The sequence below is a fragment of the Aeromicrobium sp. Root472D3 genome (assembly GCF_001426485.1).
Classification (GTDB): Bacteria; Actinomycetota; Actinomycetes; order Propionibacteriales; family Nocardioidaceae; genus Aeromicrobium.
Map to the genome: position 1 here is coordinate 333,141 of NZ_LMET01000002.1, position 56,765 is coordinate 389,905.

50 protein-coding genes and 2 tRNA genes (2 of these 52 cut by a window edge) are annotated in these 56,765 nt (G+C 71.9%); 31 read left to right on the top strand and 21 right to left on the bottom strand.

The features are described 5' to 3' along the window. Positions 1 to 539, top strand: partial view of a GTPase family protein gene (locus ASD10_RS16440; protein WP_056611420.1) — the end only. 1,111 nt of this gene lie to the left of the window's left edge; the window shows 539 of its 1,650 coding nt (coding positions 1,112–1,650); its start codon lies off the left edge, out of view; it ends in the stop codon at positions 537 to 539. Between the two features lie 42 nt (positions 540 to 581). Then, entirely contained in the window at positions 582 to 2,264 is a 1,683-nt protein-coding gene (ettA, locus tag ASD10_RS16445) for an energy-dependent translational throttle protein EttA (protein ID WP_056611425.1), read from the top strand. Between the two features lie 95 nt (positions 2,265 to 2,359). On the opposite strand, the gene ASD10_RS16450 is transcribed toward ettA, so the two are convergent. Next, positions 2,360 to 3,226 carry a DUF559 domain-containing protein gene (locus ASD10_RS16450; protein WP_056611428.1) on the bottom strand — a complete coding sequence of 289 codons (867 nt, stop codon included), beginning with the start codon at positions 3,224 to 3,226 and terminating at the stop codon, positions 2,360 to 2,362. Positions 3,227 to 3,408: 182 nt separating this feature from the next. Beyond that, positions 3,409 to 3,882, bottom strand: coding sequence for a MarR family winged helix-turn-helix transcriptional regulator (locus ASD10_RS16455; RefSeq protein WP_056611431.1), 474 nt, complete (start codon positions 3,880 to 3,882; stop codon positions 3,409 to 3,411). A 100-nt stretch (positions 3,883 to 3,982) separates the two neighbouring features. On the opposite strand from ASD10_RS16455, the gene ASD10_RS16460 reads away from it, so the two are divergent. Then, positions 3,983 to 4,528: a YceI family protein gene (locus ASD10_RS16460; protein ID WP_056611434.1), complete on the top strand. Its 546-nt coding sequence runs from the start codon at positions 3,983 to 3,985 to the stop codon at positions 4,526 to 4,528. A gap of 86 nt (positions 4,529 to 4,614) precedes the next feature. Here the strand turns inward: ASD10_RS16460 and ASD10_RS16465 are convergent, their stop codons facing one another. Next, complete coding sequence (locus tag ASD10_RS16465; protein ID WP_056611437.1) at positions 4,615 to 5,190, bottom strand: TetR/AcrR family transcriptional regulator; 576 nt, start codon at positions 5,188 to 5,190, stop codon at positions 4,615 to 4,617. A 103-nt stretch (positions 5,191 to 5,293) separates the two neighbouring features. Here ASD10_RS16465 and ASD10_RS16470 point away from each other — a divergent pair, with 103 nt between their 5' ends. The 3 genes from ASD10_RS16470 to ASD10_RS16480 are packed head-to-tail and all read left to right on the top strand — an operon-like array spanning position 5,294 to position 8,496. Continuing rightward, a complete protein-coding gene (locus ASD10_RS16470) occupies positions 5,294 to 6,439 on the top strand; it encodes an acyl-CoA dehydrogenase family protein (RefSeq protein WP_056611439.1) in 1,146 nt (381 codons plus the stop codon). A 57-nt stretch (positions 6,440 to 6,496) separates the two neighbouring features. Continuing rightward, positions 6,497 to 7,714, top strand: coding sequence for an acetyl-CoA C-acetyltransferase (locus ASD10_RS16475; protein WP_056611442.1), 1,218 nt, complete (start codon positions 6,497 to 6,499; stop codon positions 7,712 to 7,714). Between the two features lie 11 nt (positions 7,715 to 7,725). After that, a complete protein-coding gene (locus ASD10_RS16480; RefSeq protein ID WP_056611818.1) occupies positions 7,726 to 8,496 on the top strand; it encodes an SDR family oxidoreductase in 771 nt (256 codons plus the stop codon). A gap of 112 nt (positions 8,497 to 8,608) precedes the next feature. Here ASD10_RS16480 and ASD10_RS16485 read toward each other — a convergent pair whose 3' ends face one another. Both ASD10_RS16485 and ASD10_RS16490 read right to left on the bottom strand, forming a co-directional pair. Continuing rightward, entirely contained in the window at positions 8,609 to 10,219 is a 1,611-nt protein-coding gene (locus ASD10_RS16485; protein ID WP_056611445.1) for a M4 family metallopeptidase, read from the bottom strand. Positions 10,220 to 10,276: 57 nt separating this feature from the next. Beyond that, positions 10,277 to 11,293, bottom strand: coding sequence for a LysR family transcriptional regulator (locus tag ASD10_RS16490; RefSeq protein ID WP_056611448.1), 1,017 nt, complete (start codon positions 11,291 to 11,293; stop codon positions 10,277 to 10,279). 192 nt (positions 11,294 to 11,485) lie between these two features. Between ASD10_RS16490 and ASD10_RS16495 the strand changes: the two genes are divergently transcribed. Beyond that, the gene (locus ASD10_RS16495; RefSeq protein ID WP_056611451.1) at positions 11,486 to 20,521 is read left to right on the top strand and encodes a type I polyketide synthase; all 9,036 of its coding nucleotides are present in this window, start codon (positions 11,486 to 11,488) and stop codon (positions 20,519 to 20,521) included. After that, on the top strand, positions 20,518 to 20,907 hold the full coding sequence (locus ASD10_RS16500; RefSeq protein ID WP_056611453.1) for a holo-ACP synthase: 390 nt from the start codon (positions 20,518 to 20,520) through the stop codon (positions 20,905 to 20,907). Before ASD10_RS16495 ends, ASD10_RS16500 begins: the two co-directional genes overlap by 4 nt. Positions 20,908 to 21,008: 101 nt before the next feature. Here ASD10_RS16500 and ASD10_RS16505 read toward each other — a convergent pair whose 3' ends face one another. The 4 genes from ASD10_RS16505 to ASD10_RS16520 all read right to left on the bottom strand — a co-directional run bounded on the left by ASD10_RS16505 (position 21,009) and on the right by ASD10_RS16520 (position 24,597). Then, complete coding sequence (locus tag ASD10_RS16505; RefSeq protein ID WP_056611456.1) at positions 21,009 to 21,992, bottom strand: type IV toxin-antitoxin system AbiEi family antitoxin domain-containing protein; 984 nt, start codon at positions 21,990 to 21,992, stop codon at positions 21,009 to 21,011. 194 nt (positions 21,993 to 22,186) lie between these two features. Beyond that, on the bottom strand, positions 22,187 to 22,804 hold the full coding sequence (locus ASD10_RS16510; RefSeq protein ID WP_235502089.1) for a TetR family transcriptional regulator: 618 nt from the start codon (positions 22,802 to 22,804) through the stop codon (positions 22,187 to 22,189). A 10-nt stretch (positions 22,805 to 22,814) separates the two neighbouring features. Continuing rightward, on the bottom strand, positions 22,815 to 23,834 hold the full coding sequence (locus ASD10_RS16515) for a phosphotransferase family protein (RefSeq protein ID WP_056611462.1): 1,020 nt from the start codon (positions 23,832 to 23,834) through the stop codon (positions 22,815 to 22,817). Between the two features lie 7 nt (positions 23,835 to 23,841). Then, complete coding sequence (locus tag ASD10_RS16520; RefSeq protein WP_056611465.1) at positions 23,842 to 24,597, bottom strand: SDR family NAD(P)-dependent oxidoreductase; 756 nt, start codon at positions 24,595 to 24,597, stop codon at positions 23,842 to 23,844. 170 nt (positions 24,598 to 24,767) lie between these two features. Between ASD10_RS16520 and ASD10_RS16525 the strand changes: the two genes are divergently transcribed. From ASD10_RS16525 to ASD10_RS16535, 3 genes are read left to right on the top strand one after another with little or no spacing between them, the layout of a single operon-like run. Continuing rightward, positions 24,768 to 26,285, top strand: coding sequence for an acyl-CoA carboxylase subunit beta (locus ASD10_RS16525; protein ID WP_235502090.1), 1,518 nt, complete (start codon positions 24,768 to 24,770; stop codon positions 26,283 to 26,285). Then, a complete protein-coding gene (locus ASD10_RS16530; protein ID WP_056611469.1) occupies positions 26,282 to 26,512 on the top strand; it encodes a biotin/lipoyl-binding carrier protein in 231 nt (76 codons plus the stop codon). The genes ASD10_RS16525 and ASD10_RS16530 overlap by 4 nt, the downstream gene beginning before the upstream one ends. 32 nt (positions 26,513 to 26,544) lie before the next feature. Continuing rightward, the gene (locus ASD10_RS16535; RefSeq protein WP_157432705.1) at positions 26,545 to 27,258 is read left to right on the top strand and encodes a thioesterase family protein; all 714 of its coding nucleotides are present in this window, start codon (positions 26,545 to 26,547) and stop codon (positions 27,256 to 27,258) included. Between the two features lie 18 nt (positions 27,259 to 27,276). On the opposite strand, the gene ASD10_RS16540 is transcribed toward ASD10_RS16535, so the two are convergent. Continuing rightward, positions 27,277 to 27,663, bottom strand: coding sequence for a globin (locus ASD10_RS16540; RefSeq protein ID WP_056611474.1), 387 nt, complete (start codon positions 27,661 to 27,663; stop codon positions 27,277 to 27,279). Continuing rightward, positions 27,660 to 28,580 (bottom strand): mechanosensitive ion channel family protein, encoded by a 921-nt coding sequence (locus ASD10_RS16545; RefSeq protein ID WP_056611478.1) that lies wholly within the window; start codon positions 28,578 to 28,580, stop codon positions 27,660 to 27,662. Before ASD10_RS16545 ends, ASD10_RS16540 begins: the two co-directional genes overlap by 4 nt. Positions 28,581 to 28,612: 32 nt before the next feature. Here ASD10_RS16545 and ASD10_RS16550 point away from each other — a divergent pair, with 32 nt between their 5' ends. After that, the gene (locus ASD10_RS16550; protein ID WP_157432706.1) at positions 28,613 to 28,894 is read left to right on the top strand and encodes a hypothetical protein; all 282 of its coding nucleotides are present in this window, start codon (positions 28,613 to 28,615) and stop codon (positions 28,892 to 28,894) included. A 38-nt stretch (positions 28,895 to 28,932) separates the two neighbouring features. Here ASD10_RS16550 and ASD10_RS16555 read toward each other — a convergent pair whose 3' ends face one another. Beyond that, positions 28,933 to 29,688: an SDR family NAD(P)-dependent oxidoreductase gene (locus ASD10_RS16555; RefSeq protein WP_056611483.1), complete on the bottom strand. Its 756-nt coding sequence runs from the start codon at positions 29,686 to 29,688 to the stop codon at positions 28,933 to 28,935. Positions 29,689 to 29,710: 22 nt separating this feature from the next. Then, the gene (locus ASD10_RS16560) at positions 29,711 to 30,853 is read right to left on the bottom strand and encodes an acyl-CoA dehydrogenase family protein (RefSeq protein ID WP_056611487.1); all 1,143 of its coding nucleotides are present in this window, start codon (positions 30,851 to 30,853) and stop codon (positions 29,711 to 29,713) included. Between the two features lie 64 nt (positions 30,854 to 30,917). Between ASD10_RS16560 and ASD10_RS16565 the strand changes: the two genes are divergently transcribed. Next, complete coding sequence (locus ASD10_RS16565; RefSeq protein ID WP_056611490.1) at positions 30,918 to 31,508, top strand: TetR/AcrR family transcriptional regulator; 591 nt, start codon at positions 30,918 to 30,920, stop codon at positions 31,506 to 31,508. A 23-nt stretch (positions 31,509 to 31,531) separates the two neighbouring features. Further along, on the top strand, positions 31,532 to 32,506 hold the full coding sequence (locus ASD10_RS16570; RefSeq protein WP_056611493.1) for a nitronate monooxygenase family protein: 975 nt from the start codon (positions 31,532 to 31,534) through the stop codon (positions 32,504 to 32,506). A gap of 165 nt (positions 32,507 to 32,671) precedes the next feature. Here ASD10_RS16570 and ASD10_RS16575 read toward each other — a convergent pair whose 3' ends face one another. The 3 genes from ASD10_RS16575 to pepN all read right to left on the bottom strand — a co-directional run bounded on the left by ASD10_RS16575 (position 32,672) and on the right by pepN (position 37,158). Beyond that, entirely contained in the window at positions 32,672 to 33,625 is a 954-nt protein-coding gene (locus ASD10_RS16575) for a glucosyl-3-phosphoglycerate synthase (RefSeq protein ID WP_082556355.1), read from the bottom strand. Next, complete coding sequence (folP, locus tag ASD10_RS16580) at positions 33,618 to 34,487, bottom strand: dihydropteroate synthase (protein WP_056611499.1); 870 nt, start codon at positions 34,485 to 34,487, stop codon at positions 33,618 to 33,620. The genes ASD10_RS16575 and folP overlap by 8 nt, the downstream gene beginning before the upstream one ends. 151 nt (positions 34,488 to 34,638) lie before the next feature. After that, positions 34,639 to 37,158, bottom strand: coding sequence for an aminopeptidase N (gene pepN / locus ASD10_RS16585; RefSeq protein WP_056611825.1), 2,520 nt, complete (start codon positions 37,156 to 37,158; stop codon positions 34,639 to 34,641). A gap of 162 nt (positions 37,159 to 37,320) precedes the next feature. Between pepN and ASD10_RS16590 the strand changes: the two genes are divergently transcribed. Next, positions 37,321 to 38,469: a glutamate--cysteine ligase gene (locus ASD10_RS16590; protein WP_056611501.1), complete on the top strand. Its 1,149-nt coding sequence runs from the start codon at positions 37,321 to 37,323 to the stop codon at positions 38,467 to 38,469. Here the strand turns inward: ASD10_RS16590 and ASD10_RS16595 are convergent. Next, positions 38,460 to 39,221: a hypothetical protein gene (locus ASD10_RS16595; protein WP_056611504.1), complete on the bottom strand. Its 762-nt coding sequence runs from the start codon at positions 39,219 to 39,221 to the stop codon at positions 38,460 to 38,462. The genes ASD10_RS16590 and ASD10_RS16595 overlap by 10 nt on opposite strands. Before the next feature lie 63 nt (positions 39,222 to 39,284). Between ASD10_RS16595 and ASD10_RS16600 the strand changes: the two genes are divergently transcribed. From ASD10_RS16600 to ASD10_RS16625, 6 genes are read left to right on the top strand one after another with little or no spacing between them, the layout of a single operon-like run. Continuing rightward, entirely contained in the window at positions 39,285 to 39,929 is a 645-nt protein-coding gene (locus ASD10_RS16600; protein WP_056611506.1) for a hypothetical protein, read from the top strand. 34 nt (positions 39,930 to 39,963) lie between these two features. Next, entirely contained in the window at positions 39,964 to 40,860 is an 897-nt protein-coding gene (locus ASD10_RS16605) for an alpha/beta hydrolase (protein WP_082556356.1), read from the top strand. Positions 40,861 to 40,876: 16 nt separating this feature from the next. Further along, on the top strand, positions 40,877 to 42,469 hold the full coding sequence (locus ASD10_RS16610) for a CDP-glycerol glycerophosphotransferase family protein (RefSeq protein ID WP_056611510.1): 1,593 nt from the start codon (positions 40,877 to 40,879) through the stop codon (positions 42,467 to 42,469). 26 nt (positions 42,470 to 42,495) lie between these two features. Next, positions 42,496 to 42,954, top strand: a complete 459-nt coding sequence (locus ASD10_RS16615; protein WP_056611513.1) for a ribose-5-phosphate isomerase — start codon at positions 42,496 to 42,498, stop codon at positions 42,952 to 42,954. Next, on the top strand, positions 42,947 to 43,756 hold the full coding sequence (locus tag ASD10_RS16620; RefSeq protein WP_056611515.1) for an Fpg/Nei family DNA glycosylase: 810 nt from the start codon (positions 42,947 to 42,949) through the stop codon (positions 43,754 to 43,756). Before ASD10_RS16615 ends, ASD10_RS16620 begins: the two co-directional genes overlap by 8 nt. Positions 43,757 to 43,766: 10 nt before the next feature. Then, complete coding sequence (locus ASD10_RS16625) at positions 43,767 to 44,963, top strand: PP2C family protein-serine/threonine phosphatase (RefSeq protein WP_056611518.1); 1,197 nt, start codon at positions 43,767 to 43,769, stop codon at positions 44,961 to 44,963. A 45-nt stretch (positions 44,964 to 45,008) separates the two neighbouring features. On the opposite strand, the gene ASD10_RS16630 is transcribed toward ASD10_RS16625, so the two are convergent. After that, a tRNA-Gly gene (locus tag ASD10_RS16630) sits at positions 45,009 to 45,085 on the bottom strand. 55 nt (positions 45,086 to 45,140) lie between these two features. Then, entirely contained in the window at positions 45,141 to 45,680 is a 540-nt protein-coding gene (locus tag ASD10_RS16635) for a 4-amino-4-deoxy-L-arabinose transferase (RefSeq protein WP_200938344.1), read from the bottom strand. A 31-nt stretch (positions 45,681 to 45,711) separates the two neighbouring features. Between ASD10_RS16635 and ASD10_RS16640 the strand changes: the two genes are divergently transcribed. Together ASD10_RS16640 and ASD10_RS16645 are read left to right on the top strand one after the other, a co-directional pair. After that, positions 45,712 to 45,785, top strand: a tRNA-Pro gene (locus tag ASD10_RS16640). A 156-nt stretch (positions 45,786 to 45,941) separates the two neighbouring features. Continuing rightward, positions 45,942 to 47,564 (top strand): alkaline phosphatase, encoded by a 1,623-nt coding sequence (locus tag ASD10_RS16645; protein WP_056611522.1) that lies wholly within the window; start codon positions 45,942 to 45,944, stop codon positions 47,562 to 47,564. Positions 47,565 to 47,572: 8 nt separating this feature from the next. On the opposite strand, the gene ASD10_RS16650 is transcribed toward ASD10_RS16645, so the two are convergent. Further along, entirely contained in the window at positions 47,573 to 48,097 is a 525-nt protein-coding gene (locus ASD10_RS16650) for a hypothetical protein (protein ID WP_157432707.1), read from the bottom strand. Between the two features lie 147 nt (positions 48,098 to 48,244). On the opposite strand from ASD10_RS16650, the gene ASD10_RS16655 reads away from it, so the two are divergent. The 6 genes from ASD10_RS16655 to ASD10_RS16680 all read left to right on the top strand — a co-directional run bounded on the left by ASD10_RS16655 (position 48,245) and on the right by ASD10_RS16680 (position 54,220). After that, the gene (locus tag ASD10_RS16655; protein ID WP_056611527.1) at positions 48,245 to 48,919 is read left to right on the top strand and encodes a response regulator transcription factor; all 675 of its coding nucleotides are present in this window, start codon (positions 48,245 to 48,247) and stop codon (positions 48,917 to 48,919) included. Continuing rightward, complete coding sequence (locus ASD10_RS16660) at positions 48,916 to 50,394, top strand: HAMP domain-containing sensor histidine kinase (RefSeq protein WP_056611530.1); 1,479 nt, start codon at positions 48,916 to 48,918, stop codon at positions 50,392 to 50,394. Before ASD10_RS16655 ends, ASD10_RS16660 begins: the two co-directional genes overlap by 4 nt. Before the next feature lie 85 nt (positions 50,395 to 50,479). After that, positions 50,480 to 51,889 (top strand): trigger factor, encoded by a 1,410-nt coding sequence (gene tig, locus ASD10_RS16665; protein WP_056611531.1) that lies wholly within the window; start codon positions 50,480 to 50,482, stop codon positions 51,887 to 51,889. An 81-nt stretch (positions 51,890 to 51,970) separates the two neighbouring features. Then, a complete protein-coding gene (locus ASD10_RS16670; protein WP_056611535.1) occupies positions 51,971 to 53,227 on the top strand; it encodes a triacylglycerol lipase in 1,257 nt (418 codons plus the stop codon). A gap of 52 nt (positions 53,228 to 53,279) precedes the next feature. Continuing rightward, positions 53,280 to 53,741: an SRPBCC family protein gene (locus ASD10_RS16675; protein WP_056611538.1), complete on the top strand. Its 462-nt coding sequence runs from the start codon at positions 53,280 to 53,282 to the stop codon at positions 53,739 to 53,741. Beyond that, a complete protein-coding gene (locus ASD10_RS16680) occupies positions 53,741 to 54,220 on the top strand; it encodes an SRPBCC family protein (protein WP_056611542.1) in 480 nt (159 codons plus the stop codon). The genes ASD10_RS16675 and ASD10_RS16680 overlap by 1 nt, the downstream gene beginning before the upstream one ends. 113 nt (positions 54,221 to 54,333) lie before the next feature. Here ASD10_RS16680 and ASD10_RS16685 read toward each other — a convergent pair whose 3' ends face one another. After that, positions 54,334 to 55,071: a GntR family transcriptional regulator gene (locus tag ASD10_RS16685; protein WP_056611545.1), complete on the bottom strand. Its 738-nt coding sequence runs from the start codon at positions 55,069 to 55,071 to the stop codon at positions 54,334 to 54,336. 135 nt (positions 55,072 to 55,206) lie between these two features. On the opposite strand from ASD10_RS16685, the gene ASD10_RS16690 reads away from it, so the two are divergent. Continuing rightward, complete coding sequence (locus tag ASD10_RS16690) at positions 55,207 to 56,106, top strand: TIM barrel protein (RefSeq protein ID WP_056611549.1); 900 nt, start codon at positions 55,207 to 55,209, stop codon at positions 56,104 to 56,106. 26 nt (positions 56,107 to 56,132) lie between these two features. Beyond that, positions 56,133 to 56,765 carry the 5' portion of a 5-dehydro-2-deoxygluconokinase gene (gene iolC, locus ASD10_RS16695; protein WP_056611834.1) on the top strand. 291 nt of this gene lie beyond the right edge of the window, so 633 of the gene's 924 nt are visible here — the first part of the coding sequence; the start codon lies at positions 56,133 to 56,135; the stop codon falls past the right edge of the window.

The window sequence follows — 56,765 nt, forward strand, 5'->3', positions numbered from 1 at the left end:
AGCGGGCCGGCGCCGAGCTGGCGGTCCGCGACCTCGCCGAGCAGGCCTCGGCGGGCCTCGAACGACCGTGGCGCGACGCCGTCCGCGACGCCGCGAACCCGCGCGACCGCGACGTCGTCGACGAGCTCGACGCGGCGGTCCGCGCCGCCAGCGTCGACGTCGGCCGTCCGGCCCCCTGGTGGCGGGTCGTGCAGGTCGTGCAGCTGGTCGCCGTGGCGGCGGCCGTCCTCTCGCTGGTGTGGCTCGTCGTCCAGGGCGTCGCGAGCCTGACGTCGATCGACCTGCCCGACCTCGGATCTGTCGGCCCCGTCCCGACCGCGGCGGTCGTCCTGGTCGTCGCGCTGCTGGGCGGACCCCTGCTCGCGTTCGTGTCGGGTGTCGCCGCTCGCGCCGGTGCGCGACGCAAGGCGCAGCGCGCCGACGAGGCGCTGCGGTCCGCGATCGGCTCGACCGCGTCCGAGCGGGTCGTCGCGCCCGTCGAGGGCGAGCTCGACCGGTACGGCACGTACCGCTCCGGCATCGCCGACGCGCTCTCCTGACCGCCGTGGGGCCGTCGCCGTGCCCTCGTTAGTCTTGACCGCATGGCTGAATACGTCCTCGCACTGCAGAACATCCGCAAGGCCCATGGCGACAAGGTGGTGCTCGACAACGTCACCCTGTCCTTCCTCCACGGTGCGAAGATCGGCGTCGTCGGACCCAACGGCATGGGCAAGTCGTCGCTGCTCAAGCTCATGGCCGGGCTCGACCACCCCAACAACGGCGACATCGTCCGCGACCCCGACGCGACCGTCGGCATGCTCCAGCAGGAGCCGCCGCTGAGCGAGGGCAAGACCGTCCTCGAGAACGTCGAGGAGGCCGTCGCCGAGATCAAGGGCAAGCTCGACCGCTACAACAAGATCAGCGAGGAGCTCGCCGAGCCCGACGCCGACTACGACACGCTGCTCGCCGAGATGGGCGACCTGCAGACCGATCTCGACACCCACAACGCGTGGGAGCTCGACTCGCGCCTCGACCAGGCGATGGACGCCCTGCGCTGCCCGCCGGCCGACGAGCTCGTCGACCACCTGTCGGGCGGTGAGCGCCGCCGCGTCGCGCTGTGCAAGCTGCTGCTGCAGCAGCCCGACCTGCTGCTGCTCGACGAGCCCACCAACCACCTGGACGCCGAGAGCGTGCAGTGGCTCGAGGGCCACCTGAAGAACTACCCCGGCGCGGTCCTGGCCGTGACCCACGACCGGTACTTCCTCGACAACGTCGCCGAGTGGATCGCCGAGGTCGACCGCGGCCAGATCCACGGCTACGAGGGCAACTACACGACGTACCTCGAGAGCAAGAAGGAACGCCTCAAGATCGAGGGCCAGAAGGACGCCAAGCGCGCCAAGATGCTCGAGCGCGAGCTCGACTGGGTGCGGTCGAACGCCAAGGGGCGCCAGACCAAGTCGAAGTCGCGTCTGGCCCGCTACGAGGAGCTCGCGGCCGAGGCCGAGAAGTCGCGCAAGGTCGACACCAGCGAGATCAACATCCCGGCCGGTCCGCGACTCGGTGACGTCGTGCTCGACGCGAAGGGCCTGACCAAGGGCTACGACGGGCGTCTGCTGTGGGACGACATCTCGTTCACGCTGCCGCGCGCCGGCATCGTCGGCGTCGTCGGACCCAACGGCGTCGGCAAGACGACGCTGTTCCGCATGATCACCGGCGAGGAGACCCCCGACGCGGGCGCGCTCGAGGTCGGCAAGACCGTCAAGATCAGCTACGCCGACCAGAGCCGCGGCGAGATCGCGGGCGACAAGAACGTGTGGGAGGTCGTCTCCGAGGGCCTCGACTTCATCAAGGTCGCCAACTTCGAGATGAACAGCCGCGCGTACGTCGCGTCGTTCGGCTTCAAGGGCCCCGACCAGCAGAAGAAGGCCGGCGTGCTGTCGGGTGGTGAGCGCAACCGTCTGAACCTGGCGCTGACGCTCAAGCAGGGCGGAAACCTGCTGCTGCTCGACGAGCCGACCAACGACCTGGACGTCGAGACGCTGTCGTCGCTCGAGGACGCACTGCTCGACTTCCCCGGCTGCGCCGTGGTCACGTCGCACGACCGCTGGTTCCTCGACCGCATCGCGACGCACATCCTGGCGTGGGAGGGCACCGACGAGAACCCCGCCGGCTGGTTCTGGTTCGAAGGCAACTTCCAGTCGTACGAGGACAACAAGATCGAGCGCCTGGGCGCCGACGCGGCCCGTCCGCACCGCGTCACGCACCGTCGCCTGACCCGCGACTGAGCCCCGACGGCCCCAGCGCAGATTTGCGGAGAAGCGGACCCTTTCGGACACCCGAAAGCGTCCGCTTCTCCGCATTTCTGGGCCGGGTGGGTGCATCAGGCTGCTTGGCGGATGGCCTGGCGAACGCGGCTGACGACGGTGCCGGGCCTGCGCATGTCCTCCACCGTGATGACGATGACGCGCCAGCCCGCCGCCTCGAGGGCCTCGCGACGCAGGTGGTCGCGCTGACGCTGCTGGGCGTCGCGCTCGTGCTGCCAGCCGTCGTACTCGACCAAGATCCTCCACTGCCGGTAGACCAGATCGCCGCGCGCGAGCCACGTGCCGTGGTCGTCCAGGATGTCGACGTTGACCTCCGGCTCCGGCAACCCCGCTGCGTGAAGGTCCCAGCGCACGTAGCTCTCGTAGACCGACGCCACCCGTTCGCGGACGATCGGCGCGACGCGACGGGCCTTGCGCACGCCGTCGAGGTGTGAGGCGATGGCGTACGAGCGCAGGTCGAGGACGTCGACGTGCTCGTGGAAGACCAGCCAGTCGCCGACCGCGAGCAGGTCGCGCATCGACAGCACAGTCGCCGCGTCGACGAACGTCCGCAGCGGTCCCAGTGCCGGCACGCCGTCGACCAGCACGGTGTTCAGGCGGACGCGACGGCGGTGCAGCACGACTCCCTCGATGTCGTGCTCGGGACGCCCTTGGCCGGAGAAGTGCAGTTCGTCGTGACGTCCGATGGTGAGCCCTCCCAGGGCCAGCGCGGTCGTGTGGCTGGCCGCCGTGCCCGGAGGTAGTACGAGGAGTGCGGCCTGCACCTGCAGTCGGAGCGTCGGAGGCGTGTCGCTGCAGCGGTAGACGCCGCGCCGGACGCGGACGAATCGATCGCCGGACAGCATGCGGCGGGTCAGGCCGAGCTGTTCGGCCTCGGCAAGCGTGAACGGACGGCCCGAGAGCTGGGCGGGTATGGGTCGCATGGACCCACGCTGGCGGCGCGCCGCGTGCTCGGCAGCCCTCGACGTCCCACGTGTGGACGACCGGTACGCCGCACTCAACGGTGGACGACGGAAGTGCGGAGGACCGCACCTCTCAGTGGTCCCGAGAGCGTCCGCTTCTCCGCAGATCTGGGCCGGGTGCGGGGTGGGGTGGCGTCAGTCGGTCAGAAGTTGCGGCCGTGCAGGGTCTGCATGACCCGCTCCATGATGGTGCCCAGGGCCTTCAGCTCGTCGGGCTCGGCATTGGCGATGAGGTAGGTGTGGACGCCCGTGACGTGGGTGTGCGCGGCCTGCTCGAGCACGCCGAAGCCGTGATCGGTCAGGACGGCCGACACGCCGCGTCCGTCGTCGGAGCACTGGCCGCGCAGGACGATCCCCTCGCGCTCGAGGCGCGCGATCGTGTGCGTCACCCGGCTGCGGGAGTGCGAGACGGCGTCGGCGAGCTCGGCCATGCGGATGGCCCGGCCGGGGGCCTCCGAGAGCCGGACGAGGATCTCGTACTCGGGCATCGAGATGCCGTGCTGCGTGCGCAGGTCGCGGTCGAGCCGGTCCATCAGGACCGTGGTGCCGCCCAGGAACATGCGCCAGATGCGCTGCTGCTCGGCGTCGAGCCACGGGGTGTCGGTGCCTGTCTCCATGTGATCCATCCTACGTCGGGAAGGTGCTGGTTGAATCTTGAATTGCGTGCTACATTCAATGTCGTTGAACAGTCAACTACAGTCTTCCAAGGAGCACCACATGACCAGCACCGCAGTGACCACCGGCACCTGGGCGCTCGACCCCAGCCACACGGAGATCGGCTTCACGGTCCGTCACCTCGTCAGCAAGGTCCGCGGCAAGTTCGAGACCTTCGAGGGCACCATCACGAGCGCCGACGACGTCACCGCCTCGACGGTCAACGTCTCGGTCGACCTCGCCTCGGTCAACACCGGCACCGCCGACCGCGACGCGCACCTGCGCTCGGGTGACTTCTTCAACGCCGAGGAGAACCCGAAGATGACGTTCGTCTCCACCGGCATCGTCGAGAAGAGCGAGGGCGAGTTCGTCGTCACCGGCGACCTGACGATCAAGGGCACGACCAAGTCGGTCGACCTGGCCACCGAGTTCCTCGGCGAGGGTGGCGACCCGTGGGGCGGCACGCGCGTCGGCCTCGAGGCCACGACGACGATCAGCCGCAAGGACTTCGGCATCGACTTCAACATCCCGGTCGACGGCGCCGACAAGCTCATGATCGGCGACAAGATCACGATCAACATCGTCGCCGAGGCCGTGCTCCAGGCCTGACGACCCCCGCCGTCGCGTGGCGTCGCCGGCGGCTCACGGGCGCCCGGTCCATCCCCCCGAGACCGGGCGCCCCTGTGCCGCCGGCGTCAGCGCGCGACGACCATGCGGACCGCGAGGTCGGCGTGGAGGGCCGCGAGGTCCTCGCCCGTGCGCGATCCGCCGGGCTCGAACCACCGCACGAGATCGACCCCCAGCGACAGCAGCGAGAACGCCGTGCCGGGGATGTCGACGACATCCAGGACGCCCTGGCCGACCCCGTCGGCCAGGGCGTCCTGCATCGTCCGCTCGATGTCGCGCCGGATCGCGCCGACCTCGGCGCGGTGCTCGGGCGTCAGGGCGTGGTACTCCCACTGGACGATCCGACCGACCCGGCTGTGGTCGGCGTGCCACAGGCTGAACTGGTAGACCATCGTGCGGATGCGCTCGACGGGCTCGGTGCTGGCCTGCGCCGCCCGGCCGATGATGTCGAGGGCGCTCAGGTGTCCCTGCAGGCTCACGGTGTAGAGCAGGCTCTCCTTGGAGTCGTGGTGGACGTAGACCGCGGCGGGGCTCATGCCCGCGCGCGACGCGATGTCGCGCGTCGTCGTCGCGGCGAAGCCCTTCTCGGCGAACGCCTCGACGGCGGCGTTGATGAGCCGTTCGCGGGCCGTGATCGTCGTCATGTCGCTCCTTCGTCGGTTGACAGCATGACGGACTGCTTGCATGCTAAGCAAGCGCTTAGTGCGTGAGGCATCTGACGGACGTTCGAGCACGAGGTGGCATGACATGAAGCGGATGATCTTCGACGAGGACCACGACGCGTTCCGCGACTCGTGCGCCGCCTTCCTGGCCAAGCACGTCACCCCGAACCTCGAGACGTACCTCGACGACAAGGCGCTGCCGCGCGAGTTCTGGCGCGCTGCGGGCGACGAGGGCTACCTCGGTCTCGAGATCCCCGAGGAGTTCGGCGGCTCCGAGGCCGGCGACTTCCGCTTCAACGCCGTCTGGGCCGAGGAGCTCAGCAAGCTCAACGCGGCCCTCGCCTCGTGCGTCGGCATCCACTCCGACATCGCGGTGCCCTACATCGTCGACCTCGGCACGCAGGAGCAGAAGGAGCGCTGGCTCCCGCGCTGCGCGACCGGCGAGATCGTCACCGCGATCGGCATGACCGAGCCCAGCGGCGGCTCCGACCTCGCAGCGCTCAAGACCACCGCGGTGCGCGACGGCGACGGCTGGGTCATCAACGGGTCCAAGACGTTCATCACCAACGGCTTCTCGGCCGACCTGGTCCTGACGGCGGTGCGCACGTCGCCCGAGAAGGGCGCGAAGGGCATCACGATGTTCGCGCTCGAGGCGACCGACCCCGGCTTCAGCCGCGGCCGCAAGCTCGACAAGGTCGGCCAGGCCGAGGCCGACACCGCCGAGCTGTTCTTCGAGGACGTCCGCGTCGGCGACGACCGCATCATCGGCGAGGTCGACCGCGGCTTCATCTACATGATGGAACGGCTCCCGCAGGAGCGACTCTCGTGCGCCGTGTCGAACGTCGCGCACGCCAAGCAGATCCTGGCCGAGACCGTCCAGTACGCGCACGACCGTCAGGCGTTCAAGCAGTCGATCGGCAGCCTGCAGCACAACAAGTTCCTGCTCGCCGAGCTCGTGACCAAGATCGAGGTCGCCGAGGCGTACGTCGACCAGGCCGTGCTCGCCCACACGTCCGGCGAGGCGACCGCGACCGATGCGGCCAAGGCCAAGTGGTGGTCGTCGGAGATCCAGAACGACGTCCTCGACCACTGCGTGCAGCTGCACGGCGGCTACGGCTTCATGAACGAGTACCGCGTCGCCCGCGCATGGCGCGACGCCCGCGTCAGCAAGATCTGGGCCGGCTCCAACGAGATCATGAAAGAGCTCATCGGCCGCGACCTCGGCTTCTGACCCGACGGTCGGCACCGCCCCTAGACATCGACACGACCCCACCCGAAAGGCACGTCCATGCCCGAAGCAGTCATCGTCTCCACAGCCCGCTCGCCGATCGGCCGCGCCGTCAAGGGATCGCTCAAGGACATGCGTCCTGACGACCTGTCGGTGCAGATGCTCCAGGCCGCCCTCGCGAAGGTCCCGGGCCTCGACCCGCGCGACATCACCGACCTGCACCTGGGCGTCGGCCAGCCCGCCGGCGAGGCCGGTCACAACCTGGCCCGCGTCGTCGCGGTGCTCGCCGGCATGGACCACCTGCCGGGCGTCACGGTGAACCGCTACTGCTCGTCGTCGCTGCAGACCACGCGCATGGCGTTCCACGCGATCAAGGCCGGCGAGGGAGACGTCTACATCTCGGCCGGCGTCGAGACCGTCAGCCGGTTCGCGAACGGCTTCGCCGACCTGCCCGGCTCGGAGAACCCGCTGTTCGCCGACGCCGTCGCCCGCACCGCGAAGCGCGCCGAGGGCGGCGCCGACACGTGGACCGATCCGCGTGAGTCGGGCCAGCTGCCCGACCAGTACATCGCGATGGGCCAGACGGCCGAGAACGTCGCGCAGCACCTCGGCATGAGCCGCCAGGAGCAGGACGAGTTCGCCGTCCGCAGCCAGAACCTGGCCGAGAAGGGCATCGCCGACGGCTTCTGGGCCAAGGACATCACGCCCGTCACGCTGCCCGACGGCACGGTCGTCAGCACCGACGACGGACCGCGCGCCGGCACGACGCTCGAGGGCATCAGCGGCCTCAAGCCCGTGTTCCGTCCCGATGGCACCGTGACCGCGGGCAACGCGTGCCCGCTCAACGACGGCGCCGCGACGGTCGTCGTCATGAGCGACACCAAGGCCAAGGAGCTGGGCCTGACGCCGCTGGCCCGCATCGTGTCGACGGCCGTCACGGGCCTGTCGCCCGAGGTCATGGGCCTCGGCCCCGTCGAGGCCATCCCGGCCGCGCTGCGCAACGCCGGCATGGGCCTGGACGACATCGACCTGTTCGAGATCAACGAGGCCTTCGCCGTGCAGGCATGGGGCTCGGCCAAGGTGCTCGGCATCCCGCTCGACAAGCTCAACGTCAACGGTGGTGCGATCGCCGTGGGCCACCCCTTCGGCATGACCGGCGCGCGCATCACGAGCACGCTGATCAACTCGCTGCAGCACCACGACCAGCAGTTCGGCGTCGAGTCGATGTGCGTCGGCGGCGGCATGGGCATGGCCATGGTCCTCGAGCGGCTCTCCTGATGACGGCCGGCATGCTCCCCTCGGAGGACACGGGACGGTTCACCGGCAAGGTCGCGGTCGTCACGGGCGCGAGCCGGGGCATCGGCCTGGCGATCGCCGAGCGCATCGTCGCCGACGGCGGACGCGTCTGCATCACGGCCCGCAAGGCCGACGCGCTGGCCGAGGCCGTCGAGTCCCTGGGCGGCTCCGAGCACGCGATGTTCGTCGCGGGTGCCGCCGACGACGCGGCGCACCAGGACGAGGTCGTGTCCGCCACGACCGAGGCGTTCGGGCCGATCGACTTCCTCGTCAACAACACCGGCATCAACCCCGCGTACGGGCGCATGATCGACGTCGACCTCGAGGCCGCCAACAAGATCTTCCAGGTCAACGTCGTCGCCGCGATCGCGTGGGCGCAGAAGGTGTACCGGTCGTCGATGGCCGAGCGCGGGGGAGCGATCGTCAACGTCGCGTCCGTCGCGGGCCAGCGCCCGGCGCCCGGCATCGGCGTCTACGGTGCGTCGAAGGCCGCGCTGATCCACGTCACGGAGGAGCTGGCGGTCGAGCTGGGCCCCGACATCCGCGTCAACGCCGTGGCCCCCGCCGTGGTCAAGACCAACTTCGCGAAGGCCCTGTACGAGGGTCGCGAGGACGAGGTCGCGGCGCCGTACCCGCTCAAGCGGCTCGGCGTGCCGTCCGACATCGGGTCGGTCGTGGCGTTCCTGTTGTCGGACGACTCGGCCTGGATGACCGGCCAGACGCTGACGATCGACGGCGGCGTCCTGCTCACCGGCGGCGTCTGACGCCGACGAGTCGCGCACGCCCGCCGACGAGTCACGGAGGCCCGGCGACGAGTCACTCAGGTGACTCGTCNCGACTCGCGAGCGGGCGTGCGTGACTCGCGAGCGGTGGGGGTCAGCTGACGCTGACGGCCGACCACGCGGCCTTGACGGCGGCGACCTCGGTGCTGCTCGCGCCGTAGAGGTCCGTCGCGGCCTGGACGGTGTCGAGCCTGGCCCTGGCGTACGTCTCGGTGCTCGTCATGTAGTGGTCGAGGGCGTTGAACCAGATCTTCGCGGCCTTGTCGCGGCCGATGCCCGCCACGGTCGAGCCGTTGCACGTCGGGCTGCTGCCGTAGGCGCTCTGCCCGCTGCCGTTGGCGAGCAGGAAGAAGAAGTGGTTGCCGACGCCCGACGAGTAGTGCGGGTCGGAGCCGGGGACGGCCGAGCTCCAGCACCGGTAGGACGCGCCGTCCTTGCTGGGGTCGTCCATGTAGCGCAGCGGCGTGCCGTTGCCGTTGATGTCGATCTTCTCGCCGATCAGGAAGTCCGGCGTGTCGGCCGCGCTGTTGGCGTAGAACTCGACCATCGTGCCGAAGATGTCGCTCGTGGCCTCGTTCAGGCCGCCCGCGTCACCGCTGTAGTCCAGGCCCGCCGTGTTCTCGGTGACGCCGTGGGTCATCTCGTGGCCCGCGACGTCGATCGCGACGAGCGGCGCGCGGTTGCCGGAGCCGTCGCCGTACGTCATCTGCGAGCCGTCCCAGAACGCATTGACGTAGTTGCTGCCGTAGTGGACGCGCGAGGGCACGCCGGTGCCGTTGCCGAAGATCCCGTTGCGGCCCTGCACGTTCTTGAAGTAGTCGAACGTCGTCGAGGCGCCGTAGTGCGCGTCGACGGCCGCCGACGCCCGGTCGGTGTAGGAGCCGTTGCCCCACGCGTTGTCGGCGTCCGTGAACGTCGTGCAGGTGCCGGACGTGCGGTTCTTGAGGTCGCAGGTGCGTCCGCTGCCGCGAGTGGCGTCCACCATCGAGTAGCCCGACGAGCCCGTGCTGGTGCTGAGTGGCACGGTGCCGATGAAGATGCCGCGGCCCGTGCCCGACGCCGTGGCGGTGGGGGCGGCCGACGGCGCGGTCGACGCGGCCCCCGAGGTCGCGCCGACCGTGATCGGCGTCAGGATCGTCTCGTCGCTCGACCGGACCGAACCGGTCGACGCGTCGGTGACGACGATGCGGCGGCTCGGCGTCTGGCCGTCGGCCTGGACGCCCGTCACGACCGTGCGGTAGGCGAGGGCCGGGGCCCCGGTGCGGGCGTCGACGACGAGCTGCGCCGACGCTGCGTCGGCGGACGCGGCGGGCGAGGCCGACTCGGCGGTGCGCTGCGCGGCCCCCTTGGCGACGGTCGGGGTCGTCGCGACCTTGACCGTCCGGGCCTGCGCGACGGACGTTCCGGTGACGCGCTCGGCGGACGTCAGGTGGACGACGAGGTCGCCGCCCAGGACGGGCAGGCCCTTGTACGTCCGCGAGAACCGGACGTGCGAGGCGCCGTCGTCCGACGTCGAGGCGCGGGTGACGGCGAACGAGTCGGCGGAGGTGCCGCGGACCTTCGCGGGGTTCTCCTGGATGTAGTCCGTGGCCGCGGTGACGGCGTCGGACGTGGGACTCGTGGCGGCGGTGCCGGATGACGGCGCCGCGACGCCGAGCCCGGCGGCCAGCAGGGTGGTGCCTGCGACGGCAATGACCTTCTTCATGCGTGGTCCTCTCGGTGGGGCAGTAGGCAGGACGCTAGTGATCCCGGCGCGTCCCGTTCATGCCAATCGGGCATGCCCCGGAGGGGGCCACGAGGCCGTGGGGGCCCCGGGCCGTGGCCGCGGCCCGGCGGGCAGGGCCCCGTGGACGTCCTTCCAGGCCCTGTAGACGGGCTGCTTGTCGAGCGTCTCGGCCAGGGTGTCGGCCGTGAACCGCGCGAGCTTGTCGAGGTGCTCGACGAAGGGGTTGTCGCGGTCGACGAGCAGCAGCCGTCGGGTGCGCATGGGGGTGCCGACCAAGGGCTTGAGCACCATGCCGGAGTCGCGGTTGGTGGGCGTGCTGAGCGCGATCGCCTCGCCGGCGCGGATGAGCTCGATCGCATGGCCGTCGCTCAGGTAGTGGCTGATGACAGGGGTGAAGCCGGCCTCGAAGCAGATGCGGGTCATGCAGTCGGCCTCGCGGTCGACGTCGAGCGGTGACATCAGCCACTTCTCGTCGCGCAGCTGCGACAGCTCGAGCTCGGGCCGGTCGGCGAGCGGGTGGTCGGCGGCGAGCAGGACGAAGGCCGGCTCGCAGCCCACGGGCCGCACCCGCAGGCGCGGGTCGAGCGCGAGCTCGTGGCCCACGAACTCGTGGACCACCGCGAAGTCGAGGCGGTGCGAGCTGAGCAGGTCGAGCAGGCCGTCGATGCGGGTCTCGCTCTCGGTGACGATCTCGGTGCTCGGAACGACCGAGCGTAGCCCGCGGATGAGCCCCACGAGGGCATTGCCGAACTTGACGCCGATCCGCACCTGCGCCGGCACGAGGTGGGCCGCGCCACCGACCGAGTCGCCCTGCAGCGAGTCGATGACCGACAGGACGGCGTGGGCCCGGCCGACCACGAGGCGGCCGAGCGGGGTCAGCTCGGCACCCGCCCGCGACCTCTCGAACAGGGGGCCGCCGAGGTGCTCCTCGACGCGCCGCAGCTGACGGGTGAGGGCGGGCTGGGTCGTGCCGAGCGCGGTGGCCGCCCGGGTGATGCTGCCCTCGTCCGCCACGGCCTTGACCATCCGCAGGTGCCTGGTGTCGATCTCCATGTGTAACCCCCGGTTGCATCGTACGACCGGGACGTTTCGGCGTCGTGTCGAGATCGAGGGGCGGTACGTGATCGACTTCTCAGAAAAACATGAGGAATCCCTCGCGTTAAAGTTGAGGAACCCCTCATGTTTTGCGAAGATGGAGGGACCGCCCGTCGATCCAGCGACGGCAGTGACGCCAAAGGGAACCACGTGACCACGTTCGACACCCCGCTCGCCGCCCACCAGTCCTCCGAGCGCCGCAGGGCCTCCGCGCTCGTCGACCGCCTGCTGGCGGGGACGCCCTACGCGATCGCGTTCGGCGGACAGGGGGCCGCGTGGCTGGAGCCCCTGGCCGGGCTCGTCCGTGACTTCGCCCTCGAGGCGGAGCTCGAGGCCCTCGTCGAGCGCGCCGAGGCCCTCCTCGAGCCCGTCGCCCCCGAGCTGGCCCGTGTCGGCGTGACGTTCACGCCGCTGGCATGGGCCGACGTCCTCGCCTCGTCGGAGTCCGCCGACGACGAGGACGCCCCCGAGCTGCCGACCTCCGCGGTGCTGGATACACCCGGAGCGTCGGTGCCCGGCATCCTGCTGGCCCAGCTGGCCGGCCTCCGCGCGCTGCGCCGCCAGGGCGTCGACCCCGAGACGCTCGCGCCGAGCGCCGTCGTCGGCCACTCCCAGGGCTACCTCGCGACGCAGTCGCTGGCCGGCGTCCCGGACGCCGAGCTGCTCGCCGTCGCGCGCCTGATCGGTGCCGCCGCCCAGCTCGTCGGTCGCCGTCGCGGTCTGCTGGGCGACACCATGCTGAGCGTCTCGAACGTCGTCCCGAGCCGCATCGACGAGATCCTCGCCGAGCTGCCGGCGTCGCTGCGCGTCGTGTCGCGCCTGCGCAACGGACGTCGCAGCGTCGTGCTGTCGGGCCCGGCCGAGGGCCTGCGCGTCGTCGAGGCGCGCTTCGACGAGATCGCCGCGGCCGAGAAGGCCGACCGCGACCGCAAGGTCTCGGGCGGCTCGCCGTTCGCGCCCGTCCTCGAGCCGCTGCCGTCGCAGCTCGCGTTCCACCACCCCGACCTGGCCGAGGCCGCCGACCTCGTCGCGACCTGGGCGGCCGCGTGCGGCATCGACGCCGACACGGCCCGCTCGCTGACGATGCGCTCGATCGTCGACCCCGTCGACTGGGTCGCCTCGCTCGAGCACGCGATGGACTCCGGTGCGTCGTGGGTGCTCGACCTGGGCCCCGGCGACCTCGCCGCGCGGCTGTCGGCCCGTGAGCTGCAGGTGCGCGGCGCCTCGGTCGTCGCCACGACGACGCGTCGCGGCCACCGCGAGCTCACCGCCGCCGGTGCCGCCCCGCGGCCGTCGACCCCGTGGTCGGCGTACGAGCCCACCGTCGTGACGCTCGCGGACGGCTCGCTGCACGTCGAGACCCGCTTCACCCGGCTGACGGGCAAGTCGCCCGTGCTGCTGGCGGGCATGACCCCGACGACGGTCGATCCCGCCATCGTGGCGGCCGCCGCCAACGCCGGCTTCTGGGCCGAGCTCGCCGGTGGCGGTCAGGTGACCGAGCAGATCTTCGCCGAGAACGTCGAGCGCCTGGGCGAGCTGCTGACGCCCGGCAGCACGTACCAGTTCAACTCGCTGTTCCTCGACCCGTACCTGTGGAAGCTGCAGCTGGGCCAGAAGCGCCTCGTGCAGCGGGCGCGGGCCGCGGGCTCGCCGGTCGACGGCGTCATCGTCACGGCCGGCATCCCCGAGCTCGACGAGGCCGTCGCCCTGGTCGAGGAGCTCACCGAGGCCGGCATCACGCACGTCGTCTTCAAGCCGGGCACGGTCAAGCAGATCCGCCAGGTCGTCGCGATCGCCAAGGCCGTCGCGCCGACGGCGGTCCACGTCCAGATCGAGGGCGGCAAGGCCGGCGGTCACCACTCGTGGGAGGACCTCGACGAGCTGCTGATCGCGACGTACGGCGACCTGCGCGCGCTCGACAACGTCGTGGTGTGCGTCGGCGGCGGCATCGGCACGCCCGAGGTCGCCGCGGCGTACCTGACGGGCGACTGGGCCGCGCGCCACGGCTTCCCCCGCATGCCGCTCGACGGCGTCCTCGTCGGCACCGCCGCGATGGCGACGCTCGAGGCCACGACCTCGCCGGCCGTCAAGCAGCTGCTGGTCGAGACGACCGGCACCGGCTCCTGGGTCGGCGCCGGCACGGCCAAGGGCGGCATGGCCTCGGGCCGCAGCCAGCTCGGCGCCGACATCCACGAGATCGACAACGCCGCGTCACGCACGGGGCGCCTGCTCGACGAGGTCGCGGGTGACGCCGAGGCGGTCGCCTCGCGCCGCGACGAGATCGTCGAGGCCCTCAATCGCACCGCCAAGCCGTACTTCGGCGACGTCGAGACCATGACGTACGGCCGGTGGCTCGCGCGCTTCCTCGAGCTGTCGGGCACGCCCGAGTGGCTCGACGTGACGCTGCGCAACCGCTTCGTCGCGATGCTCCAGCGCGCCGAGGCGCGCCTGAACGAGGCCGACCGCGGCCCCATCGGGACGCTGTTCGGCGACGCCTCCACGGTGGACGACGGCGCCGCCGCGCTGCAGCGTCTGCGCGACGCCTACCCGGCCGCCGACGACGTCGTGCTGCACCCGGCCGACGTGCTGTTCTTCGTCGACCAGTGCCGCACGCCCGGCAAGCCCGTCAACTTCGTGCCGGTCCTCGACCAGGACGTGCGCCGCTGGTGGCGCTCGGACTCGCTGTGGCAGGCGCACGACGCCCGCTACACCGCCGACGAGGTCTGCATCATCCCCGGGACCCTCGCGGTCGCCGGCATCGACCGCGTCGACGAGCCCGTCGCCGAGCTGCTGCGCCGCTTCGAGGACGCCGCGATCGACGGTCTGCTCGCCTCCGGCCGCTCGCCGCAGCGCGTGGCGGGGCGCCGCCGCGTCGACGACGACGCCGCCGAGGCGCTGTCGCTCGTCCTCGCCGCGACCGACCTGGTCTGGGCCGGCCGTACGGTCCGCAACCCCGTCCACCGCCTCGGGGCCGGCTGGGTCGTCGTCGACCCGCAGCGCGCCGAGCACCCCGAGACGGGCGCCACGCTCGTGCAGGTCTCGTCCGACGTCGCCGAGCTGACCGTGCCGATGGCGCGTCCGCTGACGCTGCGCATCGCGGTCGACCGCTCGGTCCTCATCGGTGCGGCACCCGTCGTCACGACCGACGCCGCAGCCGAGGCCATGGGCGCGCTCGTCGTCGGCGCCGCGGGCGGCACCGTCCCCTCCGTCACCGCCGGTCGCGCGTCCGTCACGGTCGAGTGGGACCCCGACCTGGTCGCCGACCACGCCGGCGTCACCGGCGGCTCCGTGCCGACGCACCCCGTGCCCGACGTGCTCGTGGGTCTCGCGTGGCCGTCCGTCTTCGCCGTGCTCGGCGACGCGTCCACCGCCGACGGCACGCCCGTCATCGAGGGCATGCTCGACCTGGTGCACCTCGACCACGCGATCCGCCTGACCGGCGCGCTGCCGCTCGCGCCGACGCAGCTCACGATCTCGTCGGTCCTGGACTCGATCGAGGACACCGACTTCGGCCGGGTCGTCGCGGTCGACGTGACCGTGACCTCGGCGAGCGGCGACGTCGCGACCCTGCGCGAGCGGTTCGCGATCCGCGGACGCACGGGCGCCGGCCAGCTGGCCGACCCCGAGCGCGCCGGCGGCTCACTCGGCGACGACGTCCACGACACCCCCCGCAAGGGACGTGCCTCGGCCTCGCTCGTGGCGCCGACCGACCTGCGCGCCTTCGCCGCGGTGACGGGCGACCACAACCCGATCCACACCAGCGTCGCCGCGGCACGTCTGGCCGGCCTGGGCGCCCCGATCGTCCACGGCATGTGGATCTCGGCCGCCGCGCAGCAGGTGCTCGCCGTCGGCGGCACCGGCACGCGCCGCATCACGGGCTGGACGACCCGCTTCATGTCGCCCCTGGCCCCGGGGGCCCCGGTCGCCGTGCAGGCCGACCGGGTCGGCCTCGACGCCGGCGCCGAGGTCGTCGACGTCACGGTGCGCTCCGGCGGCGACGTGGTCATGTCGGCCACGGCGCGTCTCGAGGCCCCGCGGACGGCGTACGCCTTCCCGGGCCAGGGCATCCAGCACCCCGGCATGGGCATGGCGGCCTACCAGCGCTCGAAGGCCGCCCGCGAGATCTGGGACCGCGCCGACGCGCACACCCGCGAGGCCCTCGGCTTCTCGATCCTCACGGTCGTCCGCGACAACCCGACGACGCTCGTCACCCGCGGCGTCACGCACAAGCACCCCGACGGCGTCCTGTTCCTGACGCAGTTCACACAGGTCGCGATGGCGGTGCTCGGCGCCGCCCAGATGGCCGAGCTGCGCGAGTCGGGATCGTTCGTCGAGGGATCGGTCCTCGCCGGCCACTCCGTCGGCGAGTACAACGCGCTCGCCGCGGTGTCGGGCGTCATCCCGCTCGAGGCCGTCGTCGAGGTCGTGTTCCAGCGCGGCTCGGTCATGCACGGCCTGGTGCCGCGCGACGCCGCCGGCCGCAGCGACTACCGCCTGGCCGCGATCCGTCCGTCGCAGATCGGTCTGACCGACGCCGACGTCACGGCCTTCGTCGACGGCATCGCCGACAGCACGGGCGAGTTCCTGCAGATCGTGAACTACAACCTGAAGGACTCGCAGTACGCGATCGCCGGCACCGTCGCGGGCCTGGAGGTGCTCGAGACCGAGGTCAACCGGCGCCGCGCCGAGTTCGGCGGCAAGGGTGCGTTCATCCTCGTGCCGGGCATCGACGTCCCGTTCCACTCCACGGTCCTGCACGGCGGCGTGCCGGACTTCCGCGACCGGCTGCGCGAGCTGCTGCCCGCGACGATCGACCCGACGATCCTCGAGGGTCGGTACGTGCCGAACCTCGTGCCGCGGCCGTTCACGCTCGACCGCGCGTTCCTGCAGGAGATCGCCGACCTGGTCCCGTCCGAGCCCCTCGACGAGGTGCTGGCCGACTACGACGCGTGGATCGCGCGCCCCGGCGAGCTGTGCCGCGTCGTGCTGATCGAGCTGCTGGCCTGGCAGTTCGCCAGCCCGGTGCGCTGGATCGAGACGCAGGACCTGTTCTTCACCTCGGTCGCCGAGGGTGGCCTCGGTGTCGAGCGGTTCGTCGAGATCGGCGTCGGGCAGTCCCCGACCGTCGCGAACCTCGCGTCGTCGACGCTCAAGCTGCCGGGTCGCTTCGGCCCCGCGGTGCAGGTGCTCAACTTCGAGCGCGACAACGCCGCGGTCTTCTCGACCGACGAGGAGCAGGCCCCCGTCGAGGACGAGGCGCCCGCCGCGCCGGTCGAGGACGCCTCCGCGTCCGCCCCGTCCGCCGCTCCGGCCGCCGCGTCGGCGCCCACGAGCAGCGGCCCGCGTCCCGCCGACCTGACGTACGACGCGTCCGACGCCACCCAGCTGCTCATCGCCTGGTGGACCAAGATGCGTCTCGACCAGATCGGTGCCGCCGACTCGATCGAGTCGCTGTGCGACGGCGCGTCGTCGCGCCGCAACCAGCTGCTGGTCGACCTGGGCGGCGAGCTGGGGCTCGGCGCCATCGACGGTGCCGCCGACGCCGACATCCCCGCGCTGTCGGCACAGGTCAAGGGCCTGGCCCGCGGCTACAAGCCGTTCGGCCCGGTGCTGACCGAGGCGATCGGTGACCACCTCAAGAAGGTGCTCGGCCCGACGGGCAGGCGCCAGGCCGCGATCTCCGAGCGCGTCACCGACGTGTGGCAGCTCGGCGCCGGCTGGGCGAGCCACGTGCTCGCCGAGCTCGCGATGTCGAGCCGTGACGGCTCGAGCGTCCGGGGCGGCGAGTTCGGCTCGCTGACCTCGATCGCGTCGGCCGCTGACGTCGACGCCGCGGTCGACGCGAGCGTCCAGGCCGTCGCCGCACGCCACGGCGTCAGCGTCGCGCTGCCGTCGACCGGCGGGGGAGAGGCCACGATCGACGCGGCGGCCCTCGGTGAGTTCACGGCGCAGATCACGGGCCCCGACGGCGTCCTCGCCTCCTCGGCGCGCCTCGTGCTCGACCAGCTGGGACTCTCGGCGGTGCCGACGGTCGTCGAGCCCGACGCCGCCGACGCCGAGGTGCTCGCACGCGTCGAGTCCGAGCTCGGCAGCGACTGGGCCAAGCTCACCGCCCCGGCGTTCGACCCCCTCAAGGCGGTCGTGTTCGACGACCGCTGGGCCTCGGCCCGCGAGGACCTCGCACGCCTGGCCGTCGGCCGGACCGTCGACGCCTCGTTCGTGGGCGCCGGTGCGGTCGTGTCGGCCCAGGCCACGTGGTGGGCCGGTCACGTCGACGACGTCGACCTGGCCGAGCGCTTCCGGTCGATCGCCCGCGACGCGCTCGCGTCGACGGCCGGTCAGTGGTCGGACGACCTCGCGGTGGTGACGGGTGCGAGCAAGGGCTCGATCGCCGCCGGCGTGACGGCGCAGCTGCTCGCCGGGGGCGCCACGGTCGTCGCCACGACGTCCGGGCTCGACGCCCGCAAGCTGGCCTTCTTCAAGGACCTCTACCGGACGCACGCCGTCCACGGGGCAGCCCTGTGGGTCGTGCCGGCCAACATGGCGTCGTTCGCCGACGTCGACGCGCTCGTCGCGTGGATCAACGGCGAGCAGACGCAGACGCGGGCCGGTGCCACGACGGTGCTCAAGCCCGCGATGACGCCGACGCTGCTGTTCCCGTTCGCGGCCGGACGGGTCGCCGGTGACCTCACCGACGCCGGCAGCCGCACCGAGGTCGACATGCGCATCCTGCTGTGGTCGGTCGAGCGCCTCATCGGCGCGATGTCGGCGCACGGCCAGGACCACGACATCGACGCGAAGCTGCACGTCGTCCTGCCCGGCTCGCCCAACCGCGGCATGTTCGGCGGCGACGGCGGCTACGGCGAGGCCAAGGCGTCGCTCGACGCACTGGTCTCGCGCTGGTCGGCCGAGCGCACGTGGGGCGAGCGCGTGACGCTGGCCCACGCGATCATCGGATGGGTGCGCGGCACCGGGCTGATGGGCGCCAACGACCCGCTGGTCGAGGCCGTCGAGGCCGCGGGCGTCCGCACCTGGACGCCGTACGACATGGCGGCCGCGCTGCTCGCGACGTGCGAGCCCGCGGCGCGCACCGCCGCGCTGACCGAGCCCCTGACGATCGACCTGACGGGCGGCCTCGGCGGCACGACGATCGACATGAAGGCGCTCGCCGAGGGCATCGGGCGTCCGGTGGCCGCCGCGCAGGACGACACCGCCACCATCACGGCGCTCGCCCCGTCGCCGGCGCAGCTCGACCGCGTCGAGCAGCTGGACTGGGCCCCCGTCGACACGCGCCCCGAGGACCTCGTGGTCATCGTCGGCGCCGGCGAGCTCGGCCCGTACGGCTCGGCCCGCACGCGGTTCGAGGTCGAGGTGTCCGACGAGCTGTCGGCCGCCGGCGTCCTCGAGCTCGCCTGGTCGACCGGCCTGGTCAGCTGGGACGAGCAGGGCGGCGGCTGGTTCGACACCGCGACGTCCGAGGCGGTCGACGAGGCCGACCTCGTCGAGCGGTACGAGGAGACGGTCCGCGAGGCCGTCGGCATCCGCCGCTACGTCGACGAGGGCGCGATGGTCGACAACACGGCCCCGCTGCTGACGTCGGTGTACCTCGACCAGGACCTGTCGTTCACGGTCGGCACCGAGGCCGAGGCGCGTGCCCTGCGCGACGCCGATCCCGAGCGCACCGTCATCTCCGCCACGGCGGACGGCGACTGGACCGTGACCCGCAAGGCCGGCACCGAGATCCGCGTGCCGCGCCGGATGAAGCTCACCCGCACGGTCGGCGGGCAGATCCCGACGGGCTTCGACCCGACGGTGTGGGGCGTCCCGGCCGAGATGGTCGAGTCGATCGACCGCGTCGCGCTCTGGAACCTGATCTGCACCGTCGACGCGTTCCTGTCGAGCGGCTTCACGCCGTCCGAGCTCATGAAGTGGGTCCACCCCGCGCTCGTGGCCAACACGCAGGGCACCGGCATGGGCGGCATGCAGTCGATGCAGTCGCTGTACATCGACACGCTGCTGGGCGAGAGCAAGGCCAACGACATCCTGCAGGAGGCGCTGCCGAACGTCATCGCGGCGCACGTCGTGCAGTCGTACGTCGGCTCGTACGGTGCGATGGTGCACCCTGTCGCGGCCTGCGCCACGACGGCCGTCTCGGTCGAGGAGGGTGTCGACAAGATCCGGCTCGGCAAGGCGGAGTTCGTCGTGTCGGGCGGCTTCGACGACCTGAGCATCGAGGGCATCGTCGGCTTCGCGGACATGTCGGCCACCGCCGACTCGGCCGCGATGAGCGCCAAGGGGCTCGAGGACCGCTACTTCAGCCGCGGCAACGACCGTCGCTACGGCGGCTTCGTCGAGTCGCAGGGCGGCGGCACGATCCTGCTGGCGCGCGGTGACGTGGCGGCCCGCATGGGTCTGCCCGTCCTCGGTGTCGTGGCGTACGCCGGCTCGTTCGCCGACGGCGTCCACACCTCGATCCCGGCGCCCGGCATCGGTGCGCTGGCGGCGGGCCTCGGCGGACGTCGCTCGGCGCTGGCGCGCGGTCTGGCGTCGGTGGGCCTGACGGCCGACGACGTCGCGGTGCTGTCGAAGCACGACACGTCGACGGGCGTCAACGAGCGCAACGAGTCGGAGCTGCACGAGCGGCTCGCGGCGGCGATCGGCCGCAGCGACGGCAACCCGCTGTTCGTCGTGTCGCAGAAGACGTTGACGGGGCACGCCAAGGGAGGTGCGGCGGCGTTCCAGATCATCGGGCTGTGCCAGGTGCTGACCGGCGGCGTCGTGCCGCCCAACCGCAGCCTCGACTGCGTCATGGACGACCTCGCCGAGCACGAGCACCTCGTGTGGCTGCGGGAGCCGCTCGCGACGGGTCAGCTCAAGGCCGGTCTGGTCACGAGCCTCGGCTTCGGGCACGTCGCCGGACTGCTCGCGATCGTCCACCCGCAGGGCTTCGTCGCGACGTTGTCGGACGACGAGCGCGACGCGTACCTGGCGCGGGCCGAGGAGCGTCTGATCGAGGGCCGCATGCGGCTCGTCCGGGCGATGTACGGCGGCGACCCGCTGTACTCGCGTCCGGGCGACCGCCGACTGGGCTCGGCCGGCGTGCGCACGCGGGAGGCGGGCATGCTGCTCGACCCGGCGGCGCGCCTCGGCGACGACGGCGCCTACTTCGGGGCTGCCTGCGAGTGACGGTCGTCGGGGTCGGGGTCGACCTGGTCCACGTGCCGTCGTTCGTGGACCAGCTCGACCAGCCCGGCACGCGCTTCGAGGGGGTCTTCCTGCCCGGTGAGCTGCGCGACGCCCGGGGTCGCACGACCGACCCCGGGCGCCACCTCGCGGCCCGCTGGGCGGCCAAGGAGGCCGTCGTCAAGGCGTGGTCGGCGTCGATGCACGGGGAGGCGCCCGTGGCGTCCGAGCACGTCCACCACCTGATCGAGCTCGTCGCCGATGCCTGGGGACGTCCGCGCGTCCGCCTGCACGGCGAGGTGGCCCGCCACCTGGCCGGCCACTCGCTCGAGGTCTCGCTGAGCCACGACGGCGACTACGCGATCGCCTACGTCGTCCTGTCGCGCTGACCCCGCCCCCTCGCGGACGCGGATTACCACGGGACCGTGGTAAACCGCGTCCCCCCGGGGCAGGTATTCCTCGGGGAGTTGCGCGTGCCCCCGGGCGGACGTCAGACGATCGTGGTGCGGTTGCGCGAGTGGAGTCGCCGCGACTGCGCCCGACCCTGGTTGATGCGCATCGCCGTGGCGGTGCCCTTCGCACCGCCGAGGTCGGCCCAACCCCACCTGCTCATGCCCAGGGACTCGGCTCGAACTGCGTCCTCGCGCCACTTCTCGTCGGTGAGCACCCGGCCCACGTCCGTGGCGTGGGGGTTGAGCCGGCCGTACTTCACGAGTCCGTCGAACTCACCGGTGTGGTGGTCGTCGATCCAGGCGAAGTCGACCCGTGCCACCAGCACGCCACCGGACGTCACGACCTCCCACTGCAGCTCGGGACGGGGGACGCCGTTGCTCCACATCATGAACAGCGAGCGCACCTCGCCGACGGACTCGAGGCGGGGGTCGGCCAACCGGATCGACATCCGGGCGTTCCTCATGCCGGGCCAGTGCTTGAACCTGTGTCCGTCGGCTTCCAGCTCCTCGCGCGAGATCCCGAGATCGCGCATGGCCGAGGTGGCCAGGACCATGCCGCCCTCGATCCCCAGCAGACTGCAGGACTCGAAGACCGCCCGGCGCGGCTCGATGACCTGGCGGCCGTCCACCTGCACGATGTCGTCCTCGACGTCGATAGAGCCCTCGTGATAAACGACGCCGGCTTCCGTTCGCCCGCGCCGGCCGTCGAGGACGGAGACGTGCACGGTGGTGAGGTCGGCACCCCACAGGTCGTGCCCGTGCAGTGCTGACGCGGACTGGTGCGTGGCGACCACGGCGGGCCCGAGCTTGTCGAGAACGGATCGGGTCAGCGTTGCGAGACGTTCGGACGCGGACAGGAGGTCCCACACCGAGGCGAACACGTAGGTGCCGTGACGGACGCGACGCAGGACGCCGGCGCGGGTGGCCTGCCGGATGGCGGAGTCGCGGTAGCCGAGGTCGTTGAGCTGGTGACGCAGGAGGTAGCCGCCGTTGGCGTCCGCGATGCAGAGGAGATCGTCCATGTCGCCACGGTGGTGGCTCCTGCGCGTCGGCGAGCCCCCCTCGCGACGACCTGTGGACGAGATGAGGTGGCGTGACGACGGTGGACAACCCCCTGTGCCCGGGGCACGTTGCGTCCGCCCTGGAAAGACTTGCCCCGGGCGGACGGGGTTTACGACGGGACCGTGGTAAACCGTGTGGGGTGGGGCGGGAAGGGTCAGCCGTGCTCGGCGCTGAGGAGGTAGGACGCCAGCAGGCGCTTGAGCTCGATGATCGACTCGCTGTGCTCCTGGCCGTCGCGGATCGAGAAGTTGAGCATCGAATACGCGACGTGCACCAGCACCTCGGCCATGATGGTGCGGCGCTCGCGGGGGGTGCCCGGCGTCAGGGGCGCCAGGGCCCGCGCGACCTCGAAGGCCAGCTCGCGCTCCGTGACGGCGGCGGTGGCGCGCGTCGCGGGCGTCGACTGCACCGCGAGCCACACCGCGCGGCGAGACGGGTCGCGCACCCACAGGGCCGCCAGGTGGTCGACCAGGCGGTCGAGGAACTTGAGCCAGTCGAGCGTCGGGATGGCCTCGGCGAACGACCACAGCTCGCGCCGCACCGCGACGGCGTCGACGCGGTCGAGCTCGCACACGATGACGTACTTGTTCTGGAAGAACTGGTACAGCGTGCCGATCGGCAGCCCCGCCCGCGACGCGACCTCCTCGCACGTGAACGACTCGAACCCGACCTCGAGCAGGAGCTCGCGCGACACCAGGAGCAGGTGGTCGAACTTCTTGTGGCTCCGCTCCTGCGTCGGGCGGCGCCGGGGTTCGAGGATCTCGGCCGTCACGCGCGCCACCCTAGCGTGAAGCGGCGAGACCTGCCTCGATCAACGGGCCGATCGCGTCACCGATGCCGTCGAAGCCGCTGCCGACCGTCTGGCCGTGCGCGTGACGGTAGTGGATGCCCTCGAGGATCACCGCGAGCTTGAAGTACGCGAGCGACAGGTGGTACCCCATGTCGCTGACGTCGCGTCCGGAACCGGCCGAGTAGCGGGCGATGACGGCGTCGCGGTCGAGGAAGCCGGGGGCGTTGGCGGCATCGGTGACGAGGGCGCCGGAGCCGGGGTTGAGCTCGGCCAGGCCCTGGTAGGCCAGCATGAGGGCGACGTCCGACAACGGGTCGCCGAGCGTGCTCATCTCCCAGTCGAGCACCGCGGTGATGCGGTCGTCCAGCACCAACGCGTTGTCGAGCCGGTAGTCGCCGTGGACGATCGTGCCCTCGCCGCTCTCGGGCACCCCCGCGTCGAGGTGGGCGACGAGCTCGTCCATGCCGGGCAGCTCGCGGCTCGTCGACGCCGCGAGCTGCTTCTTCCAGCGCGACACCTGCCGTCCGATGTAGCCGTCGGGCCGGCCGAACTCGCCGAGCCCCACGGCGCGGTAGTCGACGGCGTGCAGGTCGACGAGCGTGTCGACGAGGCGCTCGCTGATCAGGCGGGTGCGCTCGGGGCCGAGCGGCTCGAGCTGCGACGCGCGGCTGTAGGGGGTGCCCTCCACACGCTCCATGACGTAGAACGGCGCGCCGATGACGTCGACGTCGTCGCACAGGGCGACCATCGCCGGCACCGGCACGGGGGTCGACGTCAGCGCCGCCATGACGCGGTGCTCGCGCGACATGTCGTGGGCCGTCGCGAGCACGTGCCCCAGGGGCGGACGCCGCACGACGTACTCGTGCGTGCCGTCGGTGACCAGGTAGGTCAGGTTGGACTTGCCGCCGGTGATCAGCGACGCCTCGAACGGTCCGGCGACGGCGTCGGCCGAGGCGCTCGCCAGCCAGTCGGCGACGGCGCGCGTGTCCAGCCCCTGGGGGTCGGTGCTCATGGTGTCGTCAGTCCTTCGGTCCGCCGGCGACGTAGATGACCTGGCCCGACACGAAGCCGGCGCCCTCGCTGACGAGGAACGACGCCGTGTGGGCGATGTCCTCGGGCTGGCCGACGCGCTGGACGGGGATCTGGTCGGCGCTGAACTTGATGAAGTCGTCGAAGTCGACCTTCATGCGGGCGGCGGTCGCGGCCGTCATGTCGGTCTGGATGAAGCCCGGTGCGATCGCGTTGGCCGTGACGCCGAACTTGCCGAGCTCGATCGCGAGGGTCTTGGTGAAGCCCTGCAGCCCGGCCTTGGCGGCGGAGTAGTTGGCCTGGCCGCGGTTGCCCAGCGCCGACGTGCTCGACAGGTTGACGACGCGTCCGTAGCCCGCCTCGGTCATGTGCTTCTGGGCGTACTTCGTCATGAGGAACGAGCCGCGCAGGTGCACGCCCATCACGAGGTCCCAGTCCTCGACCGTCATCTTGAACAGCAGGTTGTCGCGCAGGATGCCGGCGTTGTTGACCAGGACGGTCGGGGCGCCGAGCTCGGCGGCGATGCGGTCGATCGCGGCCTTGACCTGCTCCTCGTCGCTGACGTCGGCGCCGACGGCCAGGGCGCTGCCGCCGGCCGCCGTGATGGCGTCGACGGTGGACGCGCACGCGGACTCGTCGAGGTCGACGACGGCGACCTTGAAGCCGTCGGAGGCGAGGCGCTGGGCGACGGCCGCGCCGATGCCGCGGGCGGCTCCGGTCACGATCGCGGTACGGGATTCGGTCACGGTGTTCTCCTCGGGGCCATGTGTTCTAAGCGCTTGCTTAGTCAGGACTCCAGCACGTTATCGCACCGATGGGGGAGTGCGCGAGATCACCGGGCGACACGTCCGAGGAATATGAGGGGTTCCTCATCTTTGTGTATAGTTGAGGAAAACCTCATGTTCTAGGAGTCGATGTGCCGAAGCTCGATCGTCCGGTCGCCGCCCCGCCGGCCGAACCGCAGGCGCTGCCCGACCAGCGCAGCGTGCTCGCCGACCGCCGCGCCAGCCGCTTCGCCCGGGTCGAGCCCAAGGGCAAGCGCGTCTTCACGGCCCGCGAGCGCGCCGAGATGCTCGTCGACCCGGGCTCGTTCGTCGAGATGACGCCGATGCGCTCGGCGTCCCCCGGCGCCGGCAGCGGCGTCGTCTCGGGCTGGGGCACGACCGACGGTCACTCGGTCGTCGTCGTCTCGCACGACGCCGCCGTCGCCTCGGGGGCGATCGGCGCCGTCATGGCCGAGGCGATCCAGAAGGCTCAGCGCTTCGCGATCGACAAGGGCTACCCGATCGTCTACATCAACGACTCGGGCGGAGCCCGCATCCACGACGGCATCTTCGCGCTGCACGGCTGCGGCGGGATCTTCGCGCTGAACATCGAGGCGCAGAGCCGCATCCCACAGATCTCGCTGATCCTCGGCCCGTGCGCCGGTGCCGCGGCGTACTCCCCGGCGCTCACGGACTGGACGATCATGGTCAAGGAGCAGGGGCAGATGTTCCTGACCGGGCCCGACATCGTCAAGGCCGCGACGGGAGAGGACGCCTCGGCCGAGGACATCGGCGGCTCCGCGCTGCACACCAAGGTCAGCGGCGTGGCCCACCTCGAGGTCGACAGCGAGGAGGACGCCTTCGACGCGACCCGCCTGCTGCTGTCGTTCCTGCCGACGCACAAGGGCGGTGCGCAGAAGCGCCACGACCCCGTGCCGGCCAACCCGCACTCCGTCGCGGCGCTGCCGACCCTGGTGCCCGAGAAGTCCAGCATCGTGTTCGACATGAACAAGCTGCTCGACGGCGTGCTCGACAACGGCGCCCGCCTCGAGCTGATGCCCGAGCACGCCCCCAGCATCCTGACGCTGTTCGCGCGGATCGACGGTCACGCCGTCGGCGTCCTGGCCAACCAGCCCAACGCGCGCGGCGGCATCCTCGACTCGAAGGCGTCGGTCAAGGCCGCCCGCTTCGTCGAGTTCTGCGGGCGCTTCGACCTGCCGGTGCTCACGTTCGTCGACGTGCCCGGCTTCCTGCCCGGCACCGTCGAGGAGGGGCGAGGCGTCATCACGCATGGCGCCAAGCTCCTCAAGGCGTACGTCGACACCAAGAGCCCCAAGCTCACGGTCGTCGTCCGCAAGTCGTACGGCGGCGCGTACATCGCGATGGGGTCGGCGTCGCTCGGGGCCCACGCCAACTGGGCGTGGGCCAACTCCGAGATCGCCGTGATGGGTCCTGGCGGCGCCGTCGCGCTGCTGCACCGTCGCGCGCTCAAGGAGGCCGAGGAGCCGACGGTCCTGCGCGACGAGCTCGCCGCGGTCTACCGCGAGGAGGTCGCCCGGCCGTACCTGGCCGCGGAGGCCGGCATCGTCGACGACGTCATCCTCCCGGAGGAAACCCGCGACCGCATGGTCGCCGCGCTGCGCATGCTGACGCACGGGTCGGAGGCATGATGCACCTCGCCCGCGCGGAGATCGTGTCGAACGTCTGGAAGATCGAGGCCCGCGAGGGCGACCAGGTCGGTCCCGGTGACGTCCTGGCGGTGCTGGAGTCCATGAAGATGGAGATCCCGCTCGTCGCGACCGTCAACGGCCACGTCAGCAGGATCCTGGTCGAGCTCGGCCAGATCGTGCAGGAGGGCGACCCGATCGTCGAGATCGACGAGACCGCCGGCGCCTGACCGTCCGGACCCCGTCTGACATCATCGGCGGCGTGCACGAACACCTCGTCCCCATGCGCTGGGCTGACCTCGACTCGCTGCAGCACGTCAACAACGTCGTCTACCTGGCCTACGCCGCCGAGGGACGCGCCGCGATGGTCGCCGACGGTGCCCTCGCACCGGGCCTGACCCCCGTCACGATGACGGTGCGGTTCCTGCGGCCGCTGCGCCTCGGACGTCGTCCCGTCCTGGTGGCCGGCACGGTCGACGGCGACGACGTCGTGCAGCAGATCGCGCTCGACGGCGACGCCGGCCGGACGGTCTTCGCCGAGGTCACGACGACGATGGGCCGGCGCGCCGCGGCCGATATGCACCCCGACGTCGCGACCCTGCCGATGAGCCTGCGCCGCGACGACCTCGACGCCGACGGAGCCGCGACCGCCACCAAGGTCTTCGAGCTGTTCCAGGAGACCCGCGTGCTGCACATCTCGTCGCTGCTCGCCACGATGCGACCCGGACGGTTCGTCGTCGGCACGTCGTCCGTGACGTTCCGCGACGACATCCGATGGCGCCCGGAGCCGTTGCGGACGTCCGCGTGGATCAGTCGCGTCGGCAACGGGTCGTTCGAGATGCGCTCCGAGCTGTCGGACGGCACCGGGGTGCTGGCCGACTCGACCACGACGCTCGTGGGCTTCGACCCCGCCAGCCAGACGGCCAAGACCTTCGACGACGCCGAGCGCGACCAGCTGCGCACGCTGATCCCCTAGACCCGGGCTGCTGCGGGTCTACGCGGAGTTCACCATGAACTGCGCCGCGTGCTGGGCGTAGGCCCAGAACTGCGCGTCGTGCTCGGGGGAGAGGTGCGCCGCGTCGAGGCCCGCGCGGAAGTGGTGCAGCCAGGCGTCGCGCGCCTCCGGCGTGACCGCGAACGGGGCGTGCCGCATGCGCAGGCGCGGGTGGCCGCGCTGCTCGGAGTACGTCGTCGGGCCTCCCCAGTACTGCTCGAGGAACATCGTGAACCGGTGGGCCGCCGGCCCGAGGTCCTCCTCGGGGTAGAGGGGGCGCAGCACCTCGTCGCCGGCGACGCCGTCGTAGAAGGTGTCGACGACGAGCTTGATGGTGTCGTGCCCGCCGATGGCGTCGTAGAACGTCTGCTGGGTCTGCTCGGTCATGACCTCTCCTGGATCGTGGTCACGGGGAACGTCGTCGGCATCGTGATGCCGGCGCGGTCGAACTCGGCCTTGATGCGCTGGCGCATCGCACGGGCCACGAGCCACTGCTGGGCGGGCGCCGTCTTCAGGACGACGCGCACGACGACGCCGTCCTTGTCGAACCGCTCGACGCCCCAGACCTCGGGCGCCTCGATGATGACGTCGTGGAACTGCTCGTTCTCGTACGTCGTCGTCGCGACCTCCTGCAGGATGCGCTGCACCTGGTCGAGGTCGGCGTCGTACGAGACCGTGACGTCGAGGACCGTCCGGGCCCAGTTCTGGCTCTGGTTGCCGACGCGCAGGATCTCGCCGTTGCGGACGTACCAGACCGTGCCGTTGACGTCGCGCAGCCGCGTGATGCGCAGGCTCACGGCCTCGACGGTGCCGGTGGCCTCGCCGAGGTCGACGGTGTCGCCGACGCCGTACTGGTCCTCGAGGATCATGAAGATGCCCGACAGGAAGTCCTTGACGAGGTTCTGCGCACCGAAGCCGAGGGCCACGCCGACGATGCCGGCGCTCGCGATGATCGGGGCGATGTCGATCCCGAACGTCGACAGCGTCGTGACGACCACGACGGCCAGGATGATGCCGGTGCTGATGCTCTTGAGCAGCGATCCCATGGTCTCGGTGCGCTGCTGGCGCCGGGCGTGGTTGGCGGGCTTGAGCCCGTCGAGGAACTCGCCGGCGCGGCTGTCGGCGATGAAGCCGGGCACGTTGCCGCGTCCCGCGCGGTGGACGAGCCGGTCGACCGCGCGGTTGATGAACCAGCGCAGCACCAAGCCGATGACGATGATGAGCAGGATCCTGCCGGGGACGGCGACGAACCAGTCGTAGGCCTTGCCCTCCGGCAGGTTCCAGTTGATGTCGAGGTCAGGCATTCCTCCACCCTACGGGTGGATACGATGGAGCCATGAAGACTCCTGCTCGCGTGCTCGGACTCGTGCTCGCCACCGTCGTGACGTTCATCGCCGGCTCGGGCGCTGCCTTCGCCGACGCCCCCACGGGCGGCGCCTGGCCGGAGGGCGAGGGCAGGAGCGCCCTCGACACCATCATCCTGTTCGGCGGCGGCACGGTCGGCCTGTTCATCGTCGTCGCGCTGTTCGGCCTGCTGACGGCCCGCAACAACTACGTCCCCCCGGCACCGAGCACCGAGCTCGAGCCCGTGGGCGACCACCGCCCCGCGCACCACTGACGGCACGCGGGGCCGTGCCGGCCTGACGTCGTCCTTCGTCAGCGCGGCGCCATGCGCAGCGCGCCGTCCATGCGGATCGTCTCGCCGTTGAGGTAGTCGTGGTCGACGATCATGGCCACGAGCCTCGCGTACTCGGCGGGTTCGCAGAGCCGCTGCGGGAACGGCACCCCCGCCGCGAGACCCGCGCGGAACTCGTCACTGACCGTCGCGAGCATCGGCGTGTTCACGATGCCGGGCGCGATCGTGCACACGCGGATGCCGTGCTGGGCCAGGTCGCGGGCCGCGGGCAGCGTCATGCCGACGATGCCGCCCTTCGACGACGCGTAGGCGACCTGGCCGATCTGCCCGTCGTACGCCGCGATCGAGGCGGTGTTGACGATCACGCCGCGCTGGCCGTCCGCATCGGGCTCGGTCCGCGCGATCGCCTCGGCGGCGAGCGCCAGCACCGTGAAGCTGCCGACCAGGTTGACGTGGACGATCTTGGCGTAGAGCGCGAGGTCGTGGACGCCCTTGCGGCCGAGGATGCGTGCCGACGGGCCGATGCCCGCGCAGTTGACGACGGTGCGCAGGGGCAGGGTCTCGGACGCCGTCGCGACGGCCGCGCGCACCTGCTGCTCGTCGGTGACGTCGGCGGCCAGATAGGTGACGCCGTCGACGGCGGGCGCGTCGTCGATCGAGCCCGGCAGGTCGATCGCGAAGACCGACGCGCCGAGCGAGGCGAGGTGGGCGGCGGTCGCGGCGCCGAGGCCGGAGGCCCCGCCGGTCACGATCGCGGAGGTGTCGTCGAGCTGCATGGTTCTCCTTGGGTGGTGGGTGTCAGCGGGCGAGGTCGCGGCTGATGACGAGCCGCTGGATCTGGTTGGTGCCCTCGAAGATCTGCATGACCTTGGCCTCGCGCATGAAGCGCTCGACCGGGAAGTCCTTGGTGTAGCCCGCCCCGCCGAGCACCTGGACGGCGTCGGTCGTGACCTTCATGGCGTTGTCGGTGCACACGAGCTTGGCGATCGAGGCCTGTCGCGAGTAGGGCCGTCCGGCGTCCTTGAGGCGGGCGGCGGCGAGGTAGGTCGCCCGCGCCGACTCGACGGCGGCGGCCATGTCGGCCAGCACGAAGGCGAGCCCCTGGTGCTCGATGACGGCCTTGCCGAACGACTCGCGCTGCTTCGCGTAGGCCACCGCGACGTCGAGCGCCTCCTGCGCCAGGCCCGTCGCGACGGCCGCGATGCCGAGCCGGCCGGCGTCGAGGCCCGACAGCGCGATCGGCAGGCCCTGCCCCTCCGCGCCGAGGCGGCGGGACGCCGGCACGCGGACGCCGTCGAACAGCATCGTGGCGGTGGTCGACGACATCAGGCCCATCTTCTGCTCGGGGTTGTCGGCGGTCAGGCCGGGGGTGTCGGCCGGCACCAGGAAGCACGAGATGCCACGGCCGCCGTCGTCGCTGGTGCGCGCCATGACCTTGTAGAAGTCGGCCTCGCCACCGTGCGTGGTCCACGCCTTGGCGCCGTCGATGACGTAGTCGTCGCCGTCGCGGACCGCCCGCGTGCGCATCGCCGCGGGGTCGGACCCGGCGTGCGCCTCCGACAGGCAGTACGCCCCGAGCTGCTCGCCCGACAGCATCTCGGGCAGCCAGTCGGCGCGCTGCTCGTCGGTGCCGGCCGTGAACAGGCCGAAGCACGACAGGGCGTGCACGCTGACGCCTACGCCGACGCTGGCCGACGCCGACGCGATCTCCTCGAGCGCCTGCAGGTAGACCTCGTACGTCTGTCCGCCGCCGCCGAGCTCCTCGGGGTACGGCAGGCTCATGAGGCCCGCGCGGCCGAGCGTGCGGAACACGTCCCGGGGGAACTCGGCGCGGGCGTCGAGGCCCGCGACGACGGGGCGCAGCTCGTGGTCGACGATGTCGCGCGTCAGGGCGATGAGGTCGTGCGACTCCTCGGTGGGCATGAGGCGTTCGGCAGGCATGGGGCTCCCTCGCAGTGATGTACGCGTCACTGTACTGCAGAACCAGTTCTGGTACGGTCGGCCCATGGCGGAGGCGCGGGACGCGATGAGCGGGCGCACGGCCGCCCTGCGCGACGCCCTGATCGACATCGTGCTCGGCGAGGGCTTCCGCGACGTCCAGATGTCGGACCTGGCCGCCCGGCTCAACTGCTCGAAGTCGACGCTGTACGCGATCGCGCCGAGCAAGGAGCAGCTGCTCGTGTCGATCGTCCGGACGTTCTTCCGTCGGGCGACCGAGCGGGTCGAGGCAGCGGTCGACCCCGGTGCTCCCGCGATCGACCGCATCGGTGCCTACCTGACCGCCGTCTCGGTCGAGCTCGCGCCGGCGTCGCCGGCCTTCTTCGCCGATCTCGAGCACTTCGCCCCTGCGGGCGACATCTACCGGCAGAACACCGAGATCGCCGCGGCGCGCGTGCAGGAGCTGGTCCTGGAGGCCGCGCCCGGCATCGACCCGACGTTCCTCGGCACGGTCGCCCGACTCGTGATGGAGTCGATCCATCGCGGCGACGTCGCACGGGCCACCGGGCTCGACGACTCGGCGGCGTACCGCGCGCTGGCCGAGCTGATCCTCGCGGGGACGTCCGCCCCGCCCCACGACACCCCGACCCGACCCTGACCGACCGACCCGAAGGACCCGCCATGATCCGTACGACGTTCACCGAGCAGTTCGGTGTCGACCACCCCATCCTGTGCGGCGGCATGACGGGTCTCGGCACCGCCGAGCTCATCGCGCCCGTCGCCGAGGCCGGCGCCCTCGGCTTCCTGACCGCGCTGACCCAGCCGACGCCGGAGGCGCTGTCGAAGGAGATCGCCCGCACGCGCGAGATGACCGACCGCCCGTTCGGCGTCAACCTGACGATCCTGCCCACGATCGACCCGGTCCCGTACGACGAGTACCGCGCGGCGATCATCGAGGCCGGCATCACGGTCGTCGAGACCGCCGGGTCGAGCCCCGAGCCCCACCTGCCCGACTTCCACGGTGCCGGCATCAAGGTGATCCACAAGGCCACGAGCGTCCGCCACGCCCTGTCGGCCGAGCGCAAGGGCGTCGACGCGATCAGCATCGACGGCTTCGAGTGCGCCGGTCACCCCGGCGAGGACGACGTGCCGGGCCTGATCCTGATCCCGGCCGCCGTGCGTCGGCTGTCGATCCCCGTCATCGCCTCGGGCGGCATCGCGTCCGGGCAGGGACTCGCCGCCGCGCTGGCCCTCGGTGCGGTCGCGGTCAACATGGGCACCCGGTTCATGGCGACCGCCGAGGCCCCGATCCACGACAACGTCAAGCAGCAGATCGTCGCCAACGACGAGCGGTCGACGGTGCTGGTGTTCCGCCGGTTCCACAACACCGCGCGGGTCGTCCGCAACACGATCTCCGAGCAGATCGTCGAGATCTCCGAGCGCGAGGGGGCCACGTTCGACGACATCGCCGCGCTGGCCTCGGGCGTCCGCGGGCGGCAGAACGTCCTGACCGACGGCGACATGGAGGACGGCATGTGGTGGGCCGGCCAGACGCAGGGCCTGATCCACGAGATCGCCACGGTCCGGCAGGTCGTCGACCAGGTCGTGGCCGATGCCGAGGAGATCATCGGGCGTCTGCCGAGCCTCGTCGTCTGAGTCGGCGCCCGCAGTTTCCCCGGTGGACCCTGGAAGCTCTCGGGGTCCACCCCGGATCCCTGCGCCTCGCCCCGGGCGCACCAGGGGAGAGACGCATGGTTCCCGGGCGCACCCCGTCATCGTCCTGCGGGCGCGCCGGAACCGGGGTTCACCGGGGAAGCTGCGTCAACTGGTCCGCCGGCGGCCCAGCACGTCGTCCATCGGGGGGCGCTGGACGGTCGTGGTGGTGCGCTCGACGAGACGCATCGCGGCGTCCTCGCGCCGGAAGATCGTGGCGGTGCTGACGACCTCGTCGCGTCCGTCGGGTGCGACCCGCAGGTCGAAGGCGGCCCGCACGTGCTGCGTCATCGCGCTCAGCGCCGCGAGGTCCTGGTGCCGGTGCAGGCGCAGCCCGAGGTCGACCTGGGCCATCGCGTCGAGGCCGTGGTCGCGCAGGACGTCGATCATCAGGCCGATGTCGACGCCGTAGTCGGAGACGAACGGCACCGACCGCAGGGCCTCGACGCGGAACGCGCACTCGCCGGCCAGCGGCTGGACGAAGCCCGCCAGCAGGGGCGCCCGGTCGAGGATCAGCGGACGGGCGACGAGCTCGGTCACCCGCCCACCACCCGACGACCGCGAGGCGCCGGCCGTCCACGGGCGGTCGTAGAAGGCCTTGACGAACACGATCGTGTCGTCGGTCAGCAGGGGGCCCAGCAGTCCCACGACGAAGTCGGCCGTGAACTCCTGCACGTCGGCGTCGAGGTAGATGCCGAGGTCGCCGGTCATGACCGCCAACGCCTTCCACATGGCCTCGCCCTTGCCGGTGCGGCTGCCGACCTGCGGCACGATCTCGTCGACGTGGACGACCGTGGCACCCGCGGCCCGCGCGACCTCGGCCGTCGCGTCGGTGGAGTGGGAGTCGACGACGACGATCTCGTCGACGAGCGGCACGCGCTCGACGAGCTCGGCCCGCAGGGTCGTCACGATGTCGCCGACCGTCGCCTCCTCGTCGCGCGCCGGGATCAGGACGCTGACGCGCCGGCCGGCCTTGGCGGCGGCGAGCGTCGCCGCGTCGAACTGGGCGAGCCCGAAGGTGCGGGTGTCGAACCAGCGCCGCACGGACGAGGAGTCAGGCAAGACCGCGCACCACCCGGGACGGCTGGCGGTCGCCGCGGATGCTGGCGGTCATCTCGAGCACGCGACGCGTCGCGACGACGTCGTGCGCGCGGAAGACCGCCGCGCCCGCCGCCGCGGCCAGCGCCGTGGCCGCCAGGGTGCCCTCGTGCCGCTGGTCGACGGGCTGGCCGAGGGTCTCGCCGATGAAGTCCTTGTTCGACAGCGCCATCAGGACCGGCCACCCGGTCGCGACGAGCTCGTCGACGCGGCGCAGCAGCTCCAGGCCGTGCCACGTGTTCTTGCCGAAGTCGTGCGTCGGGTCGATCAGGATGCCCCCGCGGGGCACGCCTCGGGCGACCAGGTCGTCCGCGGCCCGGGTCGTCTGGTCGACGACGTCGCGCACGACGTCGTCGTAGCGCACCCGGTGCGGACGGGTGCGGGGCACGGCGCCGCCCGTGTGCGAGCAGACGTAGCCGCAGCCGAACTCGGCGGCGACGTCGCCCAGGGCGCGGTCGCTGCCGGCCCACGTGTCGTTGATGATGTCGGCGCCCGCGTCGGCGCAGTGGCGGCCGACCTCGGCCCGCCACGTGTCGATGCTGAGCAGGGCGTCGGGGAACTCGTCGCGCACGGCGGCGACGAACGGCACGGTGCGGCGGATCTCCTCGGTGACGTCGACGTCGTCGCCCGGCCCGGCCTTCACGCCGCCGACGTCGATGATGTCGGCGCCGGCGTCGATCGCCCGGCGGACGGCCTCGCGCGCCGGGCCGTCGTCGAACGTCGCGCCGCGGTCGTAGAACGAGTCGGGCGTGCGGTTGACGATCGCCATGACCAGGGCCCGGTCACGCTGCACGCGGCGGCCGCGGAACGTCAGGTCGACCGACATCGTTCACCCCTCGGCTCGGTGGACGCACGATGCGCCCCGGTCGATTGTCCTACGCCGGCGCGGCACCCGCCCGAGGGGGACCGGCGACGGACGAGGCCGTCCCCGTCGCGGTGACGGGAACGGCCTCGGTGGTGCGGGTGTCGCGGACGCGTCAGGACGCGGCCTGGGCGCGCAGGGCACGCGCCAGGTCGTCGCGTCCCTCCGAGACGTAGCGCTTCGCGGCCGGGTTGGCCGACGTCGACGCGAGCCACGCGTCGACCTTGTCTAGCGTGGCCTGCGACGGGTTGGCCAGCGGGAACAGGTAGACCAGCGCGACCTGCCCGATCCAGACGCCCATGTCGTCGACGACGGTGCTCGCGAGGTCGAGGTAGCGGTCGACGTACGGCTCGAGGAGGTCGGCCTGGCCGGACACCTGGAAGGCCAGCGCCGTGGAGCGCCGGGTCTCGTTGGGCGTCGACCGGTCGACCGCCGCGATCTGCCACGCGGTCTCCTTGGCATCGGCGGACGGGCGGATGGCCCGGGCGGCCGAGGCGTTCTCCTGGCCCGAGATCGTGTTGTCGCGCTCGAGCTCGGCGGCGATCTCGGCCTCGTCGGCGTCGCCGATGCGGGCCAGGGCCGTCACGATCGTCCACCGCAGGTCGGTGTCGAGGGTCAGCCCGTCGAGCTCGCCGGCCAGGATCGAGCGCAGACGCTCGGGGGTGGACGCGGCCGACGCGAACGCCCGCACGAGCGCGAGCTGGTGGTCGCTGCCCGGCTCGGCGGCGTCGACCAGCTCGGACAGGCCGGCCTGCCACCGCTGCGCCAGCGCCGGTCGGGCGTCGGGCGCGGTGTAGAGGTTGACGGCGCTGTTGCCCTGGCGCAGCAGCGAGCCGACCGCCGTGAGGTCGGTCTCGGACCCGACGCCGGCCAGCACGAGGGTCACGAAATCGGCGCCGGAGAGCTCGGCGTCGCGCGTCATGTCCCACGCGGAGCCCCAGCTCAGCGCCCGGGGCAGCGAGTCCTCGAACGTCGCGATGCTCTCGGTCAGGGTCGTGAACGACCGCTCGTCGAGACGGATCTTGGCGTAGGTGAGGTCGTCGTCGTTCAGCAGGACCAGATCGGGCTGCACCGTGCCGACGAGCTCGTCGATCGACGTCGACGCACCGCGGATGTCGGTCTCGACCCGGTCGGTGCGCACCAGCGTGCCGTCGACCCGGTTGTAGAGGCCGATCGCGATGCGGTGACGCCGTAGCGTCGGGTAGGCCTCGATCGCGGTCTGCTCGACCGAGAACGACGTGAAGGCGCCCGAGTCGTCGGTCGCGAACGCGGCGCGCAGCGTGTTGACGCCCGACGTCTGCAGCCACTCCTTGGTCCAGTCGCCGAGCTCGCGGCCCGACGCGGCCTCGAGCTCGACCAGCAGGTCGGACAGCTCGGTGTTGCCGTACGCGTGCTTGCCGAAGTAGGCGCGCAGGCCGGCGAAGAAGTCCTCCTCGCCGACCCAGGCGACGAGCTGCTTGAGCGCCGAGGCGCCCTTGGCGTACGTGATGCCGTCGAAGTTGGCCTCGACCGCGTGCAGGTCGTAGTTGTCGGCCGCGATGGGGTGCGTCGAGGGCAGCTGGTCCTGGCGGTACGCCCAGTTCTTGCGGGCGTTGGTGAAGCTCGTCCAGGCATCGGTGAAGCGGGTCGCGTTGGTCGAGGCGTGGGACGCCGCGAACTCGGCGAACGACTCGTTGAGCCACAGGTCGTCCCACCACTTCATCGTGACGAGGTCGCCGAACCACATGTGGGCCATCTCGTGCAGGATCGTGTTGGCGCGGCTCTCGTACGCCGCGACGGTCTGGCGGCTGCGGAAGATCATCTCGTCGCGGAACGTCACCGCGCCGGCGTTCTCCATCGCGCCCATGTTGTACTCCGGGACGAACAGCTGGTCGTACTTGCCGAACGGGTAGCCCATCTGGAAGACGCCCTCGAAGAACTCGAAGCCCTGCTTGGTGACGAGGAAGATGTCGTCGGCGTCGAGGTGCTCACGCACCGACTGGCGGCAGAAGACGCCCAGCGGGATCTCGTCGTACGCGCCGCGGTAGGAGTCGGTGACCGACACGTACTCGCCCGCGATCAGCGCCGTGATGTACGTCGACATCGTCTTCGTCTCGGCGAAGTGCCACGTGCTGGTGCCCTCGGCGGCGGGCTCGGGCTCGGGGGTGGGGGAGTTGGACACGACGGCCCAGTGCGACGGAGCCGTGACGTGGAAGACGAAGGTGGCCTTGAGGTCGGGCTGCTCGAACGTCGCGAACACGCGGCGGGCGTCGGGCACCTCGAACTGCGTGTAGAGGTAGACCTTGCCGTCGACCGGGTCGACGAAGCGGTGCAGGCCCTCGCCGGAGTGCGAGTACGGCAGCGTCGCGGCGACGACGAGCTCGTTGGTCTCGGCCAGGCCCGTCAGCGCGATGCGGCTGTCGGCGTAGGCGGAGACGTCGACGGGATCGCCGTTGAGGGTGATCTCGGAGACGTCGCCGTCGACGAGGTCGACGAACGTCGACGCGCCGGCGGTGGCGCCGAAACGGATCGTCGTGACCGAGCCGAAGCGTTCGTCGGTGTCGAGGGTGAGGTCGAGCCGGACGTCGTAGGTCTGGGTGGAGACGACGGACGCGCGCTCGCTGGCTTCTTCGCGGGTGAGATTGGTACCAGGCATGGTCGCCATGCTGTCACGTGCCCACGACACGGGCGAGGCGTGGCCGACCGAGCGCGCTCAGCGCGCGAGCGGAGGCCACGCGCCAGCGAAGCGTGTGCGTGACGCGCCGCAGGCGCCGGATGCGAGGCGGGCCGACCGGGCGCGCTCAGGCAGGATGGAGGCATGGCCCAGATCCCGTTCGCCACGTCCGAGCGCTCCACCGTCGGCATCGAGTGGGAGCTCGCCCTGGTCGACTCCGACTCGGGCGACCTGCGCCAGGTCGCGCAGACCGTCCTCGACGAGGTGCACCCCGAGGGTCTCGACCAGCACCCGCACATCCGCCAGGAGCTCCTGCTCAACACCGTCGAGGTCGTGTCGGGCGTGTGCCACACCGTCGCCGAGGCCGGCGCCGACCTGCAGCGGGCGATCGACGAGATCCGCGAGGTCACCGACCCCCTGCGGGTCGAGCTGATGTGCGCCGGCACGCACCCGTTCGCGAACTGGACGCACCAGAAGGTCACCGACAAGGAGCGCTACGCGACGCTGATCGACCGCACGCAGTGGTGGGGCCGCCAGATGCTGATCTACGGCGTCCACGTGCACGTCGGCATCGAGGACCGCGACAAGGTGCTGCCGATCAGCCGCGCGATGCTGGCCTACTACGGGCACCTGCAGGCGCTGAGCGCGTCGTCGCCGTTCTGGGGCGGCAAGGAGACGGGCTACGCGTCCAACCGGGCCCTGATGTTCCAGCAGCTGCCGACCGCGGGGCTGCCGTTCCAGTTCGAGCAGTGGAGCCAGCTCGAGGGCTACGTCGACGACATGCTGCACACGGGCGTCATCGACGTCTTCGACGAGATCCGGTGGGACCTGCGGCCGTCGCCCAAGTTCGGGACGCTCGAGGTGCGCGTGTGCGACGGCATCCCGACGATGTCCGAGCTCATGAGCGTCTCGGCGCTGACGCACTGCCTGGTCGAGCACTTCTCGTCCGAGCTCGACGCGGGCCGCGAGCTGCCCACGATCCCGCCGTGGTTCGCCCAGGAGAACAAGTGGCGGTCGGCCCGGTACGGCATGGACGCGATCCTGATCCTCGACAAGAACGGTCACGAGGACCTCATCACGACCGATCTGCACCGCCTGCTCGAGCGCCTCGAGCCGGTCGCCGAGCGGCTCGGCTGCGTCGACGAGCTCGGCGGCATCCACGACATCATCGCGGGGGGAGCCTCGTACCAGCGGCAGCGCCGCGTGGCGGCCCTGAACGGCGGCGAGCTCGACGCCGTCGTCGGATCGCTGGTCGAGGAGATGCGAGCGGGACGTCCGGTGCGTCAGCCCTGACGCACCGCGGCCGCCAGCCGCTGCGCCGTCCCGGGTGCCAGGTCGACGAGTCCGTCGAACCAGCGGTCGAAGACGGCCTGGACGTCCTGCGGCGTCGCCTCGGTGAGCGCGAGCAGGTCGTCGACCTCGGGGCGGTACTCGTAGTACGGGCAGCCCATGGCGACCAGGCCGGCCGGATCGGCCTCGTTGACCGCCGCGGTCAGCCGTTCGAAGCGTGCGGTGCCGGTGCTGCCGATGACCCGGGCGAGGTTGCTCGTGCCGCGCCGCAGCACCTGGTGCAGCTTGCGCCGCTCGCGGTCCGACAGCACGGGCGTCCACGGCGGTGCCGACGCCGGGCGCAGCACCCCCGACCCCCACAGGATCGTGCGGCCGGCGGTCTCGGCGTCCCTCCCGCGAAAGCCCATGGTCCGACCGGTCGACCGGCTCACCTCGGCCAGGAAGCTCCAGGCGTCGTCGAGGGCGGCGCAGTCCGCCTCCGTGGGTCGGCGTACCACCCGAGCGGTCGATCCGACGACGTCGACGTCCGGCCCTCGCGGCCGGTCGACGACGAGCTCGTGCCCCAGCGCACGTGCCCGGTCCTGCAGGGCGCCGACCGTGCCCAGGGCGACGACTCGACGGTGCTCGTCGACCAGCACCTCGTCGGGGCCGCCGTCGAGTGCGACGAGGCTCGCGCAGAAGCGGTGCTCGACCGAACGGTCCTCGGCCCACCACGTGATGCGCACGGGGTGGGCGGCGAACCGTCGCGACGACATGCGCCGATCCAACCACCGGCCGGTCGAGGAAATGCGAGCGGGACGTCCGGTGTTGCACCTGTCATGACCTCTCCTGACACGACCGCGCCCGAGACCACCGACTCGTCCACCGAGATCGTCGACTTCTGGTTCGACCCCCTGTGCCCGTTCGCCTGGATCACCTCCCGCTGGATGCTGGAGGTCGAGACGGTGCGCGACGTCGAGACGCACTTCCACGTCATGAGCCTGTCGGTGCTCAACGAGGGTCGCGACCTGCCCGAGGAGTACCAGGACATGATGAAGCGCGGATGGGGCCCCGTCCGCCTGGCGATCGCGATCGAGCAGCAGCACGGCCAGCAGGCGCTGCGCGACTACTACACCGCGATCGGCACCAAGAAGCACAACGAGCAGCAGGAGTTCACGCCCGAGCTGTTCGCCGCCGTGCTCGACGAGATCGGCCTCCCGGCCGAGCTCGCCCGGGCCGCCGACGACTCGTCGCTCGACGACGCCGTCCGCGCCTCGCACCAGGTCGGCATCGACAAGGTCGGCGAGGACGTCGGCACCCCCGTCATCGAGATCGCGGGCATCGCGTTCTTCGGTCCGGTGCTGCAGAGCATCCCCAAGGGAGAGACCGCCGGCTCGGTCTTCGACGGCGCGCGGCTGCTCGCGGGCTTCCCCGACTTCTTCGAGCTCAAGCGCACCCGCAAGGGCGACCTCGACTTCAGCTAGTCGGCGAGGGGGTCGGCGGGCCTAGGCTGGCCGCATGACCCTGCACCCCCAGTCGCGCGCTCTCCTCGAGGCCATGGGCGAGGGCGCGGACGACGTCGAGATGACGCTCGAGGTCGTCCGCGCCCTGCGGTCCGACGCCCGCAAGGCGGCCCTGGCGGGGCCGCGCATCGGGCTCGACCACGTCGTCGACGTCGACGCCGACGGGGTGCCGTGCCGTCTGTACCGCCCGCGTCAGGGCGCGCCGGTCGCGCTGTACGTGCACGGAGGCGGGTGGGTGCTGCACGACCTCGAGACGCACGACGCGTTCTGCCGCCACCTCGCCCACCAGACGGGGTGGGCCCTGCTGGCCGTCGACTACCGCCGCGCCCCCGAGCACCCGTACCCCGCGCCGCTCGACGACGTCCAGACCGCCGGGGCCTGGCTCCGGGAGCACGACCGGGGGCACCGGGTCGACGCGTCGTTCATGCCCGCGATCGGCGACTCGTCGGGCGCCAACCTCGTCGCGGGCCTGTGCGTGCGCGACGCCGGTGCGGTCGACGCCCAGGTGCTGCTCTACCCGCCGGTCGACCGTCGCGCCGAGCTGCCGACCGGGCTGGGCACCGCCGCTCTCGACGGTCCGACGATGGACTGGTTCTGGGACGCCTACGCGCCGGGCGACCTCGCCGACCTCCCGGACGTGTCGCCCGCGCGGGCGACCGACCTGTCGGGCCAGCCGCCCGCCTACGTCGTGACCGCCGAGCACGACGTGCTGCGCGACCAGGGCGAGGAGCACGCCGCACGCCTCGCCGAGGCCGGCGTCGACGTCCTCGCGCACCGGGCGCTCGGGATGGTCCACTCGTTCTGGCGCCAGCCGGCGCTGTTCGACGCGTCGCGGTCGACCGTCACGGTGGTCGGCGCGCTGCTCGACGCCCACCGGTCACGCCGTCGCTGACTGGCATACTGAGCGGGTGCCAGACCAGTCCTCCTACGCCCGCCAGCGTGCCGACTTCATCCACCGGCACCGCATCAGCCTCAAGTTCAGGCGCGGCGCGACCGCACTGGTGTGGGGCGTCGCGACGGTCCTGCTCGTGCTGGCGCTCGGCGTGCACGCCCTGGTCGACGGCGCGCCGGGCGTGCTCGACGTCGTCGCGACGGTCGCCGCGACGGTCCTGACCGTCGTGGCCCTGCGCCGTCCCGCCCCGGCACCCCACGCGCACGGGCTGCCCGGCGTCCCCGGCGACGCCCACGGCCCCTGCCCGACCGACCACCCCGACATGGGCCCGTGGGTGATCGGCAGCAGGATCGCCGGCCCGCTGACGCTGCTGGCCGTCGCGGCCGGGCTCGGCCCGGCGTTCGTCGCGGTGCCGCTGACGGCCGTCGTGGTGCTCGCCGGCCGCGTCGCGCTCTACATGGTCGTCGTCCGGCGCCGCACCGTCGCGATCGCCCGCGCGCTCGCCGCCCACCAGCCGCGCTTCGCGATCGCCTACGCGGGCTACGGCGGCGGTCCGACGCACCTGACGATGTGGGAGGACCCGCTGCTCAGCGCGGGCTTCCCGGGGGTCGTGTTCAACTACCGCGAGAAGTACTGCGAGTACCTGCGCGAGAACACCGACCTGACGTCCCCGTTCGTCCAGCTGAGCACCGACGCGGTCCGCGACCTGCAGGTGCTGGTCGTGCCGACGCTCCGGTACTTCTTCTACCTGCACAACGCCAAGTCGAACTACCGGTACATGGCGATCAAGAAGGTCACGCACGTGTGGCTGGGGCACGGCGACTCCGACAAGCCGGCGAGCGTGTTCGGCCGGCACGCCGACTACGACCTGCTGGTCGTCTCGGGCACCGCCGCGATCGAGCGGTACGCGACGGGCGGGGTCCGGATCCCGGCCGAGAAGTTCGTCGTCCTGGGGCGCCCGCAGGTGCAGGAGATCGAGGCGGCGACGCGCAGCATCACCGACGTCGAGCGCCCGGTCGTGCTCTACGCGCCGACCTGGCAGGGCAAGCGCATGCGGGTCAACTTCTCGTCCCTGCGGTTCGGTGCCGAGATCGTCGAGGCGCTGATCGAGGCCGGCGCCGACGTCATCTTCCGTCCCCACCCCCTGTCGAAGCGCCACCCGCGGCTCGAGCACTTCGTGCGGCGCACCGAGGTCGTGCTGGCGCTCGACACGCAGGACCCCGACACGCCCGGCCGTCACCTCATCGGCGACCTGCCGAACCGCACGTGGTCGCTCAACGAGTGCATGAACCGCGCCGACGCCCTCGTGTCCGACGTGTCGAGCGTGGTGTCCGACTGGCTGCAGTCGGGCAAGCCGTACGCGATGGTCAGCACCAAGTGGCCGGTCGACGAGTTCCGCGACCGGTTCCCCGTCGCGCGGGGGGCCTACGTCCTCACGCGAGACCTCGAGGACGCCCACGAGGTGATCGCCGACATGCTCGGTCCCGACTCGATGCGCGGTCCGCGCGACGAGCTGCGGGTGCGGGTCCTCGGGGGCTTCACGGGGCGCGAGTCGGCGGAGGCCTTCGCCGCCTACTTCCACGAGCGCTTCGCCGGGGTCGCACCGTGACGGTGGGGGCTGGAACACTGGACCCCATGCGCATCCACATCGCCGCCGACCACGCCGGCTTCGAGCTCAAGACCCACCTCATCGCCTGGCTGACCGACAACGGCCACGAGCCCGTCGACCACGGCGCGCACGCCTACGACGCCGAGGACGACTACCCGCCGTTCTGCGTCGCCGCCGCGGCGGCCGCGGTCGCCGAGCCCGGCTCGCTCGCGGTGGTGATCGGTGGCTCGGGCAACGGCGAGCAGATCGCGGCCAACAAGGTCGAGGGTGCCCGCGCGGCGCTGGCCTGGAGCACCGAGACGGCGTCGCTGGCCCGTCAGCACAACAACGCCCAGGTCGTCGCCGTGGGTGCCCGCATGCACACGGCCGACGAGGCCACCGCGATCGTCGAGGCCTTCCTGACGACGCCGTGGAGCGAGGCCGCGCGCCACCAGCGTCGCATCGACATGCTCCTGGCCTACGAGAAGACCGGCCGGTTTGCCTGAGGGACACACGCTCCACCGGCTGGCCCGCACGCTGAACCGCACGTTCGGACGGCAGGTGGTGGGCTCGTCGAGCCCGCAGGGACGGTTCGCCGTCGGTGCCGCCCTCGTCGACGGCACGACCTTCGGGCGCGCCCAGGCGTGGGGCAAGCACCTCCTGGTGCCGGTCGAGGCGACGGACGCCACGGTGCACGTCCATCTCGGCCTCTACGGCAAGTTCACCGTCACGCGCTCCGACGACGTTCCCGTGGTCGGGCAGGTGCGGTGGCGGCTGACCGCGCCGGGGGTGACCGCCGACCTGCGGGGTCCCACGGCCTGCGAGCTGCTCGACCCGCCGGCCGTCGACGCCCTGCTGGGCCGGCTCGGGCCGGACCCCCTGCGCAAGGACGCCGATCCCGGACGGGCCTGGCGACGCATCCACGCCTCCCGGGCACCGATCGCGACGCTGCTGATGGACCAGGCCGTCATCGCGGGCATCGGCAACGTCTACCGGGCCGAGCTGCTGTTCCGCCACGGCGTCGACCCCACGACACCGGGACGCGAGCTCGACGAGAGCGTCTGGAACGCGATGTGGGACGACATCGTCGAGCTCATGAAGGTCGGCGTCGCCAAGGGCCGCATCCTCACGGTCCGCCCGGACGACTCGCAGGGCCCCGCGGGGCGCGGACGGCGGCGGCGCGGGGGCGAGTCGTACGTGTACCGGCGCACGGGCCTGCCGTGCCTGGTCTGCGGCACGCCCGTCGTCACGAGCGTCCTCGCGGGCAGAAACCTCTTTTGGTGCCCGTCCTGCCAGCAACGCGATTAGGCTCGAGCAGGTGACGTCCCGTCTGCGCCGAGCCCTGCCCTCCGTGGCGGGGTACCTCGACCAGCGGATCGTGCGGTGGCGCACCGGCACGAGCGAGGGCCAGGTCGCGGTGCTCGTGGCGCTGGTGGCCCTCGCGGTCGTCATCCTGGCCGGATCGCTCGTGACCTACTCGACGTTCCCGGCGCCGACGTTCGTCATCCCGCTGCTGCTGGGCACGATGCTGCTGCGCTACCGGCCCCTGCTGACGCTGGTGCTGTTCATCGTGGTGTGCGTCGCCGTGACCGTGACGAACGAGTACCTGCGCGCGGTCGACGCCGGGCAGCCGGGCATCACCGGCGGCCGCATCAGCACGCTCGTCACGATGGCGGTCGTCGCGACCCTGGTGCTGTTCGAGTCGAGCCGGCACCGCAGCGGGCTCCCGGGGCCGCTCGGCGAGGCGATGCTGGTCGACCTGCGCGACCGCCTGCAGGCGCAGGGCGTCGTGCCGGTGCTGCCGGAGGGCTGGTCGGCGCAGTCGGCCATGGTGTCGTCGGGCGGCACCCAGTTCGCGGGCGACTTCCTGGTGGCCAACCTCTCGGACGACGAGACCCGGCTCGAGATGGTCATGGTCGACGTGTGCGGCAAGGGCGTCGCGGCCGGCACGCAGTCGCTGCAGTTCGCGGGGGCTCTCGGCGGCCTGATCGGCGCGCTGCCACCCCTGGGTTTGTTCTCGGCCGGCAACGACTTCCTGCTGCGGCAGAAGTGGGACGAGGGCTTCGCGACGGCGGTGCACGTGCTGATCGACCTGCGGACGGGCGACTACTCGATCACCAACGCGGGGCACCCGCCGGCGCTGCGCTGGGAGGCCGCGGACCGCGACTGGGTCGTCGACGGTGCGCGGGGGACCGCCCTCGGCATCACCAAGCTCGCCGACTTCCACCAGACGACCGGCACGCTGGGCGTCGGCGACGCGCTCATGTTCTACACCGACGGTGTCGTCGAGACCCGCACGCAGGACTTCACGTCGGGCATCGAGTGGCTCCGCGCGACGGCCGGCGACATCGTCGCGAAGGGGTTCGACCAGGCTTCGCGCAAGATCATCAAGCAGGTCACGGCCGGCGACGACGACCGCGCCGTGCTGATCCTCAACCGCACCGCCGTCGCCGTCGCCGCGCCCGTCTCGCCCGTCTCGCCCGACGACCCGGCCGCGACGCACCAGGACGCCTGAGCGGTGCGGGAACGACGAAGGGCCCCTCGACGAGGGGCCCTTCGGTGGAGCGGACGACGAGACTCGAACTCGCAACATTCTGCTTGGAAGGCAGAGACTCTAGCCAATTGAGTTACGTCCGCAGGTGCTGCCGAAGCAGCGGAACCATGATGCCACACGACGCACCGGGCCCTGTCGCTAGGTGCGGACGACGAGGTCGGCGCGACCGCGGGTGCCCTCGGCCGCGAAGTGGCGGGCCTCCTGCTCGGCCCAGACGTCCCAGAACGGCGCGAACGTCTCGCCGTCGCGGCTCAGCGCGCGCTCCTTGCGGACGTCGGCGGGCGCCTCGAGCCAGATCAGCAGGCTCAGGAAGGGGCGGACGACCGACGCCCCGCTGCCCACCCCGTCGAGCAGCAGCAGGCGCGCCGGCGGCACGTGCAGCAGCGGCCCCGGGACGCCGGCTGCCCAGTCCCACCGGTGGGCCGTGCCGGTGTCGCCGACCGCGACCGACGCGAGCACCCGCGCGACGACGTCCGGCGTCGTGGCCAGCCCGTGCCAGCCGGGGTAGAGGTCCTCCAGGTGCAGGACGTCGGCCCCGGTGAGGTCCGCGAGGCCCGCGACGAAGCTGGTCTTGCCCGCACCGCTCGGACCGTCGACGGCCACGACGGTCGTCGTGCCGCACGCGGGCCCGCGGGTCGCGAGGTGGGCCAGGACGGGCTCGTACCGGTGGGATGCCACGCCTCCAGTGTCCACTAGACTGACGCGGCTACGGGATGTAGCGCAGCTTGGTAGCGCGCGCCGTTTGGGGCGGTGAGGTCGCAGGTTCGAATCCTGTCATCCCGACACACCGGGCACCCGACCCCCGGCGCCGGGGGTCGAACCGACGCCGACCCGACGCCCGACGTTCACCGGCACCTGTCGCGCAGGACGTGCTGGTCTGCGGCACTGAGGTACGTGAGCAGCGCATCGGCTGATCTACTCGGCCGCCGTAGGTTCCTGATGAGTGGTGTCGGCGTCGCCGCGGGGCTGGGCGTCATCGGCCCGGCCGCGATCGCGACGTCCGCGTCGTCCGCCCCGCCCCGGGTGTTCGGGCACGGCGTGGCCTCGGGCGACCCGCTCCCCGACGCCGTCGTGCTCTGGACGCGGGTCACGCCGACGGCCGAGTGCCTCCCCGGTGCCGGTCGGGGTCCGGACGTCGACGTCGTCTGGGAGGTCGCCCGCGACGACGGGTTCGACGACGTCGTGGCGAGCGGCTCGGTGCGCACGGGGCCGCGGCAGGACCACACCGTCAAGGTCGACGCGACGGGTCTCGAGCCCGGCACCGACTACCGCTACCGGTTCGTCTGGGACGTGCACGTGTCGCCGACGGGCCGCACGCGCACGGCGCCCGCGCCGGGCGACGCGCCCGACGCGCTGCGCTTCGGCGTCGTCTCGTGCGCCAACTGGCAGGCCGGCTGGTTCACGTCGTACCGGCACCTGGCCGAGCGCGGCGACCTCGACGCCGTGATCCACCTCGGCGACTACCTCTACGAGTACCAGCCCGGCAAGTACTCCTACGGCCACGACCAGGTCGACGTCCGCCTGCACGACCCCCAGCGCGAGACCGTCAGCCTGCGCGACTACCGCCGGCGGCACGCGCAGTACAAGACCGATCCCGACCTGCAGGCGCTGCACGCTGCGGTGCCGTTCGTCGTCACGTGGGACGACCACGAGGTGGCCGACGGCAACTGGTCGGGCGGCGCGTTCGAGCACCAGCCCGCGACCGAGGGGCCGTGGCGGCGGCGCGTCCGCGCGGCCCACCGGGCGTACGACGAGTGGATGCCCGTGCGCATCTCGGGCACCGCCGTCGCGGGCGACGGCGAGCGCATCTACCGCCGGCTGCAGTTCGGCCGGCTCGTCGACCTGTCGATGCTCGACCTGCGGAGCTACCGCAGCGAGCGGGTCGACCCGGGCGACCCCGCGATCGACGACGTCGGCCGGACGATCGCGGGCGAGCACCAGCTCGCGTGGCTCGGCGACAACCTCAGCACGTCGCCGTGCCGCTGGAAGCTCGTCGGCAACCCCGTCATGGTGGCGCCGGTCATGATGCCGCCGCGCCCGCAGGCCGAGCAGGACGCGATGAGCGAGCACATCGGCTTCGTGAGCCGCGGCACCGCCGAGCCCAACACCGACACGTGGAACGGGTACACGTCCGACCGGGACCGGCTGCTGGGACGCCTCGAGGACGACGGCGTCACCGACACGGTGTTCCTGACCGGGGACGTGCACTCGGCCTGGGCGACCGAGGTCCCGTCGCCGCGGACGGGTCGACCGATGGCCGTCGAGCTGGTGTGCAGCTCGTTGACCAGCAACAACGTCGACGACTTCATGGGGACGCGGCCCCGGACGACGTCACTGGTGATGGAGGCGGCGATCCAGGAGGTCAACCCCCACGTCCGCTGGGTCAACCTGGACGACCACGGCTTCACGGTGCTGCACGTGACGGACGACCGGCTGCAGATGGACTGGCACGCGATCAGCGACCGCCGCGACCCGCGGGCCACGACGCACGTCATCGCGTCGTGGGCCGTGACCGCCGGGAGCGCACGGGTCGGACCCGTGCGCTCCCCGGTGCCGGCCTGACCGACGTCCTACTCGGCGGCGTCGGTCCTCGGTGCGGGCGGGGTCGGCGCGGAGCCGTCCTTCGGCGCCTTCGGCGGCTGCGGCTTCTCGCCGTCGGCCGGCGGCGTGGGGCGCTCGTCGCCCTCGGCCCCGGGGGCCTTCGGGCCCTCGCCCTTCGCCGGGCCCTCACCCGCGGGCACCTTGGCGTCACCCTTGGGTCCGTCACCCTTGGGTCCGTCACCCTTCGGTCCGGGCCCCTTGGCGTCCGGTCCGCAGCCCTCCGGGGCCGCCGGCGTCGAGCCCTCCGCGGCCGGCGCGCCCTTGCCGCCCTCGGCGCCCGGGGTGGGCGGGGTCGCCCCCTCCGCGTCCTGGGCGGCGTAGGTGCGGGACGCGGCGGTCGGCGCGGGACCGGACGAGCCGGCCACGGCCGCCGTGACGCCCAGGGCCGTGACGCCGACGGCGGCGGCCGCTCCCACGAGCAGCATCGTGCGGCGGCGCGGGGCGGACTTCTTCGGCGTCGGCGGGACGGGCTCGAGGGGGGCGGTGTCGTTCATGCCGTTGTCGTTCATGGTGTCCTTCCGTGGCACCGCTCTGGTGCCTCTCCACCGACGATGGGCACCCAGGCTGAAGCCGACCTGAAGCACAGGTCGGGGACAGGTCTTCTTCAGCCAGGCTTCAGCCGCGGTGACCAGGATGGGGGCATGGTCAACCCCGCCCGCGTCCTGGTCGTCGAGGACGACGACACGATCCGATCGGCCCTCGTCGCGGCGGTGGAGTCGCGCGGCTGGGTCGCGGCGGCCGTGCCCGACGGCGAGGGGCTCGAGCAGCTGCTCGGCACGTTCCGGCCCGATCTCGTCGTGCTCGACTGGATGCTCCCGGGACGCTCGGGGATCGAGCTGGCCCGGGTCGTGTCGGCGTCGGGCGACGCGGGCATGATCCTGCTGACGGCCCGCGACGGCGTCGACGACAAGCTGCGGGGCTTCGGCGTCGGCGTCGACGACTACCTGGCCAAGCCCTTCGTGATGGCCGAGCTCGTGGCCCGCATGACCGCGATCCTGCGTCGCCGCGGCCGGGCTCCCGGCGTCGTCGAGATCGGCGACCTGCTGCTCGACCTCGACGCCGGCGCCGTCGTGCGCGCCGGCGAGCCGGTGACCCTGACGGGCACCGAGCTGCGGCTCCTCGCGTTCCTCGCGGGGGAGCGGGGCCGCACGCTGTCGAAGACCCAGATCCTGACGCAGGTGTGGGGCTACGACAGCTACGACCCCAACCTCGTCGAGGTCCACGTCAGCTCGCTGCGGCGCAAGCTCGAGGAGCGGGGCGGACCGCGTCTCATCCAGACCGTCCGCGGCATCGGCTACGTCCTGAGGGCCGCGTGAGGACCTCGGTCCGGGAGCGGGTGCGCACGCGGTCGCTGCGCACCCGCACCGTCGCGTCGGTGCTGCTGGTGCTGACGGCCCTGCTGCTGGTGCTCGGGGTCGCGGTCGACACGGCGCTGGGGTCGCGGCTGCGCGGTGAGATCGAGCAGCGGCTGCAGGACCGGGTCGAGACCGCCCAGGCGCTGAGCGGCTCGGTCAGCGACGACGTGCTGGTGCGCCGGCTGTCGGGCCAGGGCGTCTCGGCCTACCTGCGCTCGGCGGACGGCGAGGTGCACACGTCGGGTCCGTCGCCGGAGGAGATCACCGCCCAGACCGATCCCGGCGCCGGTGCCGGCGCCGGTGCCGGTGCCGCCGGGCCGCCCCCGACCCGCGGCCGCGGCACGCCGGGCCCGCCCGATCCGACCGCCACCAGCGGCCGCATCGTCGAGATGGGCTCGGTGCTGACGCTCGACGCCGAGCTGACCGACGGCTCGATCGTCCGGGTCGCGGCCGACTCCAGCCAGGTCGAGGCGACCCTGGCGCAGCTGCGCACGGTGCTCGTGACGGCGTCGGCGGCGGCCCTGCTGCTCGCCGCGGCGGTGCTCACCGTCGTCGTGAGGCGGTCGCTGTCGCCCCTCGACGACATGACGCGCGTGGCCCGCTCGATCACGTCCGGCGACCGCGGACGCCGTCTGCGCCCCGATCGTCCCCGGACCGACATCGGGCGCACCGCCTCGGCCTTCGACGAGATGCTCGACGAGGTCGAGGGGGCCGAGCAGTCGGCCCTGCAGGCCGAGCAGCGGCTCCGCGACTTCCTGTCGGACGCCGCGCACGAGCTGCGCACCCCCGTGACCGGCATGCAGGCCGCCGCCGAGAGCCTGCTCCGCAACCAGACGTCGCGGGCCGACCGGGAGATGCTGGCCGTCCAGGTCGTCCGCGAGGCGCGGCACGCCGCGCGGCTCGTCGACGACATGCTGCTGATGTCGCGTGTCGACCAGGGCCTCGACCTCGTGCGCGAGCCGCTCGACCTCGTCGCCGCGGCACGGTCGGCGGCCTCGCGGCCCCTGCCGCTCGGCGGGACGGTCGTCGACGTCACGGGCGACGAGGCGTGGGTGTCGGCCGACGCCGACCGGGTCGCGCAGGTGCTCGGCAACCTGCTCGCCAACGCGTCGCGGGTCGCGGAGCACGTCCGCGTCGACGTCCGCACCGACGGACCGCAGGTCGTCCTCGAGGTCACCGACGACGGTCCGGGCGTCCCGCCCGCCGACCGCGAGCGCATCTTCGAGCGCATGGTGCGCCTCGACGAGGGGCGCGACCGTCACGCCGGCGGGGTCGGCCTCGGCCTGCCGGTGGCCCGCGGCATCGCCGAGGCGCACGGCGGACGGCTGACGTGCGAGGACTCGCCCGTGGGCGCCCGCTTCCGGCTGACCCTCCCGGCGACGTCCGGGAGCCGTCGCGCGCCAGCAGGTGCATTCGGCGTCAAATCGCTCGCATGAGAGACTGAAGGGACGCTTTGACGGCCGACCACGGCCGCAACGGGTCACATCGACCCCCCACCGAGATCATGCAGGAGTCACCCACGTGAAAAGCACCACCGAGACACTGAGCCCGACACGGGTCAAGCTCACCATCGAGGTGCCGTTCGAGGAGTTCAAGCCCAGTCTTGACGCCGCCTACAAGACCATCGGCTCGCAGATCACGATCCCCGGCTTCCGCAAGGGCAAGGTCCCCGCGGCGATCGTCGACCAGCGCGTCGGCCGCGGCCCGGTCCTCGACGAGGCCATCAACGCCGCCCTGCCCGGCTGGTACAGCCAGGCCCTGCAGGACACCAACCTCCAGCCGCTGAGCCAGCCCGAGATCGACCTGTCGAAGTTCGAGGACGGCGAGCCGATCGAGATCACCGCCGAGCTCGACGTGCGTCCCGAGCTCACGATCCCCGACATCTCCACGATCGAGGTCACGGTCGAGGACGCCGAGGTCTCCGACGACGACGTCACCGAGCAGCTGACGGCCCTGCAGGAGCGCTTCGCGACGTTCGCCGAGGTCGACCGCGCCGTCGCCGAGGGCGACTTCCTGACGATCGACCTGTCGGCCGCGCAGAACGGCGAGGAGATCCCCGAGGCGCAGGCCGCCGGCATGCCGTACACGGTCGGCAAGGCGACGATGCTCGACGGTCTCGACGAGGCCGTCATCGGCCTGTCGGCCGGCGAGACCAAGACCTTCACGACGCAGCTGGTCGGCGGCGAGCTCGCGGGCCAGGACGTCGACGTCACCGTCACGGTCAAGGACGTCAAGGAGCAGCAGCTGCCCGAGCTCGACGAGGAGTTCGCCCAGACCGCGTCGGAGTTCGACACGATCGACGAGCTCAAGGCCGACCTGACCGACCGCGTCACGCGCGGCAAGCGCATGGAGCAGGCCAACGAGGCGCGCGACCTCGTCCTCGACGAGATCGTCAGCAAGATCGACGCCCCGCTGCCCGAGAGCCTCGTCACCGAGGAGCTCACGAGCCGTCGCCAGCAGATCGAGCAGCAGCTCGCGATGGCCGGCGTGCCGTTCCAGCAGTACCTCGACGACGAGGAGCAGACCGTCGACGAGTTCGAGGCCGAGCTCGAGAAGCGCGTCCGCGACTCGCTGGTCGCCCAGTTCGTGCTCGACCAGATCGTGGCCGACCAGGAGTTCGGCATCGACGACAACGAGCTGTCGCAGCACATCATGCGCCGCGCCCAGCAGTCGGGCGAGGACCCGAACTCGTACATCCAGCACATCATGGAGCACAACCACGTGCCCGAGATGGTCAGCGAGGTGCTGCGCGGCAAGGCCCTGGCCTCGCTGGTCGAGGGCGCCAAGGTCAGCGACAAGTCCGGCAACGTCATCGACCTGGCGCGCCTGCAGGCCGACGGCACCTTCGCCGACGAGTCCGACGCCGACGAGTCCGACGCCGACCAGGCTGACGACGACGCCGACGCCGCCGAGGGCGACGACACCAAGTAGTCCGTCCGGTCCGGCCGGGGTGATGCATCCCTCCCCTCAGGGAGGTTCACATCCCGGCCGGATACCGGCAGTATGGGAAACATGCCCGCCGAACCCGCACGCACCACGGACGTCGCGGCGCTGGCTCTGGACTACGGCGACCGACTGATCGTCGGGACGGCCCGCGACCTGCACCAGGCCGTCTCCTCGCGCGTGTTCCGCGCGACGCGCCTCGTGGGCGGGCGCGTCCCCGAGTCTCTGCACGACGCCGTCGTGACCTCGGTCTACGGCGCGATCTCCGGCACGCTGCGCGTCACGAGCGGCTCGGTCCGAGCGATGGCCTCGCGCGGGGTCGGACGTCCGATCGAGTCGGGCCCCCGCGGACGCCTGGTCGTCGCGGCGATCAACGGCCTGATCGGCGACGAGCTGCGCATGCTCGACGACCCGCAGGCCATCACGATGGCCATCCGCGTCGAGGGTGCCGACGTCCCGGCGACCGGCTGGCCGCTCACCGAGGCGTTCCGCGACGCGACGAGCCACCCCGTGATCTTCCTGCACGGTCTGTGCGAGAACGACGAGTCGTGGTCGAACGGCCGCCGCACGATCGGCACGACCTACGCCGAGCGCATCGCCGCCGAGACCGACGGCACGCCGGTCATGGTCCGCTACAACACGGGCCTGCACATCTCCGAGAACGGCAAGCACCTCGACGCCCTCGTGCAGCAGCTCGTGGAGCACTGGCCGGTCGACGTCACCCGCATCACGCTGGTGGGTCACTCGATGGGCGGCCTCGTGGCCCGCGCGGCCACCAACCACGCGACCGCCGCGGGCCAGACGTGGCAGCACCTCGTCCGCGACGTCATCTGCCTTGGCACCCCTCACGCGGGCGCCAACCTCGAGAAGGTCGCGCACCTGGGGTCGCGGCTCCTGCGCTTCTGGCCCGAGTCGACGCCGTTCGGCACGATCCTCGACGCCCGCTCGGCCGGCATCGTCGACCTGCGCCACGGCTACATCACGCGCGACGAGTGGGAGGGACAGGACCTGACGGGGCAGTGGGGTCTCGACCGCATCGCCGCCGCCCCGCTGCCGCACGCCGAGTACCACTTCGTCGCGGCGACGCTCGGGGCGTCGCAGAAGCACCCGCTCAGCTCGGTGCTGGGCGACCTGCTGGTGCACTTCTCGTCCGCCACGGGGGTCGGACGCACCGGGCCGATCGTCGAGGGGGCCCGTTTCGAGTACCTGCCGAGCGCCCACCACTTCGCGCTGCTCAACCACCCGCAGATCGGCGACTGGATCGTCGAGTGGATCACCGCCCGCACCCGCGACCCGCGTGCGATCGAGGCCTCGCGCAGGGCCTGACAGCCGTCCGCCCGATGGGTAGGCTCAGCCCACCCCAGCGCCAGGAGCAACCGTGCCGAACCAGCCGCTCATCCAGCACAGCATCGAGATCGCCGCGCCACCCGCGGCGGTGTGGGCCATCGTGTCCGACCTGCGCCGCATGGGGGAGTGGAGCCCCCAGTGCGTCCGCATGGCGGTGCTCGGGCGCGAGGTCGGGGTCGGCACGCGCACGGTCAACCTGAACCGGCAGGGCTGGAAGCGATGGCCCACGACGGCACGTGTCGTGGTGTTCGAGCCGGAGCAGACCCTCGCGTTCCGCATCCCCGCCAACCGGTCGGTCTGGACGTACGAGCTCGAGCCCACCGCGACCGGCACGCTCCTGACCGAGAGCCGCCGCGCCCCGGCGGGCATCTCGCGGGTGTCGAACGTCCTGGTCGGGGTGGGGCTGGGCGGCACCGCGCCGTTCGAGTCGTCCCTGTCGGACGGCATCAGGCACACGCTCGGACGCATCAAGGCCGCGGCGGAGGCCGCCTGATGGCCGGTCAGCCGCCGCTCGAGGCGTCGATCGAGATCCCCGTGCCGCCGGCCGGGGTGTGGGCCGTGCTGTCCGACCTGCGGTCGATGAGCCGTCGCAGTCCCGAGCTGGTCGGCACGCTCATGGTGGGTGCGCCGCGCGTGGGCCGGCGCGCGCTGCACCTGAACCGCCGGCGGGCCGTGGTGTGGCCCACGGCGAGCCGCATCACCCGTTGGAAGGACCCGGCCCACGACGGCGGGCGGGGGGCGCTGGCGTTCCACGTCTGGCCCACCGACGTCGAGTGGTCGTACGAGCTCGTGCCGACGGCCGACGGCAGCGGCACGATCGTGACGGAGCGGCGCAGTGCCCTGCCGAGCCCGTCGCTGCTCGTGCGCCTGACGGCCCGCTACGCGATGGGCGGCGCCGACCAGCACGACACCGAGCTGCTCGACGGCATGCACCGCACCCTCGAGGCCCTCGCCGCCGACACCCGCAGCTGAGGAGGGGGTTGTCGCCCCCCGGCGAGGGGGTCGTGGCCCCTGCCTGGGGCGCTGCGCCTCTCCTCGAGGGGCGGCAACCCCCTCGTCGGCAGGGGGCAGCGGTCGACGCAGGGTCAGCGGTCGACGAGGGTGAGCTCGAACGCGTAGAGGTCGGGACGGTAGGCGTGGCGGCCGTACTCGACGGCGCGGCCCGCGTTGTCGTAGGCGGTGCGCTGCATCGTCAGCAGGGGAGCGCCCTTGCGCTCGCCCAGCAGCCGCGCCTCGTCGACCGACGCACCCCGTGCGCCGATGCGCTGCCGGGCCACCCGCATCACGATGCCGGACGCCCGCAGGTGCGCGTACAGGCCCGTCTCCGACAGGTCGATCGCGTCGAGGTCGACGACGTCGACGGGGAGGTAGTTGTGCATGTGCGCGAGGGGCTGGCGATCGACGAACCGCAGCCGCTCGAGCGACCAGACGTCCGCGCCCTTGGTGAGCTGCAGCTCGCGGGCGACGTCCTCGTCGGCCTCGACCCGACCGACCGCGATGACCTCGGTGCGGGGCTTCTGACCCGCCGCGCTGAGGTCGTCGTGCAGGCTCGTCAGCTCGACCGACCGGCGGATCTTGCCGTGGACGACCTGCGTGCCGACGCCGCGCTTGCGCACCAGCATGCCCTTGTCGACGAGCACCTGGATGGCCTGGCGCATCGTCGGGCGCGACAGCCCGAGGCGCTGGGCGAGGGCCACCTCGTTGTCGATGCGCTCGCCGGGGGCGATCGTGCCCTCGAGGATCGCGCGCTCGAACTGCTCGGCGACCTGGAAGTACAGGGGCACGGGGCTGGATCGGTCGAGGGTGAACGCGGGCCCGGGCATGCGGACAATCTATCGGGTTTGTCCCGTATGTCCATATGTCATGACAAACGCTTGACACGCTCTGTGTCGTGAGACACACTCGGGTGACCGACTTTGTCACGACAAACAGCTCACCACACAGAAACCGAGGATCCCGTGTCGACGACCCTTGAGCCCCAGGGCCAGACCCCCCTCCGCATCGCCGGCGCCCCCATCTCGTGGGGTGTGTGCGAAGTCCCGGGCTGGGGCTACCAGATGCCCGCCGACCGCGTCCTCACCGAGATGCAGTCGCTCGGCCTCGGCGCGACGGAGTTCGGTCCCGACGGCTTCCTGCCCGAGGACCCGGCCGAGAAGGCCGCGTTCCTGGAGGGCTACGGGCTGCAGGCCGTCGGCGGCTTCCTGCCCGTCGTGCTGCACGACCCGTCGCACGACCCCATGGTCGACGTCGACCCGTTCATCGACGCGTGCCTGGCCTCCGGCGCCGGCGTCGTCGTGCTGGCCGCGTCGACGGGCCTCGACGGCTACGACGCTCGTCCCGTCCTCGACGAGCTGCAGTGGAAGACCCTGCTCGCCAACCTCGACCGCATCGCCGACCACGCGCAGTCGCGCGGCGTCGTCGCCGCGATCCACCCGCACATCGGCACGCTCGTCGAGAACGCCGACGACGTCCAGCGCGTCCTCGACGGCTCGCACGTCGGCCTGTGCGTCGACACAGGTCACCTCGCCGCCGCGGGCGCCGACCCGGTCGCGATCACGCTCGCGAACCTCGACCGCGTCAAGCACGTCCACCTCAAGGACGTCGACGCCGCCGCCGCAGCCACGGTCGTCTCGGGCGAGGTCGCCTTCGCCGACGCCGTCGCCGCCGGCATGTGGCAGGTGCTGGGCCAGGGCGACGTCGACATCCGCGCCATGATCGACGCGTTGCGCAGCCACGGCTACGACGGCTGGTACGTCCTGGAGCAGGACGTCATGTTCAAGGACGGCGCGCCCGAGGGCGACGGACCCGTCTCCGACGTACGCTCGTGCCTCGACTTCGTGAAGGATGCACTGGCGTGACTGACGGCCACCACGAGCTCATCACGATGGGACGCGTCGGCGTCGACATCTACCCCGAGCAGATCGGCGTCGGCCTCGAGGAGGTCTCGTCGTTCGGCAAGTTCCTCGGCGGCAGCGCGACCAACGTCGCGGTCGCCGCGGCCCGTCTGGGTCACCGCTCGGCCGTCGTGACCCGCACGGGCGACGACCCGTTCGGACGCTTCATCCACCAGGCGCTGCAGGGCTTCGGGGTCGACGACCAGTACGTCACGTCGGTGCCCGGCGTGCCGACGCCGGTCGTGTTCTGCGAGATCTTCCCGCCGGACGACTTCCCGCTGTACTTCTACCGCGGCCCGAAGGCGCCCGACCTCCACATCAGCGCCGACGACCTCGACTACGACGCGATCCGCGCGGCCGACATCTTCTGGGTGACCGTGACGGGGCTGTCGCAGGAGCCCAGCCGCGAGGCGCACCTCGCCGCGCTCGAGGCCCGCAAGGGTCACGGCACGACGGTCATCGACCTCGACTACCGCCCGATGTTCTGGGAGTCGCCCGAGGCGGCGACCGCCGAGATCGCCAAGGCGCTGCCCTACGCGACCGTCGCGGTCGGGAACAAGGAGGAGTGCCAGGTCGCGATCGGCGAGACCGAGCCCCACGCGGCCGCCACGGCGCTGCAGGAC

Excerpts from the sequence above, each read along its gene's own strand:
- ettA (WP_056611425.1), top strand. The coding sequence starts at position 582 with ATGGCTGAATACGTCCTCGCACTGCAGAACATCCGCAAGGCCCATGGC.
- ASD10_RS16450 (WP_056611428.1), bottom strand. The coding sequence starts at position 3,226 with ATGCGACCCATACCCGCCCAGCTCTCGGGCCGTCCGTTCACGCTTGCC.
- ASD10_RS16455 (WP_056611431.1), bottom strand. The coding sequence starts at position 3,882 with ATGGAGACAGGCACCGACACCCCGTGGCTCGACGCCGAGCAGCAGCGC.
- ASD10_RS16460 (WP_056611434.1), top strand. The coding sequence starts at position 3,983 with ATGACCAGCACCGCAGTGACCACCGGCACCTGGGCGCTCGACCCCAGC.
- ASD10_RS16465 (WP_056611437.1), bottom strand. The coding sequence starts at position 5,190 with ATGACGACGATCACGGCCCGCGAACGGCTCATCAACGCCGCCGTCGAG.
- ASD10_RS16470 (WP_056611439.1), top strand. The coding sequence starts at position 5,294 with ATGAAGCGGATGATCTTCGACGAGGACCACGACGCGTTCCGCGACTCG.
- ASD10_RS16475 (WP_056611442.1), top strand. The coding sequence starts at position 6,497 with ATGCCCGAAGCAGTCATCGTCTCCACAGCCCGCTCGCCGATCGGCCGC.
- ASD10_RS16480 (WP_056611818.1), top strand. The coding sequence starts at position 7,726 with ATGCTCCCCTCGGAGGACACGGGACGGTTCACCGGCAAGGTCGCGGTC.
- ASD10_RS16485 (WP_056611445.1), bottom strand. The coding sequence starts at position 10,219 with ATGAAGAAGGTCATTGCCGTCGCAGGCACCACCCTGCTGGCCGCCGGG.
- ASD10_RS16490 (WP_056611448.1), bottom strand. The coding sequence starts at position 11,293 with ATGGAGATCGACACCAGGCACCTGCGGATGGTCAAGGCCGTGGCGGAC.
- ASD10_RS16505 (WP_056611456.1), bottom strand. The coding sequence starts at position 21,992 with ATGGACGATCTCCTCTGCATCGCGGACGCCAACGGCGGCTACCTCCTG.
- ASD10_RS16515 (WP_056611462.1), bottom strand. The coding sequence starts at position 23,834 with ATGAGCACCGACCCCCAGGGGCTGGACACGCGCGCCGTCGCCGACTGG.
- ASD10_RS16530 (WP_056611469.1), top strand. The coding sequence starts at position 26,282 with ATGATGCACCTCGCCCGCGCGGAGATCGTGTCGAACGTCTGGAAGATC.
- ASD10_RS16540 (WP_056611474.1), bottom strand. The coding sequence starts at position 27,663 with ATGACCGAGCAGACCCAGCAGACGTTCTACGACGCCATCGGCGGGCAC.
- ASD10_RS16545 (WP_056611478.1), bottom strand. The coding sequence starts at position 28,580 with ATGCCTGACCTCGACATCAACTGGAACCTGCCGGAGGGCAAGGCCTAC.
- ASD10_RS16550 (WP_157432706.1), top strand. The coding sequence starts at position 28,613 with ATGAAGACTCCTGCTCGCGTGCTCGGACTCGTGCTCGCCACCGTCGTG.
- ASD10_RS16555 (WP_056611483.1), bottom strand. The coding sequence starts at position 29,688 with ATGCAGCTCGACGACACCTCCGCGATCGTGACCGGCGGGGCCTCCGGC.
- ASD10_RS16560 (WP_056611487.1), bottom strand. The coding sequence starts at position 30,853 with ATGCCTGCCGAACGCCTCATGCCCACCGAGGAGTCGCACGACCTCATC.
- ASD10_RS16565 (WP_056611490.1), top strand. The coding sequence starts at position 30,918 with ATGGCGGAGGCGCGGGACGCGATGAGCGGGCGCACGGCCGCCCTGCGC.
- ASD10_RS16570 (WP_056611493.1), top strand. The coding sequence starts at position 31,532 with ATGATCCGTACGACGTTCACCGAGCAGTTCGGTGTCGACCACCCCATC.
- folP (WP_056611499.1), bottom strand. The coding sequence starts at position 34,487 with ATGTCGGTCGACCTGACGTTCCGCGGCCGCCGCGTGCAGCGTGACCGG.
- pepN (WP_056611825.1), bottom strand. The coding sequence starts at position 37,158 with ATGCCTGGTACCAATCTCACCCGCGAAGAAGCCAGCGAGCGCGCGTCC.
- ASD10_RS16590 (WP_056611501.1), top strand. The coding sequence starts at position 37,321 with ATGGCCCAGATCCCGTTCGCCACGTCCGAGCGCTCCACCGTCGGCATC.
- ASD10_RS16595 (WP_056611504.1), bottom strand. The coding sequence starts at position 39,221 with ATGTCGTCGCGACGGTTCGCCGCCCACCCCGTGCGCATCACGTGGTGG.
- ASD10_RS16600 (WP_056611506.1), top strand. The coding sequence starts at position 39,285 with ATGACCTCTCCTGACACGACCGCGCCCGAGACCACCGACTCGTCCACC.
- ASD10_RS16605 (WP_082556356.1), top strand. The coding sequence starts at position 39,964 with ATGACCCTGCACCCCCAGTCGCGCGCTCTCCTCGAGGCCATGGGCGAG.
- ASD10_RS16615 (WP_056611513.1), top strand. The coding sequence starts at position 42,496 with ATGCGCATCCACATCGCCGCCGACCACGCCGGCTTCGAGCTCAAGACC.
- ASD10_RS16645 (WP_056611522.1), top strand. The coding sequence starts at position 45,942 with ATGAGTGGTGTCGGCGTCGCCGCGGGGCTGGGCGTCATCGGCCCGGCC.
- ASD10_RS16650 (WP_157432707.1), bottom strand. The coding sequence starts at position 48,097 with ATGAACGACACCGCCCCCCTCGAGCCCGTCCCGCCGACGCCGAAGAAG.
- ASD10_RS16655 (WP_056611527.1), top strand. The coding sequence starts at position 48,245 with ATGGTCAACCCCGCCCGCGTCCTGGTCGTCGAGGACGACGACACGATC.
- ASD10_RS16670 (WP_056611535.1), top strand. The coding sequence starts at position 51,971 with ATGCCCGCCGAACCCGCACGCACCACGGACGTCGCGGCGCTGGCTCTG.
- ASD10_RS16680 (WP_056611542.1), top strand. The coding sequence starts at position 53,741 with ATGGCCGGTCAGCCGCCGCTCGAGGCGTCGATCGAGATCCCCGTGCCG.
- ASD10_RS16685 (WP_056611545.1), bottom strand. The coding sequence starts at position 55,071 with ATGCCCGGGCCCGCGTTCACCCTCGACCGATCCAGCCCCGTGCCCCTG.